This window comes from Methylobacterium oryzihabitans (genome assembly GCF_004004555.2).
GTDB lineage: Bacteria > Pseudomonadota > Alphaproteobacteria > Rhizobiales > Beijerinckiaceae > Methylobacterium > Methylobacterium oryzihabitans.
This window is the reverse complement of record NZ_SACP01000011.1, coordinates 113,274-168,662: the sequence shown is the minus strand read 5'-3', so window position 1 is coordinate 168,662 and position 55,389 is coordinate 113,274. Positions and strand designations below refer to the sequence as shown.

At 72.4% G+C, this 55,389-nt stretch carries 52 protein-coding genes and 1 pseudogene (2 of these 53 running past the window's edge); 28 read left to right on the top strand and 25 right to left on the bottom strand.

Features of this window, described 5'->3' with window-relative positions; translation table 11 throughout:
* The 3 genes in view from EOE48_RS13235 to EOE48_RS13225 are tightly spaced (at most 20 nt apart) and all read left to right on the top strand, a layout consistent with a single transcriptional unit that may run on beyond the window.
* Nucleotides 1–569, top strand: partial view of a K(+)-transporting ATPase subunit C gene (locus EOE48_RS13235; RefSeq protein WP_127729720.1) — the 3' portion only. It extends 37 nt beyond the left edge of the window; 569 of the gene's 606 nt are visible here — the last part of the coding sequence; its start codon lies off the left edge, out of view; it ends in the stop codon at nt 567–569.
* Nucleotides 570–589: 20 nt separating this feature from the next.
* Nucleotides 590–3,298, top strand: a complete 2,709-nt coding sequence (locus tag EOE48_RS13230) for a sensor histidine kinase (protein ID WP_127729718.1) — start codon at nt 590–592, stop codon at nt 3,296–3,298.
* Entirely contained in the window at nt 3,295–3,993 is a 699-nt protein-coding gene (locus EOE48_RS13225) for a response regulator (RefSeq protein WP_127729716.1), read from the top strand. Before EOE48_RS13230 ends, EOE48_RS13225 begins: the two co-directional genes overlap by 4 nt.
* A 301-nt stretch (nt 3,994–4,294) precedes the next feature.
* On the opposite strand, the gene EOE48_RS13220 is transcribed toward EOE48_RS13225, so the two are convergent.
* Together EOE48_RS13220 and EOE48_RS13215 are read right to left on the bottom strand one after the other, a co-directional pair.
* On the bottom strand, nt 4,295–5,626 hold the full coding sequence (locus EOE48_RS13220) for a hypothetical protein (protein ID WP_127729714.1): 1,332 nt from the start codon (nt 5,624–5,626) through the stop codon (nt 4,295–4,297).
* Between the two features lie 546 nt (nt 5,627–6,172).
* The gene (locus EOE48_RS13215; RefSeq protein ID WP_127729712.1) at nt 6,173–7,237 is read right to left on the bottom strand and encodes a hydantoinase/oxoprolinase family protein; all 1,065 of its coding nucleotides are present in this window, start codon (nt 7,235–7,237) and stop codon (nt 6,173–6,175) included.
* A 38-nt stretch (nt 7,238–7,275) separates the two neighbouring features.
* Here EOE48_RS13215 and EOE48_RS13210 point away from each other — a divergent pair, with 38 nt between their 5' ends.
* The gene (locus EOE48_RS13210) at nt 7,276–7,989 is read left to right on the top strand and encodes a HisA/HisF-related TIM barrel protein (RefSeq protein ID WP_127729711.1); all 714 of its coding nucleotides are present in this window, start codon (nt 7,276–7,278) and stop codon (nt 7,987–7,989) included.
* Between the two features lie 196 nt (nt 7,990–8,185).
* Here EOE48_RS13210 and fae read toward each other — a convergent pair whose 3' ends face one another.
* From fae to EOE48_RS13145, 13 genes are all read right to left on the bottom strand, one after another.
* Nucleotides 8,186–8,701: a formaldehyde-activating enzyme gene (gene fae, locus EOE48_RS13205; RefSeq protein ID WP_127729709.1), complete on the bottom strand. Its 516-nt coding sequence runs from the start codon at nt 8,699–8,701 to the stop codon at nt 8,186–8,188.
* Between the two features lie 213 nt (nt 8,702–8,914).
* Nucleotides 8,915–9,805: a triphosphoribosyl-dephospho-CoA synthase gene (locus EOE48_RS13200; RefSeq protein WP_127729707.1), complete on the bottom strand. Its 891-nt coding sequence runs from the start codon at nt 9,803–9,805 to the stop codon at nt 8,915–8,917.
* 2 nt (nt 9,806–9,807) lie between these two features.
* Nucleotides 9,808–10,722: an ATP-grasp domain-containing protein gene (locus EOE48_RS13195; RefSeq protein WP_127729789.1), complete on the bottom strand. Its 915-nt coding sequence runs from the start codon at nt 10,720–10,722 to the stop codon at nt 9,808–9,810.
* 8 nt (nt 10,723–10,730) lie between these two features.
* Nucleotides 10,731–11,528, bottom strand: a complete 798-nt coding sequence (locus EOE48_RS13190; RefSeq protein ID WP_127729705.1) for a formylmethanofuran dehydrogenase subunit C — start codon at nt 11,526–11,528, stop codon at nt 10,731–10,733.
* A gap of 13 nt (nt 11,529–11,541) precedes the next feature.
* On the bottom strand, nt 11,542–12,486 hold the full coding sequence (gene fhcD, locus EOE48_RS13185) for a formylmethanofuran--tetrahydromethanopterin N-formyltransferase (RefSeq protein ID WP_127729703.1): 945 nt from the start codon (nt 12,484–12,486) through the stop codon (nt 11,542–11,544).
* A complete protein-coding gene (locus EOE48_RS13180) occupies nt 12,474–14,105 on the bottom strand; it encodes a formylmethanofuran dehydrogenase subunit A (protein WP_127729701.1) in 1,632 nt (543 codons plus the stop codon). Before EOE48_RS13180 ends, fhcD begins: the two co-directional genes overlap by 13 nt.
* Nucleotides 14,099–15,166 (bottom strand): molybdopterin-binding domain-containing protein, encoded by a 1,068-nt coding sequence (locus EOE48_RS13175; protein ID WP_127729699.1) that lies wholly within the window; start codon nt 15,164–15,166, stop codon nt 14,099–14,101. Before EOE48_RS13175 ends, EOE48_RS13180 begins: the two co-directional genes overlap by 7 nt.
* A 296-nt stretch (nt 15,167–15,462) precedes the next feature.
* Nucleotides 15,463–16,218: a response regulator transcription factor gene (locus tag EOE48_RS13170; protein ID WP_281292757.1), complete on the bottom strand. Its 756-nt coding sequence runs from the start codon at nt 16,216–16,218 to the stop codon at nt 15,463–15,465.
* Between the two features lie 14 nt (nt 16,219–16,232).
* A complete protein-coding gene (locus EOE48_RS13165; protein ID WP_127729695.1) occupies nt 16,233–17,822 on the bottom strand; it encodes a sensor histidine kinase in 1,590 nt (529 codons plus the stop codon).
* Between the two features lie 52 nt (nt 17,823–17,874).
* Nucleotides 17,875–18,855, bottom strand: coding sequence for a methenyltetrahydromethanopterin cyclohydrolase (gene mch / locus EOE48_RS13160; protein WP_127729693.1), 981 nt, complete (start codon nt 18,853–18,855; stop codon nt 17,875–17,877).
* Nucleotides 18,852–20,042, bottom strand: coding sequence for an ATP-grasp domain-containing protein (locus EOE48_RS13155; protein ID WP_127729691.1), 1,191 nt, complete (start codon nt 20,040–20,042; stop codon nt 18,852–18,854). Before EOE48_RS13155 ends, mch begins: the two co-directional genes overlap by 4 nt.
* A gap of 101 nt (nt 20,043–20,143) precedes the next feature.
* The gene (locus EOE48_RS13150) at nt 20,144–21,037 is read right to left on the bottom strand and encodes an NAD(P)-dependent methylenetetrahydromethanopterin dehydrogenase (RefSeq protein WP_127729689.1); all 894 of its coding nucleotides are present in this window, start codon (nt 21,035–21,037) and stop codon (nt 20,144–20,146) included.
* Nucleotides 21,038–21,083: 46 nt separating this feature from the next.
* Nucleotides 21,084–22,085 (bottom strand): beta-ribofuranosylaminobenzene 5'-phosphate synthase family protein, encoded by a 1,002-nt coding sequence (locus EOE48_RS13145; RefSeq protein WP_425463659.1) that lies wholly within the window; start codon nt 22,083–22,085, stop codon nt 21,084–21,086.
* A gap of 308 nt (nt 22,086–22,393) precedes the next feature.
* Between EOE48_RS13145 and EOE48_RS13140 the strand changes: the two genes are divergently transcribed.
* The 10 genes and pseudogenes from EOE48_RS13140 (at nt 22,394) to EOE48_RS13090 (ending at nt 29,253) form a co-directional block, all read left to right on the top strand.
* Nucleotides 22,394–22,738 carry a helix-turn-helix domain-containing protein gene (locus EOE48_RS13140; protein WP_127729685.1) on the top strand — a complete coding sequence of 115 codons (345 nt, stop codon included), beginning with the start codon at nt 22,394–22,396 and terminating at the stop codon, nt 22,736–22,738.
* Nucleotides 22,739–22,818: 80 nt separating this feature from the next.
* Entirely contained in the window at nt 22,819–23,460 is a 642-nt protein-coding gene (locus tag EOE48_RS13135; protein ID WP_127729683.1) for a DapH/DapD/GlmU-related protein, read from the top strand.
* A 273-nt stretch (nt 23,461–23,733) separates the two neighbouring features.
* Nucleotides 23,734–23,823, top strand: coding sequence for a pyrroloquinoline quinone precursor peptide PqqA (pqqA, locus tag EOE48_RS13130; protein ID WP_048426854.1), 90 nt, complete (start codon nt 23,734–23,736; stop codon nt 23,821–23,823).
* 193 nt (nt 23,824–24,016) lie between these two features.
* Nucleotides 24,017–24,106: a pyrroloquinoline quinone precursor peptide PqqA gene (pqqA, locus tag EOE48_RS13125; RefSeq protein WP_127729681.1), complete on the top strand. Its 90-nt coding sequence runs from the start codon at nt 24,017–24,019 to the stop codon at nt 24,104–24,106.
* Between the two features lie 29 nt (nt 24,107–24,135).
* Nucleotides 24,136–25,035 carry a pyrroloquinoline quinone biosynthesis protein PqqB gene (pqqB, locus tag EOE48_RS13120; protein ID WP_127729679.1) on the top strand — a complete coding sequence of 300 codons (900 nt, stop codon included), beginning with the start codon at nt 24,136–24,138 and terminating at the stop codon, nt 25,033–25,035.
* Nucleotides 25,036–25,147: 112 nt separating this feature from the next.
* Nucleotides 25,148–26,268, top strand: a pseudogene (gene pqqC / locus EOE48_RS13115) (pyrroloquinoline-quinone synthase PqqC).
* Nucleotides 26,269–26,284: 16 nt separating this feature from the next.
* Entirely contained in the window at nt 26,285–27,421 is a 1,137-nt protein-coding gene (gene pqqE, locus EOE48_RS13110; RefSeq protein ID WP_127729677.1) for a pyrroloquinoline quinone biosynthesis protein PqqE, read from the top strand.
* On the top strand, nt 27,418–28,119 hold the full coding sequence (locus tag EOE48_RS13105; protein ID WP_127729675.1) for a hypothetical protein: 702 nt from the start codon (nt 27,418–27,420) through the stop codon (nt 28,117–28,119). The genes pqqE and EOE48_RS13105 overlap by 4 nt, the downstream gene beginning before the upstream one ends.
* Nucleotides 28,100–28,471: a hypothetical protein gene (locus tag EOE48_RS13100; protein ID WP_127729673.1), complete on the top strand. Its 372-nt coding sequence runs from the start codon at nt 28,100–28,102 to the stop codon at nt 28,469–28,471. Before EOE48_RS13105 ends, EOE48_RS13100 begins: the two co-directional genes overlap by 20 nt.
* Nucleotides 28,472–28,956: 485 nt before the next feature.
* Nucleotides 28,957–29,253 (top strand): addiction module antidote protein, encoded by a 297-nt coding sequence (locus tag EOE48_RS13090; protein WP_127729671.1) that lies wholly within the window; start codon nt 28,957–28,959, stop codon nt 29,251–29,253.
* A gap of 17 nt (nt 29,254–29,270) precedes the next feature.
* On the opposite strand, the gene EOE48_RS13085 is transcribed toward EOE48_RS13090, so the two are convergent.
* Nucleotides 29,271–30,068 (bottom strand): quinoprotein dehydrogenase-associated SoxYZ-like carrier, encoded by a 798-nt coding sequence (locus EOE48_RS13085; RefSeq protein WP_127729669.1) that lies wholly within the window; start codon nt 30,066–30,068, stop codon nt 29,271–29,273.
* 283 nt (nt 30,069–30,351) lie between these two features.
* Between EOE48_RS13085 and folP the strand changes: the two genes are divergently transcribed.
* The 5 genes from folP to EOE48_RS13060 all read left to right on the top strand — a co-directional run bounded on the left by folP (nt 30,352) and on the right by EOE48_RS13060 (nt 33,486).
* On the top strand, nt 30,352–31,128 hold the full coding sequence (gene folP / locus EOE48_RS13080; RefSeq protein WP_127729787.1) for a dihydropteroate synthase: 777 nt from the start codon (nt 30,352–30,354) through the stop codon (nt 31,126–31,128).
* Entirely contained in the window at nt 31,125–31,487 is a 363-nt protein-coding gene (gene folB / locus EOE48_RS13075) for a dihydroneopterin aldolase (protein ID WP_127729667.1), read from the top strand. The genes folP and folB overlap by 4 nt, the downstream gene beginning before the upstream one ends.
* Nucleotides 31,484–31,957 carry a 2-amino-4-hydroxy-6-hydroxymethyldihydropteridine diphosphokinase gene (folK, locus tag EOE48_RS13070; protein ID WP_127729665.1) on the top strand — a complete coding sequence of 158 codons (474 nt, stop codon included), beginning with the start codon at nt 31,484–31,486 and terminating at the stop codon, nt 31,955–31,957. The genes folB and folK overlap by 4 nt, the downstream gene beginning before the upstream one ends.
* A gap of 391 nt (nt 31,958–32,348) precedes the next feature.
* The gene (locus EOE48_RS13065; RefSeq protein WP_127729663.1) at nt 32,349–32,870 is read left to right on the top strand and encodes a copper chaperone PCu(A)C; all 522 of its coding nucleotides are present in this window, start codon (nt 32,349–32,351) and stop codon (nt 32,868–32,870) included.
* On the top strand, nt 32,860–33,486 hold the full coding sequence (locus EOE48_RS13060; protein ID WP_127729661.1) for an SCO family protein: 627 nt from the start codon (nt 32,860–32,862) through the stop codon (nt 33,484–33,486). The genes EOE48_RS13065 and EOE48_RS13060 overlap by 11 nt, the downstream gene beginning before the upstream one ends.
* A 37-nt stretch (nt 33,487–33,523) precedes the next feature.
* On the opposite strand, the gene EOE48_RS13055 is transcribed toward EOE48_RS13060, so the two are convergent.
* Both EOE48_RS13055 and EOE48_RS13050 read right to left on the bottom strand, forming a co-directional pair.
* Entirely contained in the window at nt 33,524–34,264 is a 741-nt protein-coding gene (locus tag EOE48_RS13055) for a carbonic anhydrase (RefSeq protein WP_127729659.1), read from the bottom strand.
* Nucleotides 34,265–34,391: 127 nt separating this feature from the next.
* Nucleotides 34,392–36,530: a hybrid sensor histidine kinase/response regulator gene (locus EOE48_RS13050; RefSeq protein ID WP_127729657.1), complete on the bottom strand. Its 2,139-nt coding sequence runs from the start codon at nt 36,528–36,530 to the stop codon at nt 34,392–34,394.
* A 295-nt stretch (nt 36,531–36,825) separates the two neighbouring features.
* Between EOE48_RS13050 and EOE48_RS13045 the strand changes: the two genes are divergently transcribed.
* The 9 genes from EOE48_RS13045 to EOE48_RS13005 all read left to right on the top strand — a co-directional run bounded on the left by EOE48_RS13045 (nt 36,826) and on the right by EOE48_RS13005 (nt 49,573).
* The gene (locus EOE48_RS13045; protein ID WP_127729655.1) at nt 36,826–38,013 is read left to right on the top strand and encodes a glycosyltransferase family protein; all 1,188 of its coding nucleotides are present in this window, start codon (nt 36,826–36,828) and stop codon (nt 38,011–38,013) included.
* Nucleotides 38,014–38,024: 11 nt separating this feature from the next.
* Nucleotides 38,025–39,263, top strand: a complete 1,239-nt coding sequence (locus EOE48_RS13040) for a glycosyltransferase (protein ID WP_127729653.1) — start codon at nt 38,025–38,027, stop codon at nt 39,261–39,263.
* The gene (locus tag EOE48_RS13035) at nt 39,260–40,366 is read left to right on the top strand and encodes a glycosyltransferase family 4 protein (RefSeq protein ID WP_127729651.1); all 1,107 of its coding nucleotides are present in this window, start codon (nt 39,260–39,262) and stop codon (nt 40,364–40,366) included. Before EOE48_RS13040 ends, EOE48_RS13035 begins: the two co-directional genes overlap by 4 nt.
* A gap of 219 nt (nt 40,367–40,585) precedes the next feature.
* The gene (locus EOE48_RS13030) at nt 40,586–42,448 is read left to right on the top strand and encodes a glycosyltransferase (RefSeq protein ID WP_127729649.1); all 1,863 of its coding nucleotides are present in this window, start codon (nt 40,586–40,588) and stop codon (nt 42,446–42,448) included.
* A 185-nt stretch (nt 42,449–42,633) separates the two neighbouring features.
* Nucleotides 42,634–44,511: an ABC transporter ATP-binding protein gene (locus EOE48_RS13025; protein ID WP_127729647.1), complete on the top strand. Its 1,878-nt coding sequence runs from the start codon at nt 42,634–42,636 to the stop codon at nt 44,509–44,511.
* Nucleotide 44,512: 1 nt separating this feature from the next.
* Nucleotides 44,513–45,409, top strand: a complete 897-nt coding sequence (locus EOE48_RS13020) for a hypothetical protein (RefSeq protein ID WP_246154297.1) — start codon at nt 44,513–44,515, stop codon at nt 45,407–45,409.
* Nucleotides 45,406–47,379 carry an ABC transporter substrate-binding protein gene (locus EOE48_RS13015; protein ID WP_127729645.1) on the top strand — a complete coding sequence of 658 codons (1,974 nt, stop codon included), beginning with the start codon at nt 45,406–45,408 and terminating at the stop codon, nt 47,377–47,379. Before EOE48_RS13020 ends, EOE48_RS13015 begins: the two co-directional genes overlap by 4 nt.
* A complete protein-coding gene (locus EOE48_RS13010; RefSeq protein WP_127729643.1) occupies nt 47,376–48,401 on the top strand; it encodes an ABC transporter permease in 1,026 nt (341 codons plus the stop codon). Before EOE48_RS13015 ends, EOE48_RS13010 begins: the two co-directional genes overlap by 4 nt.
* Entirely contained in the window at nt 48,398–49,573 is a 1,176-nt protein-coding gene (locus EOE48_RS13005) for an ABC transporter permease subunit (protein WP_127729641.1), read from the top strand. Before EOE48_RS13010 ends, EOE48_RS13005 begins: the two co-directional genes overlap by 4 nt.
* 24 nt (nt 49,574–49,597) lie before the next feature.
* Here EOE48_RS13005 and EOE48_RS13000 read toward each other — a convergent pair whose 3' ends face one another.
* From EOE48_RS13000 to EOE48_RS12970, 7 genes are all read right to left on the bottom strand, one after another.
* Complete coding sequence (locus EOE48_RS13000; protein WP_127729639.1) at nt 49,598–50,077, bottom strand: type II toxin-antitoxin system YhaV family toxin; 480 nt, start codon at nt 50,075–50,077, stop codon at nt 49,598–49,600.
* A complete protein-coding gene (locus tag EOE48_RS29865) occupies nt 50,077–50,253 on the bottom strand; it encodes a type II toxin-antitoxin system PrlF family antitoxin (RefSeq protein ID WP_246154295.1) in 177 nt (58 codons plus the stop codon). The genes EOE48_RS13000 and EOE48_RS29865 overlap by 1 nt, the downstream gene beginning before the upstream one ends.
* Nucleotides 50,254–50,275: 22 nt before the next feature.
* Nucleotides 50,276–51,529: a Fic family protein gene (locus EOE48_RS12990; RefSeq protein ID WP_127729635.1), complete on the bottom strand. Its 1,254-nt coding sequence runs from the start codon at nt 51,527–51,529 to the stop codon at nt 50,276–50,278.
* 537 nt (nt 51,530–52,066) lie between these two features.
* Nucleotides 52,067–53,212, bottom strand: coding sequence for an epoxide hydrolase family protein (locus tag EOE48_RS12985; RefSeq protein WP_127729633.1), 1,146 nt, complete (start codon nt 53,210–53,212; stop codon nt 52,067–52,069).
* Between the two features lie 21 nt (nt 53,213–53,233).
* Nucleotides 53,234–54,625, bottom strand: coding sequence for an MFS transporter (locus EOE48_RS12980; protein WP_127729782.1), 1,392 nt, complete (start codon nt 54,623–54,625; stop codon nt 53,234–53,236).
* A 111-nt stretch (nt 54,626–54,736) separates the two neighbouring features.
* The gene (locus EOE48_RS12975) at nt 54,737–55,015 is read right to left on the bottom strand and encodes a hypothetical protein (RefSeq protein WP_127729631.1); all 279 of its coding nucleotides are present in this window, start codon (nt 55,013–55,015) and stop codon (nt 54,737–54,739) included.
* A gap of 205 nt (nt 55,016–55,220) precedes the next feature.
* A protein-coding gene (locus EOE48_RS12970) for a S8 family peptidase (RefSeq protein ID WP_127729629.1) crosses the window boundary here: on the bottom strand, nt 55,221–55,389 show its final stretch. 1,682 nt of this gene lie beyond the right edge of the window; the window shows 169 of its 1,851 coding nt (coding positions 1,683–1,851); its start codon lies off the right edge, out of view; it ends in the stop codon at nt 55,221–55,223.

The following is a 55,389-nucleotide window of genomic DNA, read 5'->3' as shown; positions in this document are numbered from 1 at the left end:
TCGCGATGACCGCCGTGACCGGCCTCGCCTACCCCCTCGCGGTGACCGGGCTCGCCGGCGCGCTGTTTCCGGCCCAGGCCGCCGGCAGCCCGGTCGAGCGCGACGGCGTCGTCGTCGGCTCGCGCCTGATCGGACAGAGCTTCACCAGCCCGGGCTACTTCCACGGCCGGCCCTCGGCCACCAATGCGGCGGATCCGGCCGATGCCGCGAAGACCGTGCCGGCGCCCTACAACGCCGCGAACTCGATGGGCTCGAATCTCGGGCCGACCAGCGCGGCGCTGGCCGAGCGGGTGAAGGCGGATCTCGACGCGCTGACATCCGAGAATCCGGACCGGCCGGTGCCGGTCGACCTCGTGACCACGAGCGGGTCGGGGCTCGACCCGGACCTGTCGCCCGAGGCGGCCCTGTTCCAGGTGAAGCGGGTCGCGAAAGCCCGCAACCTGCCGGAGGAACGGGTGCGCGACCTCGTGACGGGGCAGGTCGAGGGCCGGCTTCTTGGGGTTCTCGGCGAGCCCCGGGTCAACGTGCTGGCGCTGAACCTGGCGCTGGACGACCTTGCCCGCAAGTGAGGGTTGAGCCACCACACCGCATGTCCGAGACCGGCCGAGACCCGTCCCGCCCCTCCCCCGACGCGCTGCTGCTGGCGGCGCGCCGGGCGGACCGGGCGCGCGGGCGCCTGAAAATCTTCCTCGGCGCGGCGCCGGGCGTCGGCAAGACCTACGAGATGCTGACCACCGGCCGCGCCCGCCGGCGGGCAGGCCTCGACGTGGTGGTCGGCGTGGTCGAGACCCACGGACGGGCCGAGACCGAGGCGCTGCTCGACGGGTTCGAGATCGTCCCGCGCCGGCGCGTGCCCTATCACGGCACCGTACTGGAGGAGATGGACCTCGACGCGCTGCTCGCCCGCCGCCCGGCGCTGGCGCTCGTCGACGAGCTCGCCCACACCAACGCCCCGGGCTCGCGCCACCCCAAGCGCTACCAGGACGTCGAGGAACTGCTCGACGCCGGCATCGACGTCCACACCACGCTCAACATCCAGCACGTCGAGAGCCTCAACGACGTCGTGGCGCAGATCACCCGGATCCGGGTGCGCGAGACGGTGCCGGACGGCATCCTCGACCGGGCCGACGACATCGAGGTGATCGACCTCAACCCCGACGACCTGATCCAGCGGCTCCAGGACGGCAAGGTCTACGTCCCGGCCAACGCCGAGCGGGCGCTGCGGCACTACTTCTCCCGCGGCAACCTGACGGCGCTCCGCGAACTCGCCCTGCGCCGCACCGCCGACCGGGTCGACGACGAGCTTCTCAGCCACATGCGGGCCAACGCGATCTCGGGCCCGTGGGGGGCGGGCGAGCGGGTGCTGGTCTGCATCGACGACGATCCCCGCGCCGCCGGCCTCGTGCGCTACGCCCGGCGCCTCGCCGACCGGCTGCACGCCCCCTGGACCGCGCTCTCGGTCGAGGGGCCGCGCACCGCCTCCCTGAGCGAGGCCGCCCGCGACCGGGTCGCGGCGGCGCTGCGCCTCGCCGACCGCCTCGGCGGCGACACGGTGACGATCCCGGGCGGCCGGCGCATCGCCGACGACATCCTCGCCCATGCCCGCTCGGCCAATGTCAGCCACGTCGTCGTCGGCAAGGCGACGCGCTCCCGGCTCTTCGAGCTGGTCAACGGCTCGGTGGTGCACGACCTCGTGCGCCGCAGTGGCCCGATCAGCGTCCACGTCGTCGCCGGCGAGGCGCAGGGCGAGGCCGCATCCCCGCCGGCGGCCCGGGCCGCGCCGGCCCGCCCGTCCTTTCGCCCGCAACCCTACCTCGTCGCCCTGCTCGCCACCGCGGCCGGCCTCGGCCTCGCCCTGCTGCTCCAGCCCTATGCCGGGGTCGAGAACGCCGACCTGTTCCTGCTGACCGCCGTGGTGGCGGTGGCGGTGCGCTACGGGCTCGGGCCCTCGCTCGCCGCGGTGGTGGCGGCGTCCTTGGCCTACAACTTCTTCTTCCTGCCGCCGCTCTACACCTTCACCATCGCCGACCCGACCAACATCGCGGCGTTCCTGCTGTTCGCCGGCGTCGCCGGGCTGGTCTCGAACCTCGCCGCCCGCTCGCAGCGCCTCGCGGTGATCGCCCAGGCCCGTGCGCGCGCGACCGAGCGGCTCTACGGCTTCTCGCGCAAGCTCGCCGGCTGCGCCACCCTCGACGACGTGCTGTGGGCGACCTGCGCCCAGGTCGCCGCGATGCTGCGGGTCCGGGTCGTGCTGCTGCTGCCGGAGGCCGGCAGCCTCGCGGTCCAGGCCGGCTACCCGCCCGAGGACCAGCTCGACGGCGCCGACCTCGCGGCGGCGCAATGGGCGTTCGACAACGACCGCCCGGCCGGCCGCGGCGCCGACACGCTGCCGGGCGCCCGCCGCCTCTTTCTGCCGATGCGCACCGGGCGCGGCATCATCGGGGCGCTCGGGCTCGACGCCGACGGCACCGGGCCGATCCTGACGCCCGAGGGCCGCCGCCTCCTCGACGCCCTCGCCGACATGGGGGCGCTCGCCATCGAGCGGGTGCGCCTCGTCGAGGCCCTCGACCGGGCCGAGCGCGACGCCGAGACCGACCGTCTGCGCCAGGCGCTGCTGACCTCGATCAGCCACGACCTGCGCACGCCGCTCGCCGCGGTGCTCGGCGCCGCCAGCACCCTGCGCGACCTCGACGCCGCCCTCGCGCCTCCGGCCAAGGCCGAGCTGGTGGCGACGATCGTCGCCGAGTCGGAGCGGCTCAACCGCTTCATCGCCAACCTGCTCGACATGACCCGGCTGGAGGCCGGCGCGGTGGCGCCGAACGTCTCGCTCCAGGATCTCGGCGAGACGGTGGACACCGCCCTGCGCCGGACCGAGCGGGTGCTCGCCGGCCACCGGGTCGCGGTGGCGGTGCCGCCGGACCTGCCGCCCCTGCGCCTCGACCCGGTGCTGTTCGAGCAGGTGCTGGTCAACCTCCTCGACAACGCCGCCAAGTACGCCCCCGAGGGCTCGACGGTGACGATCCGGGCCCGGGCCGAGGGGGCCTGGATCCTCCTCACGGTCGAGGACGAGGGCGACGGCCTGCCGGAGGAGGACGTGGAGCGGGTGTTCGACAAGTTCTACCGCGTGCGCAAGGGCGACCGGGTGCGGGCCGGGACCGGGCTGGGGCTGGCGATCTCCCGCGGCTTCGTCGAGGCGATGGGCGGCACGATCGCGGCGGCCAACCGGCGCGACCGGTCCGGGGCGGCGTTCACCCTGCGCCTGCCGGTTCCCGGCCGCCCGGCCAGGGAGGCCGCATGAGCGCCACGATCCTCGTCGTCGACGACGAGCCGCCGATCCGCAAGCTGCTGCGGATGGGCCTCGCCACCCAGGACTACGTGGTGCTGGAGGCCCCCGACGGCCGTACCGCCCTCGACGTGCTCGCCCGCGAGCGGGTCGACCTCGTGATCCTCGATCTCGGCCTGCCCGACCTGCGCGGCCACGACCTCCTGCGCACGATCCGCGAGCGCCGGCCCGACCTGCCGGTGGTGGTGCTGTCGAGCCGCGACGACGAGGGCGGCAAGGTCGAGGCCCTCGATGCCGGCGCCGACGACTACGTGACCAAGCCCTTCGGCATGGCCGAATTGCTGGCGCGGCTGCGCGCCGCCCTGCGCCACCAGCTCGCGGTGCGCGGCGAGCGCCCGGTCTTCCGCGCCGGCCGGCTCAGCGTCGACCTCGTCCGGCGCATCGTCCGGGTCGAGGGCGCCGAGGTGAAGCTGACCCCGCGGGAATACGACTTCCTGCGGGTGCTGGTGACCCATGCCGGCAAGGTGCTGACCCACGCGCAACTGATGAAGGAGGTCTCGGTCTCGTCCGATCCGCAATACCTGCGGGTCTACATGCGCCAGTTGCGCCAGAAGCTCGAAGCCGATCCCGAGCGCCCGCGCCTGCTGCTCACCGAGACCGGCATCGGCTACCGCCTCCAGGCGCCGGACGACGAGGGGACGGGGGGGTGAGTGGATGGGATCAGGCTCCACACATTTCCTTAGCATTTAGCTCTGCCGTTGTACTATCTAGTTTTTGAGTGAACAATTTCAAATACCGAAATTTGCCATTCCTTCTGTTATTATATTGATTAATATAAATATTATATCATTTCGATGACAAACTATTGATGCATGTCATCACCGCGCAGATCATTTGTCAGTCGAAGCGCCTCGCTTGACAACTTTTTTGAGGCTGGCACCTAGAGCAGAAATCCCTTCATTTACGATTTGCTCTTTAGATTTTCTGTGCCAGTCTGCGACATACCGAAAATCATCTGCCTTCTCGGTCGGGGTTCTTATATTCCGAGTTTGCCGATTTCCCTGCTTGGTTCTCATCTGCACCTCCTGCCGCTCGCACGGGGAAAACTCGGGTAAAGTAGCCTGGGTTCGCTTCCGACTCAAAATAGTGTTTCCTTTTTATCCAAATAAATCCCTCGCTCCGAGACACGATTGCGACATCAATAGGCCCACCAACAGTTTCCAAATCGGTAGAGAATCGGCGCTTCGCAGACGTCAATTCGACAAGAGCATGAGCGAGCTCCCCCATCTCTTTCTTGCTCATAAAGTTCAAAATGTCAAGCAAGTCCCGACGTTCGGTTCCCATCAATTCTTCAATTGTTCGGCCAAATTCATTCAAAACAGTTATTTTTATATCTTTTATTTCTTTTTTGCTAAAAACATCTGGCTTTGTTGTGGCAATTTCGTCAACCGCCTTGGCAATAAAATCCTCTATTGCTCCAATTAATTCGCCATCTATTCCAGAAATGAAGCGTTCTGCCATGTCTGATTGAGCAAAAGGCACCATTGCAGCTCGGTCGCCCTCCCGATCGATGTCAACTTCATTACGCTTGAGGATTTTTTGAACACCGAAGTAAGTTCCGTCGATTTCGAGGTAATGCAAGGTTGGAAATAAATCCCGTGCTCCAAATCCGCCAAACACGAGACCTGTTAGCAGATCGGATCCGATTTCACTTTTTACAACGGCGAACGCAAGGGAGAGTAACTTATTGCGATGCCTTTCGATCAACTCGAGACCTTTGAAAGCTGTATTTACCGCTTGGTCACACGCCTCGCTGTATTCATTGATAAATTCGTCAAGATTTTTGTCTTCCAAGAACCCCTTCAGTGGCCGATCTTGAAATTTTTTGATTGCTTCGTCGATCGCATTGTCGAACTCGCGCATCGCAGTAGATGTAGGCTTCCCATCTGCCTTTGCATTGATCGCCTTTCTAACGATACGATTCAGCGTCTGATATAAATCATGATATATATCTAACATTATTGCCGCCAAATAAATACCTTCCTGGCTCGGAGACCTTGGAAATTCTAGTAGATAGTTGAGAAATTCATCAGCGGCATCCTTCAGACTATCAAATTTAACCGAACATTCGGTCCTATGTTTCCTAATTATCACATCCAGCGGAACGCCAACATGTTCAACATTATTGTATATCATTATAGCGATTGGTTGGCGACACGAAAACTCGAATATTTTTTCTGCAGTATTATATGTTTTGGATTTTGAGCCTATACGCAGTGTAGCGGCACTGTCCGCAGCAAGCGCCAATGCCGATCGATTTATAAGAGCAATTTCAGCAGTCATGACTTCGTCACCGAAAAATTAGCGAAAGGCACCCATTGCTTAACTACAGGCACACAGATTAGCGCTGAGGAAGATTCGACATCGGCTGGGCCGGGAACATCTAGCGCCTGCATCAACAATTTCTAAGCTCTAAATTTTTCTTGTCTAGCGAAAAATAACGGGCTCGGCCGTCTCAACCCAAACTACTAGAGAGCGCCAGTATGATCGCATATTAACAATATCAAAAACATACAGAATAAATCAAATTTGTTCCATTGGACAATATAAGCATCTTTATAACACGGAATCACAATATAAAAAACAATTTTTATTGTAATGGCGCAGTAAAAATTCAACTGCGATTTGTTGAAATTATCCAAATATACCATGTGGCTAATGACATGCGACGTGTATGCCTAGAAAAGCTATGACGATATTTGACATTACGATGTTTGCGATAGGCTGGCGTGGATGATATCTGCAGATTTTATCTTTTGAAATACATCCTGGTCTCCACCCGGAGGAGGCGAGAAATTTCCGTGGGCGGCGCTGAAAACATCTCCCCCCTCACCCCGCCGCCAGCAGCCCCACCGCCACCGCCGGGCCGCAGGTCGAGACCCCGGCGGGGCCGGCGCCCTCGGCGAGCAGCGGGGCGAGGAGGTCGGCGAGGTCGACGGTCGGGCGGTCGAGGCGGGCGGCGAGGCGGCGGGCGAGGAAGCGGCCGGCGCCGCAGGCGACCACCGGCGCCGCCGCCGGCAGGTCGCCGCGCGACAGGATCCGCTCGGCGGCGTCGTGCAGCAGGCGGAGCTGGCGCTCGGCGAACCAGCCGGCGAGGCGGGCCCAGTCGGCGGCCTCGCCCTCGTGGCGGTCGCGGCCGATCATCCGGGCGAGCCGCGTCTCGCTCTCGGGGATCGACTTGCCCCTGAGGTCGGGGGTGTCCTGCTGGTCGGCCTCCGGGTCGAGGTCGCCGGTGAGCCGGTAGGCGTCGGCGGTGGTGGCGAAGACCTCCGCCATCAGACCGGTCAGGCGGCCGCGGAACGGCGCCGTGGCGGCGAGGGCCAGGAGCGGCGTGCGCACCACGCCGGTATAGACGAGTTCCCCGGTCTCCAGCCGCTCGGCGTCGCTGTAGCCCTCCGCCGCCGGGACGCCGGCCCGGACCGGGATCAGGTCGGCGGTGGTCGAGCCGACATCGACGAGGAGGCCCGCCCCGCCCAGCCGCCGGCCGGCGAGCGCCGCGGTGGCGTGCCAGTTGGCGCTCGCCACGTCGGCATGGACCGCGCCCGCCGCCTCCGGCGCCACGAACCCGGCCCGCCCGGCATAGACCGCGACCGACCCGGCGAGGGCCGCCGCGGCCCACCCGGCGAGCCGCGCCACGCCGTCGGCGCGGTCGGCGAAGCAGTCGGTGAGCTCGCCCGTCATCGTGACGGCGTGGCGGGCCGGCGCCCGGGTCCAGGCGGGCAGGTCGGCGAGCGCCGCGTCGAGGGCCGGCAGGCCCTCCCAGAGCGGGCAGCGCGCCTGCACCGCCGCGGCGACCCGGCCGTCCGGCGCGACCAGCGCCGCCTTGACATGCACCCCGCCGAGGTCCCAGCCGATCACCGGAACGGAGGGATCGCGGTCATGGAAGGCGGGCATCGGCGGCACTCGTCGGCGAAGAACACCGGGGGCGTGGCATGAGCAGGGGCAGCGAGGCAACCCGGCCGGAAGTGGTCCCGGTGCTCGACCTGCGCCACGGCGCGGTGGTGCGGGCCCGGGCCGGCGAGCGCCACGCCTACGCGCCGATCGCGACGCCGCTGAGCCCCAGCGCCGCCCCGGCCGAGGTCGCCCGCGGGCTGCTCGCCGCCCTGCCGGCCCGCCGGCTCTACGTCGCCGACCTCGACGCGATCATGGACGGCGCTGCCCCCGACCGCGCCGCGCTGGCGGCGATCCGGGCCGCCTGCCCGGGCGTCGAGATCTGGCTCGATGCCGGTTTCTCGACCCGCCCGGCGGTCGAGGCGGTGCTGGAGGGCGGGCTCGCCCGGCCGGTCCTCGGCAGCGAGAGCCAGGCGGATGCCGCGCTGGTGCGCTGGTGCGGGACGCGCGGCATCCTCTCCCTCGACAGCCGCGACGGCGCCCCCCTCGGCCCGGCCGCCCTGCACGAGGACCCGGAATCCTGGCCGCCGGACATCATCGTGATGACGCTGTCGCGGGTCGGGGCCGGGACCGGGCCGGATCTCGGCGCGCTCGCCGCCGTGCGCGCCCGGGCTCCCGGCGCCGCGCTCTACGCCGCCGGGGGCCTGCGCGGCCCGGAGGATCTCGCCCCCCTGGCGGCGGCGGGCGCCGCCGGGGTGCTGGTGGCGAGCGCGATCCACGACGGGCGGCTGCGGCGGGAGCATCTCGGGGCCTGAGGTCCGGGGGCGCCCCGCGAAAAGGAACGGGAGGACCCCTGCGGGTCCTCCCATGGTGCCCGCTCGCGCGGGGTGCCGGCATGCGGCCGGACGCTCAGCGTCCGAGGAAGATGGAGGCCAGTCGCTGGAACAGCCCCTGTGGCGGAGGCGGTGGGGGCGGCGGGGGTGCCGCTGGCTGTTCCGGACGGTTTCCTGTCTAGGAAACGTTCGCCGCGAAGGGGTGCTGGGCGGTCTTGTACTTCTGCGTGACTTCGGCGGCGGTCGGCGTGCCGTTGATGGCGCGGATGATCGACTCCTTCGTCGCCTGGTAGTTGTACTTCTCGATCTTGGCGTCGTCCGCGGCTTCCCAGTGGATGAACACGCCGACCAGGATGTAGAGGTCGTCGGCCTCGTCGGCCGGGATGATGCCCTCGGCGACGCAATCCTGCACCGCCTTGGCGACGGCGTGCTGGGCCGGGCCGAACATCTGGACGGCCTGGCGGGCGTCGTTGATGGTGACCTTGTTGAACAGCAGGGTGTTGGGCTTGCACGGGAGGTTCGGCGCCACCACCGCGAGCAGGCTGGTGAAGCCGTGCTTGTTGTTGGTGAGGCTGTTGCAGAACGCCGTCTCGGCGGCGCTGCCGCGCGGGCCGATGAGCAGGTCGATGTGGGCGACCTCGTTGCCGTCGCCGACGAGGGACTCACCCACCAGCACCTTGTTGATCTTCGCCATTCGGGCCTTCTCCCTGGATTCGATAGGGACGCCGCCCCCCGGATCGGGGCGCGGCGGTATCGCGCCGTCCTTGTTCTCTGCGTCCGGCACGGGGCCGGACCGGTTCCCAGACAGCGGCGCGAACCTACAGCGGGGCCGGAGCCCGAACAACCCGCACCAAGTGGCGGGGGCGGCCGATTCGGGCGTCGGGGCTCCCGTAATGCCCGGGAACGACTAGGACTTTTGGGCAGCTTGCCGTGCGCCGGCGCGCCCGGGGCCGGCCTTGGCGGCGTCGAGCGCGTCGAGGAACAGAGTCGCCACGGTGAGGTCGGCGCTGGTGCCGGGATTGCAGCCGTCGGCCTTGAGCGCGGCGTCGAAGGCCATCAGCGCCGCCACCGGCTCGTCCGCGAGGTCGAGGCCGGCGACGATCCCGGCCGCCATCATCCGCACCTGCCCGGCCACGGCGGAACCGAACTTGCGCACGAGGTGGCTGTCCGGGAAGGCGGCGAGATAGGCCAGATAGACGGCACTCGTCGCCCAGGCCGGGCCGAGGCCGCGGGCGCGGGCCGCCCGCAGAGCCGGAAGCCCGACCCGGTAGAGGTCGCGGTAGCCGGTGACGTAGGCGCGGGCGATGCGGTCGCGGTCGGCCGCCTCCGCCATCGCGGCGGCGACCGAGGGCAGCGGCGCCTCCCCGTCGAGACGGGTGACGTCGTGGCGCGCGGCCGCCCCGAGACCGCCCGGGTTGGCGCGGCGGATCGCGGAAAAGATCCCGGCGGCGTCGGCGGCGTCGAGGCCGTCCAGCACCGCGGCGAGCGCGCGGCGCAGGGCGCCGGGCCGCTCCGCCGCCGCGGCGAGGGGAGCGCAGAGCAGCACGATGCCGAGATTGGTGTTCTGGCCCACCGCCGCCAGGGTGGCGGCGACCGCGGCCTCGGCCCGCGCCCCGGTCCCGGCGCCCGGCGCGGCGAGATGCGGCCCCGAGACCGCGGCGCTGCGCACGAAGTCGTCGAGGGTCATGCGGTGGCCGGCCGCGTAGGCGTGGACGTTGCCGGGCTTGAGCGCGTCGAGCTCGGCCCGGCAGGCGGCCTCGTAGGCCGCCCGGATCTCCGGCGGCGCCAGCGCGCGCATCGTCAGCCCTGCGCGGCGACGAGGCGGGGCGGATGCGCCGCCCGCACCGCCGCCAGGAAGCCGCGGGCGACCGCCCCGGCGACGTCGGTGGCGGTGACCTGCTGCAGGCCCGACCACGCCGGCATGCTGTTGACCTCGAGCACGAGGTAGCCGCCCTCCCCGTCCTCGACGAGGTCGATGCCGGTATAGTCGACGCCGACCGCGGCGGCGGCGGCCTCGGCCAGCTCCGCGGCGCGGGGCGGCACCGCCCAGGGCAGCGGCCGGCCGCCGCGATGGACGTTGGTGATCCAGCCGTCGCCGTCGCGGATCATCCCGGCCACCGCCCGGCCGGCGCAGACGAAGACGCGGTAGTCGCGCCAGCGCCCGTCGCGCCGGGCGACGTAGCGCTGGAGGTAGTACACCCGGCCGACCAGTTCCTCGGGCGGCAGCGCGTCGGGGGTCTCGATCAGTTGCAGCCCCTCGCCCTGCGAGCCGAACAGGGGCTTGAGCACCAGCGGGCGCCCGGGTGCGGCCTCCCGCGCCACCACCGCGGCGGCGGCCTCGCGCCGGGACAGCACGAAGGTGTCGGGGGTCGGGATGCGCTGGCGGGCGAGCAGCAGGCTCGTCATCGCCTTGTCGACCGAGCGCTCGATCGCGGCGGGCGCGTTCCACACCACCGTGCCGGCGGCGACCAGCGCGTGCAGCACGCCGAGCCGCAGGGTCGTCGCCTCGAAGGTGCCGCCGGCGATGGTCCGCAGCAGCACCCCGTCCGGCAGGCGATCCGAGAAGCCCGGCACCCGCAGGGGCTCGCCGCCCCCGGTCGTCACCGTGACGTCGGCGAGGGAGAACAGCACCGGCTCGGCCCCCAGCGCCCGCAGGGCCGCGAGCAGCCGCCCGCGGTGCCAGGCGCCGTTATCGGCCGCGAGGCCGATCCGCAGCGCGGCGGTCACGGGCGCGGGGCGAACAGCTCGCCCTTGCCGAGGGTGGCGAGGTCGCCACCGTGGCGGGCGAGGGAGCGCCGGGCGAGGTCGGCGAAGCGGGCCGAGAGCGGGCGCAGGGTCGCGGCGAGGAGGCGCAGGAACACGAGGTCCTGCGTCCCGGTCTCGGCGAAGCTCGGCAGCAGGGCGCCGTGCGCCTCGACCAGCAGCGTGCCGCGGCGCATGCCGTAGCCCGGATGGTCGCCGACCCGGCCGGCGACGAGCGTGCCGGCGATCATCCGCGACCCGGCATGGTCGCCCGCCGCCCCGGCCAGGATCAGGCCGCGGCGCATCCGGTCGCCGAGGCGCGCGCCGGCGGTGCCGCCGATCACCAGGGTGGCGCCGTCGAGCCCGGCCATGGCGCCGTGCAGCGCTCCCCCGGCGGACTCGCCGGCATCGCCCGCGACCGTGAGGGTGCCGCCGCGCGCCGCGGTGCCGGCGAAGGGGCCGGCGGAGCCCGCGACCCGCAAGGACCCGCCGGTCATGCCCTGGCCGAGGCGCTGGCCGACGTCGCCCTCGACCACCAGGGTCCCGGACTCGAGCCCGGCCCCGACCCGGTCGAGCCGCTCGTGGCCGCCGGCGATCGTCAGGGTATCGGACCCGTCGAGGGCGATGGCGAAGCAGTCGCCGAGGACGAGGCCGCGCCGCGTGGTGCCGACCGGGATCCGCGCGGCCTCGTCCTGCGACAGGCCGGCGAGGCGGGCGGGCGTGACGCCGCCGAGGTCGAGGCGCTCGGGAGGCGCCTCGCGCAGGGTGAGCGTGCTCATGCTGGCACCGGGATCATGCCGCCTCGCCGAGGAGATCGCGCAGGTGGAAGTGGTGGCGGCCGAGATTGCCGCCGTAATTGCCCGCCGTGACCGCGACGAGCCCGTGCGCCGCGCCGATCCCGGTGGCGGCGTGGAGCGCCGCCCGCATCGCGGCCGCCACGCGCCCGGCCGAGAGCGCGTCGATGACGATCTCCAGCACCACGTTGACCTCCGGCGGCAGGGCCGAGCCGGCCCGGCCCTTGAGCGTCGGGCAATAGGCGTCGTTGGTCGAGGCCATCATGCCCTTGGTGCGCCCGCCGACCTTCGAGCCCGAGCGCACGATGCCGCCGGGGAACGGCAGGATCGCGCCCGGCACCGCCTTCGCGGCCTCGACCGCGGCCTCGGCCACCGTGAGGGTGCCGCGGAAGTCGCGGCCGAGAAAGAGCAGGTTGCCGCCGCCGACCGCCCCCTGGATGGTCGGCACCGAATGCTCGCACAGGAACTCGCCGTCCATCACCGGCGTGCGCCAGTAGCGCCGGCCGCCGAGGCGCTTGGCGACGGCGAACCCGTCGCCGAAGTAGCGGATCGCGCCGCCGAGCTTGAGCGCCTTGCCCCGGTCGGGGTCGTCCCAGGCGATGCCGGCGTAGCAGGCGCTGCCCGGCGAGGTGAGGACGCATTGTCCGACCCGGCGCAGGAGCTGGCCCTTGAGGCCGTCGGCGTCGAAGCCGAACAGCAGCACCCGCACCCCCGGGCGCCCGTCCGGCGTCTCGTCGGGGGCGAGCACCGCGTCGATTCCGGCCTCGGCGCCGCAGCCGATCACCGAGGTGGCGAAGCCGGTCATCGTGGTGGCGGCGATCATCGCCCAGTGGGCGGTCTCGGCGGTCAGCACCAGGGCGGTGCCGGCCATGTCGAACGCCTCCGCGAAGGTGTCCTCGACCCGGATGCCGTTCAGGGACAGGGGGCTGCTCACGCTCGACATGCCACCGCCTCGAACACCTCGCGCCCCGGAAAGGCGCCGTCGGGCACCGCGAAACTGTCGAGCCCGGCCCCGAACCGCTCCTGGAGATAGGCGTCGGTGCGCCGGGCCATGCCGGCATCCGCGTCGAGGGCGAGCGACAGGGTGCGGCCGGCGCGCCACGCCACCACCCGGCCGTCCTCGACGATCACGGCGCCGTCCTTGAACACCCGGTGGGCGCTCGCGAACATCGCGGTGCGGTCGGTGTCCTCGCGGTAGACCGCCACGTCGGCCCGCGCCCCGGGGCGCAGGTGGCCGCGGTCGGCGAGCCCGAGGAGCTTCGCCGGGCCCGAGCGGGTGAGCCGCGCCACCTCCGACAGGGTGTATTCGCGCTCGATCGCGTGCAGGCCGGACCGCTCCGCCGCGACCTTCGGGTGGGCGGCGAGCTCGCGGTCGCGCTCCTCCTTGTCCATCAGCAGGTGGAGGATGCGCGGATAGGCGGTGAACGGCCCGCCGTTCGGGTGGTCGGTGGTGAGAATCGTGCGCTCGGGATCGGGCGAGAGCAGCATCAGTTCGAGGCCGATGGCGAATTGCAGCGACGAGGTCGGTCCGCGGTCGCGGTAGCGGAACGGCACGATGCCGCCGCCCTCGGCGTCGCCGGCATGGAGGATCCACTTCCGCGGGCTCGCGCCCTGGCGGCCGGCGAACTGGCGCAGGATGTCCAGCGAGATCGTCACGGTCTGGCCGAACACCGCCTGCCCGACGTCGAGCGTCGCGTTGGGGTGGCGCGCCAGCGCCTCGGCGAGGCGCGGCGCCGCCGAGCGGAAGCCGCCGGTGAGCGGGTTGTCGGGATCCACCGCCGCGTAGGCGTAGAACTGGGCGTGGGCGAAGTGGATGCGCCGCCCCTGCGCCGCCTCCAGGGTCTCGACGAAGCTGTCGTCGGCGCCCGGCAGGCCGAGATTGCTGCAATGGACGTGGAGCGGATGCGGCACCCGCAGCGCCTCGACCGCGTCGAGGAGCCCGTCGAGGATGGCTCGGGATGTCAGCCCGTAGGCCGGCACCTCGTCGTCGAGGGCGAAGCGCACCGCGCCGTCCTTGAAGGCGTCGGCGCCGCCGGCATTGATGACCTTGACCCCGAGCGCCCGCGAGGTCGCGACGTTGAGCGCCACGAGGTCGCGCACCGCGTTCGCCCCGGCGCCCTCGCGCAGCAGCCGCAGCAGGTGGTCGTCGTTGCCCATCACGCACAGCCCGCCGCGGTCGAGGAGCGGGATGTCGGCGAGTTCGAGCTGGGTCGCGAGCGCGTTGACCGGCGGCATCGCCGGCTCGACCGCGGTAGTGTAGCCCATCCGGGCATAGAGGGCGCCGATCTCGGTGGCCGAGCCGTGCGGGTTGGGGGCGCCGGATTCGGACAGGCCGAGTTCCGGCAGGAGCAGGCGCGACAGCACCACGTTGCCGCCGGCGATGTGCGAGTGCACCTCGACCCCGCCCGCCATCACGACGCAGCCGGCGGCGTCGAGGGTGCGGTCGGGGGCGCGGCCTTCGGGCGGCGCGACGATGCGGCCGTCCTCGATCCAGACGTCTCCGACGGCGTCGCGCCCGGCCGTCGGATCGACGACCCGGCCGCCGGCGATGCGGGTCAGCATGAGGCGGGGTGCTCCGTGGGGGCGAGGCGGGCCCGCAGGCCGGCGAGGATGTCTTCCGCATCCGGCGCCCCGGCCGGGGCCGTCGCCGGGTGCCAGGCGATCGCCGCCCGGCCCGGATGCCACAGGGCACCGCCGCGCTCGCGGCCCGGCACCGCGACCCGGATCACCACCTCGGCCTCGTCGCCGGCGGCCTCGCCGAGGAGCGCGACGGTCGGCACGGTGCGGGTCCAGTCCGGGCGCGGCGCCGGCAGGGCGGCGAGCCAGAGTGCCGCGTCGGCCTCGCCGGCGGCGGTCTGGCGGGCGGCGTCGCAGCGCCAGGGATCGTGCTCGGCCCGGCCGCGGCCGAACCCGACCCGCGGCCCCTGCCCGGTCGTCCAGGCGGCGACCTGCGCCACCGCCCGGCCCTGATGGGACACGCCGAGGGGCAGCGCGAAGGCGCGGGTCGCGGTGTTGAGGTCCTTGACGAGGCCGGTCAGCATCTCGGTGCCGAGGGGGCCGAGTTCCGCCGGATCGTAGGCGACCACCGCGAAGAGGGCGCCGCGCAGGCGGGCGGCGAGGTCGGAGAGCGCGTGGTCTCCGGCGATCCGCCCGGCGGCGAGGCCGCGCAGCAGCCCGAGCGCGGCGGGCAGCCCGTCCGGCGCCGGGTACAAGGTCGCCTGCCCCGTGCCGCCCGGCGTGCCGCCGAGCGCCAGGACCGCGCGGGCGCTCCCGGCGGCCCGGCCGCGGGACGGCGTCCCGGCCGCGAGGCCGGCGAGCAGCGGGTCGGCCCAGGGCCGATGCCCGACCGCCAGCAGCCCGTCGGCGCGGCCGGCGGCCTCGGCCGGACTGGTGGTCATGGCGCCGGCGGCGGCGAGCGCCGCGAGGTCGGCGTAGAGCCCCGGACCCGCCGCCGGATCGACCGTGGCGCCGAGGTCGCGGGCGAGGCGGTAGGCGGCGCCGATGGCGGCGGCGTCGGCGCACAGGCCGGCGACCAGGGGCGCGCGGGCACGCCCCAGCAGGTCGGCGGCGGCGGCGAGCGCCGCGTCGGGCTGTGCCGGCCGGCCCTTCACCCAGGCTGTCATCCACCCTCGCTCGCGTTGGCGGGCCCCGCGGGACCCCGGCCTTGTCTCCCGGAGGCGGCGCGACGGCGCAGCCTCCGACCGGCGCGACCGAGCTTTGCATCCGGGGTTTCGGGCAGGCAAGACCCCCAGAAAGTCCGGCTGGCGGGAGGGGGGACGGGGCTTGCGGGGGGGCGACGTCACCCCGCGCCGTCAGGGCGTCGAAGCGGATCGGGAGGTCCGGCCGGTGGCCGGATCCGCGGGACGGTCGTCGCGTGCGGGCCCCGGTCCGGTGGGGAGAGCGGCGGCCCGCACCGCCCTCAATGCCGCACCCCGCTCTCGCGCAGGTCGAGCATGAAGCCGCGGCCGCGCACCGTGACGATGGTCGGGCCGCCGGCGCGGGTGATGTCGGCGAGCTTGGTGCGCAGGTAGCCGACATAGACGTCGACCACGTTGAGCGACAGGCCGCCCTGGCTCGCCCACAGCCGCTCGAAGATGTCGCCCCGGGCGACCGGACGGCCGACCTGCTCCATCAGCACGCCGAGCAGCTCGGCCTCGCGCTGGGTCAGGCGCACCGCGACCTCGCCGTGGCGGACCTGCCGCGTCGCGAGGTCGAGGGCGAGGCGCCCGGCGGCGACGAGGCTGCGGGCCTCGCCGGAGAGGCGGCGGCGCTGGAGCTGGGTGCGCAGGCGGGCGAGCAGCTCGTCGAAGGCGAACGGCTTGACGATGTAGTCGTCGGCCCCGGCGGCGAGGCCGTCGACGCGGTCGCCGACCTCGTCCTTGGCGCTGAGGAACAGGATCGAGCCCGGATAGCCGCCCTCGCGCAGGGCCCGGCAGATGTCGTGGCCCGAGCCGTCCGGCAGCATGATGTCGAGCAGCACCGCCTCCGGCACCCGGTCGCGGGCGGCGGCCAGGGCCTCCTCGACGCCCCCCGCGAGGTCGACGGCGAAGCCTTCGGCCCCGAGGCCCCGGGCCAGCATGGCGCGGATGTCGCCGTCGTCCTCGACGACGAGCACGCGCGTCGCCGCGGGCACGCCCACGGCGCCCGCCTCCCGTGGCTCGGTCGCTGGGCTCACGCCGCGTCCCTCCCTCATGCGTCGCCCGGCCCGATGCGGCTCCCCGGCAGCGGCAGCACCAGGACGACCCGGGCGCCGCGCGCGGTCTGGCCGCCCGATCCCAGGCGTATCGCACCATCATGGCGTTCCACGACCCAGCGCGCCAGGGCCAATCCGATGCCGAACCCCTGCGCCGGCGACGAGCCGCCGCCGCGGCGGAAGCGCTCGAACAGCGCGTCGGCCCCGGGCGGGAAGCCCGGGCCGTCGTCCTCGACCGTGATCGTGGCGCCCCCCTCCCCGGCGGCGAGCGAGACGGCGACCCGGGTGGCGCCGGCGGCGTGGCGCAGGGCGTTGTCGATCAGCCCCTCGACCACCTGGCGCAGCCATTCGGGGTCGGCCTCGACCACGAGGTCGGCGTCGCCGGGCGCGAGAGCGAGGGCGACGCGCCGGCGCCGCGCCTCCGGCAGGGCGTTCTCGACCGCCTCGGCCAGGATGCCGGCGAGGCCGACGGGCCGGCGCTCCAGCGCGATCTGGCCGGATTCCGAGCGGGCGATGCGCAGCATGTCGCCGACCCGGCGGTGCAGCCCCTGCGCCCGCTTGCGGATGGTGGCGATCACCGGCCGAAAAACCTCCGGGGTGTCGGGCGAGCGGGCGGCGAGGTCGCACTCGCCGAGGATGACGGTGAGCGGCGTGCGCAACTCGTGGCTCACGTCGGCGAAGAAGCGCCGGCGCGAGCGGTCGATCTCCTCGAGGCGGGCATTGGCGGCGCGCAGCTCGGCGGTGGCGCGGGCGACGGTCTCCTCCAGGGCGGCGCGGTCGGCGGCGACCCGGGCCTCGCGGCGGGCGAGCCGGGCCGCCATCCGGTTGAAGCCGGCGACGAGCAGCCCGAGCTCGTCGCGGGTCGCCACGGCCAGGCGGGTGTCGAGCTCGCCCCGGCCGATCGCCGCGGCGCCGGCCCGGATGTCGGCGATGCGCCGCAGCAGCGGCCGGGTCAGGCGCCGGTGCAGCAGCACGAGGAGCGCCAGCGCCACCGCGGCGGTGGCGAGCGCCGCCCCCTGCAGCCGGCGGGCGAGGCCGCGCATGGCGGCGGCCGCGGCCTCGACGGTGCGCCGCTCGGCCTCGACCAGGAAGGTGAGGGGCGGGCCGGTCATCGCCCCGTAGGCGTTGAGCGCCCCGCGGATCGCGTCGGTGCGCAGGGCCGCCTCCGGCTCGCGCTGGATCCGCGCCACCTGCCGGTCGAGCATCACCCGGGCGGCGCGCAGGCTCGACAGCGGCCGCGAGCGCGCCGCGTACTGGGTCCGGCCGAGGAGCGCGTCGGTCCCGGCGATGGCCTGCCCGAGGCTCTGGTCGACGGCCTCGAGCGCCCGGTCGACCTCGATCCGGGCGGTGGCGAGGCGCTCGGGCCGGCCCGGCGCATCGCCGACCGCCTCGATCGCCGCGAGGCCGAACTCGGTCATGCGGCCGGACAGTTCGGCGAGGCGCTCCAGCCGCAACTGGGCGTCGAGGGTGGCGTCGAGGGTCCCCTCGGCGGCGTGCAGCGACCAGAACAGCCCGGCCGCCGCGAGCGCGACGAGCGCCGCCGCGCCGCCGATCAGCAGCGCGAGCCGTCCCCTGAGCGATCCCATCCCGGTGCCCGTCCCCGTCGGCGTTGTCCCTCGCGGGTCGCCCGCCCGCGCCTCACCCGAACGAGCGCGCGACCAGCTCCGGCACCAGCCGGCCGCCGCGGTGGCTGGTGCCGGTGCGCAGGGAGGTCACCACCACCTCGGCTGGGCTGAACAGGTGCGAGTCGATGGCGTAGAAGTCGCCGTTGAACCGGGCGAAGATCTCGGCGAAGGGGGCGCCGTGGTCGCGCGAGGTGGTGCTCGGCAGCGCCTCGGCGAGGCCCCGGGCGTCGGCATCGTCGGCCTCGACGAAGAGCTGGACCCGTCCGCCGTAGATGATCGCGTCGTTGGTGCGGCCCATCGCCTGCACGAAGTCCGGATGCGGCGGGCTGAGCGGCGCCGCGCCGATCCCGTCGACGATCGCGCCGAGGTCGAATCCGACCGCGTGCGCCTTGTGCAGCGCCACCTCCAGCACCCGCGCCACCACCTGGGTCGAGCCGGCGAGGCTCTGGGTCGGGGCGTAGATGAAGGTCACGTCGCCGGGCGCGACCCGCGCGGCCCGCGCCACCTCGGCCACGACCTTCGCCGGCGGCGGGCTGGCGGATTCAAGCACGAGCGCGATCCGGCCGGCCTCGTCGCGGTAGCGCAGCTCCTCGAACAGGGGCTCGGCCGCCGCCGCGGCCCGGCCGGGGCCGGAGCCGAGGGCGAAGAAGTCCGAGCCCTCGCCGCCGGCGAGGCTCCAGCCGGCATACTGGCTGCCGAGGCAGGCCAGCACCGGGTCGGCGCTGTGGACCACCACCGTCAGGGGCCACGCCGCCACCGGCCCGGCCGGCGCCAGCGACACCGTGCCGAGGCCGCCGAGGCAGATCTCGGCGATGCGCCGGCCGGCCTCGACCGAGCCGCGGGCGGAGGCGCCGGCATCGACGAGCCGGGCGCCGCCCGGCTCCCGGCGCACCGCGAGGCGCAAGGCGACGGCGTCGGCGACCAGGGCCTCGACCAGGGGCCCGGCGAGGGCGTTGACGCTCGGGCGGGGGGCGTCGGGGATCGTGGCGGTCATGGCGTGTCTCCCTGAAGGCGGTGGCCGGTTGCAATCCGGCTCGGATGGACCGTGCCCGCCCCCGCGAGGACGGCCCGCACGGTCTCGGCCCGCGTCGTCAACGCGCGGCGGGCCGCCCCGGCGTCGGCGCCGCTCGCCCGCACGGTGCAGACCGGGGCGCCGGCCGGGATGCGGCTGCCCGGGGCCGGCCGGTCGGCGACGCCGTCGCGCGGCAGGGCGGGCACGGCCGGCACGGCGCGGGCGGCGTAGACGATCTCGCTCGCCGCCGCCCCGGGCGGCTCGGGGTCGAGGGGCGAGAGCCGGCCGAGGGCGGCCTCGACGTGGCGCAGCATCAGGGGCGTCGCGCGCCGGTCGAGCACGTCGAGGGTGGCGCCGGGGCGCGGGTTGACCTCGAGCAGCCACCAGTCCGGGCCGTCGACCATCAGGTCGGCGCTGGCGAGGCCGCGCAGGCCGGTGGCCGCCGCGAGCGTGGCGAGCGCCGCGGTCGCCGCCTCGCGCACGCCGTCCGCCAGGGCTCCGGGATCGAGGGCACCGGGTGCGAGGGCGCCGGCGTAGCGGAACGGGTGGCGCGGCGACGGCGCGGTCCATTGCTCGGTGGCGCCGAGAACCTGGATCCCGTGGCCGTCGGAGAGCAGGGCGAGGGAGCGCTGCGCGCCCGGCACCCGGCGCTGGAGGTAGCGGCCGGGGGCGAGGCGGCCGGGCGCGGCCGGGCGGACGTGGCCGCCGCCGGAGGCGCCCGCCGCCTTGTCGAGCCAGCCGGACGGGTCGGCGACCGGCGCGAGGCGGATCTCCGGATGCGGGAGGCCGAGGCGGACACACAGGGCGGCGAGCGTGAGGGGATCCTTCAGGGCGGCGACGCAGGAGGGGGCGGCGCCGAGCAGGCGGTGGCGGCCGGCGAGCGCCGCCATCAGCCCGGGCGCGCCCTCGAAGCCGCTGCCGAGCACCAGCCCGAGGGGGGCACCGGCCTCGGCCGCGAGGGCGTCGAGGGCGTCGCGCACCGCCCGGCCCCCCGGGCCGGAGCCGAACCGGCCCGGCACGCGCCGGTAGCCGGCGCTGAGCGCGCGGGTGTCCTCGTCGCCGAACAGGTCGGCGACGTAGGGGCGCAGGTCCGCCCGCCGGGCGGCCTCGGCGAGGGCCCGGCCGGCCTGGGCGGCGATGAGGATCGCGTCGCCGCCGGCAGAACTCATACGATTTCCGGTTGATCGCTTCGCGATGCGGAAATCGGCTTCGCTCACGCGCCGCGCGGGCTGGTGATACGAATTCCGAAAGCGATCTTCCGGATTTCGTATCATCCGGCGATCTCGACCGCGAGCCGGTAGGCGTCGCGAAAATCGAGGGCGAGGGGCTCGTCCGCCGCGAGCAGGCGCCGGAACAAGCCGGCCTCGGTGCGGTACTTGACGTTGCCGACCGCGAGCGCGCCGATGCCGACGCCGCGCCCGGTCGGCAGCGGCACCGCATCGGATCCGGCGTCGATCCCGGCGATGCCGGCCGGCGGCACCGCGTTGACGTCGGCGGCGACGAGGAGCCGGGTCGCGGCGGCGAGATCCCCGGCGCTGAGCACCTGCACCCCGGCGGCGGCGGCCGACAGCACGATCTCGGCGTCGCGGGCGGCCCCGACCCGGCCCTCGTCGGTCGAGCCGTCGACGGCCTCGACCTCGACCCCGAACCGCTCCTTCATGCCGATGGCGATCTTCGCCACCCGCTCGCGGCCGTTGTAGCCGACCAGCGCCGGGCGGGCGCCCTCCTGGGCGCACAGCACCGCGGCGCAATAGGCGACGACGCCGGTGCCGCCGTAGATCGCGACCCGCTTGCCGGCCAGCGTCTCGCCGGCGGTCTCGCGCAGGGCCCGCGCCACGCAGGCCACCATCGCGGCCCCGGTGGTGAACGACCCGGCCGGGTCGGCGAAGAGGTGGTTGCGGAACGGCGGCACGAAGGCGCGCCCCGCCGCCGCCATCATGTCGAGGGCGGTCTCGGCGTTCTTGCCGCCGATGAAGATCGCGGTGCGCGCCCCGTCCTGCGGCGCGCGCGAGAAGATCGAATCCTGCACCAGCGGCACCACGTCGGCGAGGTCGACATGGGTGTAGGTGGCGACGACGTCGAACCCCGCATCCGTCGCCATGTTCACGTCGAACGGGCTCATGTGCTTGAGCGGGGTGAGCATGTGCAGGATCGAGCGGGCCATGGATCTCGTCTCCTCCGGCGGCCGGGCCTGGCCGGGGCCGCCCCGTCTATAGACCGCCGGATCCCGCCGCGGTGCTGGACTCTCGTGCGGGGTACGGGCCCCCGTCGACGCTCGCGCCCCGGTTGCGGCCGCGGGCGATCACGAGGTCGAGGCCGGGATGGCGCGGGCGCAGGCGCGCCACCAGGGCCTCGGCCTCGGCCTGCGACCCGACCAGGGCGAAGCCGGTCGGCCCCCACGAGCTCTGGCCGTGGCCGGGGATGCCGAGGGCCTCGATCGCGGCGAGCGCCGCCGCGACGGCCGTGCTGGCGTAGCGCCCGCCCTGGTAGGGGGCGAAGTAGTCGCCGATCCGGCGCTGGATCGCGCCGATGCCGTGACCGAAGCGGTCGGGATCGGCGGTGGCGAGCGCCGGCAGCACCTGCATCAGCACGAGGCGGCAGATCTCGGCCGCGCCCTCGGCCGGGAAGCGCGGCAGGGCGCCGAAGGCGTGGCGCTCCTCGGCGCCGTGGACGCCGGTGCGGGCGGGGTCGAGCAGCAGCACCACCCGCCACGCCTCCGGGTAGTCGAGGCGGGCGACGATCGGCGGCGGGGCGCCGCTCTCGTCGCGGCCGCCATCGACCAGGAAGCCGCCGCCGGTGAAGGCGGCGAGGCCGACGCCCGAGCGGTTGCCGCGCTCCAGCGCCCCCGCGAAGGCGTCGGGCCGGAAGGCGACGCCGTGCAGCCGCGCCAGCGCCGCCGCGGTCGCGAGGGCGATCTGGGTGCCCGAGCCGAAGCCGGCATGGGCCGGCACCGTGTCCTCGAGGTGGAACGAGCCGGTCGCCGGCACGCCGAGGGCCCCGGCCGCCGCCTCGGCCGCCGCCCGGACCCGCGGCAGCTCGGCGGCGATCCCGGGCGCCGCGCCGCCGGTCACCGCGAGGGTGGCGGCGGGGGCGGCCTCGATCACGACCGCGGGGGCGTCGAGGGCGAGCCCGAGGCTGCCGTAGCGCCGGCCGAGCCCGCCATGCAGGTCGAGGAAGCCGAAATGCAGGCGGGCCGGAGCGTGGACCCGCACGGACCCTTGGACGGAACCCTGGGCTGTGCCTGCGTCGTCCAAGCCGGCTCCTCCGGGCGCCGCGCGGGCGGGGGCGCCGTTCCGGTTGCGGGGGCGGGCCGGTCGGATGGCCGCGTTCGTCCCGGCAGTCCCATGTCCGGGCGGGATGCGCAAGGGGCCGGATGGGCTGTCGATGCGTCAGCGCGGCAACGTGGTCGCTCCGCTCCGCGTGAGCGTCCCCCTTGTCCAATCTGCGCCCAGGGCGCAGTCATGGATCGGATCTGTCGGATCATCTCCGCTCGCCGTGCGAACAGGAAGGAACGCCGGCTATGGCTCGCCTCTCTCTCGAACGGCTGAAGGCCGCTCCTCCGGTCGTCGACCGGGCGAAGATCGCCGCCACGACGGAGGAGGACATCCGGCGCCAAATGGTCGAGGACGGAGAGGATCCGGATGCCGAACCCTCCGGCTACCGCCCGGCCGTCTCCGTGACCGCCTTGCGCGAGCGCCTGAGCATGACCCAGGCCGTCTTCGCCCGGGCGATCGGCGTCCCGGTCGCCACGGTCCGCAACTGGGAGCAGGGGCGCAAGGAGCCCGATCCGGCGGCCCGCTCCCTGCTCACGATCATCGACCGGGAGCCCGAGGCGGCGTTGCGCGCGCTCGGCGCGGCTTCCTGAGCCGGGTCGCGCGATTCCGGCCACCGTCACGCGGGCGCAGGAGAGCGGCCCTATCCGGGCCCATCCGCCGGAGCCCCGCCATGACCACCCCGAAGATTGCCCGCACAATCATCCACCCGGGCGCGACCCTGCGCGAGGCGGAGATCGGGGAGCAGTGCGAGATCCTGGCCGGATGCGTCGTCGAATACGCGACCTTCGGCGACGACAGCTACCTCGGCCAGAACAGCATCGTCGGCAACGCGCGCATCGGCCGGTTCTGTGCGCTCGCGGCCCATATCCGCATCGGCGCGCCGAACCACCCGATGGAGCGGGCCTCGCTGCACCGCTTCACCTACGGCCCGGACTACTACGACGCCACCGCCGAGCGCCACGCCGCCTTCTTCGCCCGCCGGCGCGAGGCGGTGACGGTGATCGGCCACGACGTGTGGATCGGCCACGGCGCCACGGTGCTGCCGGGCGTCACGGTCGAGGACGGCGCGGTGGTGGCGGCGGGCGCCGTGGTGACGAAGGACGTCGCGCCCGACGCGATCGTCGGCGGCGTGCCGGCCCGGCCCCTGCGCGACCGTTTCCCGCCCGCCATCGCCGAACGGCTGCGGCGGATCGCGTGGTGGAATTGGCCGTTCGCGCGCATCCGGGCGCATCTGGCGCTGTTCCAGTCCGACGACATCGCGGCGTTCTGCGACGCATTCGACCCCGAGGACACGGCGTCGCCCCCGGCGTGACGGCCGAAGCCCCGCCCCCGCCCGCCACGGGATTCCTATTCCGCACTCGGAACCGAAAAAATTTGTGCCCAATTCAATCGCGCTAAGTGCCGATCTCGTCTGCACAATAAGTCCGCCCTGTGAAGGGCCGGGCCGCCCCGCCCGGGCCGTCCGGCAAAATACCCCTTGCGCTCCCGGGCGGGATTGCCGATATTTCCCGGGTGACAGAAAACACTGTCATCTCAACATCTTATGATCTTCTTATGAAGGTCGTGACCGTCTAGGAGAAACGCCATGAAGTGGTCGATGCCCGTCGTCGCCGAAGTCTGCGTCGGCATGGAAGTCACCAGCTACGAGTCCGCCGAGATCGATCCCTTCAACTGAGGGGATCCGGCCCTTCGGCGAGGACCGTCCGATCCTCGACGCGGGGCCTCGCGGACGGCGCCGGCGTCCTTGATGCCGGACCGCCGCCCGGGCAGGGTGCCGAGGGGGCGACCTGCCCGGGAACGCCCACCGCCGCGGCGGGCCATCGCTCCCGTGACGAAACGGCTCCCGTGACGAACCTGGAGAGAACGCCATGAAGTGGTCGATGCCCGTCGTCGCCGAGATCTGCGTCGGCATGGAAGTCACCAGCTACGAGTCCGCCGAGATCGATCCCTTCCACTGAAGGGCGCTTTGCCGGGGCGGGATCGGACGATGCGCGCGATCATCCTCGGCTCCGGTGCCGGCGGCGGCGTTCCGCAATGGAACTGCCGCTGCGCGATCTGCGCCATGGCCTGGGCGGATGACGGCCGGGTTCGCCCGCGCACCCAGTCGAGCCTCGCGGTGTCGCCGGATGGCGACCACTGGCTCCTGGTCAACGCCTCGCCGGACGTGCGCCAGCAGATCCAGGCCACGCCCGCCCTCCACCCGCGCGAGGGCCTGCGCCACTCCCCGATCCGGGCGGTGCTGCTCACCAACGGCGATGTCGACCATGTCGCGGGCCTGCTCACCCTGCGCGAGGGCCAGCGCCTCGACCTCTACGCCACCGCCGGCATCCTCGGCTCGCTCGCCGGCAACCGCGTCTTCGACGTGATGGCCGAGGGCGTCGTCGCCCGCCGCGAGATCGCCCTCGGAACGACGTTCGCGCCCCTGCCGGGCCTGTCCGTCACCCTGTTCGCGGTGCCCGGCAAGGTGCCGCTGTGGCTGGAGGACGGCACGCCGGAGATCGGCGCCGAGACCGAGACCACGGTCGGCGCGATGATCGAGGCCGGCGGCGCCCGCCTCGCCTACGTGCCGGGCTGCGCCCGCGTCACCGACGACCTCAAGGCCCGCCTCGCCGGCGCCGACGCGCTGCTGTTCGACGGCACCGTGCTGCACGACGACGACATGATCCGCGCCGGCGTCGGCACCAAGACCGGCTGGCGCATGGGCCACGTGCCGATGCGCGGCGAGGGCGGGTCGATCGACGGGCTCGCCGACGTGCCCCTCGGCCGGCGCGTCTTCGTCCACGTCAACAACACCAATCCGGTCCTGGTCGAGGACTCCGACGCGCGCCGCGCCGTCGAGGCCGAGGGCTGGACGATCGCCCATGACGGGCTGATCCTGGATCTGTGACGGCCTTTGGTCGCCCTTGACCGGGCTGCGCCGGGGCGCCACGTCGGGATCCCCGGGCTTTGACCCGGCCCGCACAAGAATCAACGGAAACGCCCCCGGAAGTCTCGACGCCATGCACGCCGCCCTGTCCCGTCCGCCGGCCGCGGACGACGCCCTGCTCTCCCCCGAGGACCTGGAAGCGGCCCTGCGCGACATCGGCGCGCGGCGCTACCACAACCTGCACCCGTTCCACCGCCTGCTGCACGACGGCAGGCTCGATAAGGATCAGGTCCGGGCCTGGGCGCTCAACCGCTACTACTATCAGGCGATGATCCCGGTGAAGGACGCCACCCTGCTGGCCCGTCTGCCGGACGCCGCCCTGCGGCGGATCTGGCGCCAGCGCATCGTCGACCACGACGGCGACCACGAGGGCGACGGCGGCATCGAGCGCTGGCTGAAGCTCGCCGAGGGCGTCGGGTTCGACCGCGGCTACGTGCTCTCGACCCGCGGCATCCTCGCGGCGACCCGGTTCTCGGTCGAGGCCTACGTCCACTTCGTCGCCGAGCGCAGCCTGCTCGAAGCCATCGCCTCCTCGCTCACCGAGATGTTCTCGCCGACGATCATCTCCGAGCGGGTCTCGGGCATGCTGAAGAACTACGACTTCATCACCCGGGACACGCTGGCGTATTTCGACAAGCGCCTGACCCAGGCGCCCCGCGACGCCGACTTCGCCCTCGACTACGTCAAGCGCCACGCCGTGACGCCGGAACTGCAGCGGCAGGCCCTCGACGCCCTGCGCTTCAAGTGCAGCGTGCTGTGGACCCAGCTCGACGCGCTGTACTTCGCCTATGTTGCGCCCGGGACGATCCCGCCGGATGCGTGGCGCCCCGGCGAGGGACTGGCGGCCGAGGGTCTGGTGGCAGAAGGACTGGTGGGAGGCGCGGCGTGAGCCTGACCCCCGACGACGTGCCGCGGCTGCCCCGCGGCGTGCGGATGCGCTTCGATTCGGTGCGCAGCGCCCATGTCCTGCTCGCCCCGGAGCGTACCTTCGACCTCGACCAGAACGCGGTCGCGGTGCTGACCCTCGTCGACGGCACCCGCTCCATCCGGGCGATCGCCGACGAACTGGCCCGCACCTACGAGGCCGACCGCGGCGTCATCGAGCCCGACGTGATCGCGATGCTGAACGGGCTGCGGGAGAAGCGGGTGCTGGACGCCGGTCCGCCGCAGGAAGCGCCCGCGCCCCGGGCCTGAGGGGAGTTGCCGCCATATGAACGCCGTCACGCCCGCGCTCCCGGCTCCGATCGGCCTCCTCGCCGAGCTGACCCATCGCTGCCCGCTGCGCTGCCCGTACTGCTCCAACCCGCTCGAACTCGACAGGCGCTCGGCCGAGCTCGACACCGCGACCTGGGAGCGGGTGCTGGCGGAGGCCGCCGCCCTCGGGGTGCTGCACGTCCACCTGTCGGGCGGCGAGCCGACGGCGCGCCAGGACATCGTGGCGATCACCGCGGCGTGCGCCCGCCTGGGCCTGTACTCGAACCTCATCACCTCGGGGGTCGGCGGCGCGCTCGCCAAGCTCGACGCCCTGTCGGATGCCGGCCTCGACCATGTCCAGCTCTCGATCCAGGCGGCGGAGGCTTCCAATGCCGAGCGCATCGGCGGCTTGAGGAACGCGCAGCCGCAGAAATTCGCCTTCGCCGAGCGGGTGACGGCGCTCGGCCTGCCGCTGACCCTCAACGCGGTGATCCACCGCGGCAACATCGGCGAGGTGCCGGCGATCATCGATCTCGCGGTGCAGCTCGGCGCCAAGCGGCTGGAGGTGGCCCACACCCAGTATTACGGCTGGGCCTACGTCAACCGCGCCGCCCTGATGCCGGCCAAGCCCGAGGTCGACCGCTCGATCCGGGTGGTCGAGGAGGCGCGCGAGCGCCTGAAGGGCCGGCTCGTCATCGACCTTGTGGTGCCGGACTATTACGCCAAGTATCCCAAGGCCTGCGCCGGCGGCTGGGGCCGGCGGCTGATGAACGTGTCGCCGACCGGCAAGGTGCTGCCCTGCCACGCCGCCGAGACGATCCCGGGCCTCGAGTTCTGGCACGTCCAGGACCATTCCCTGGCCGAGATCTGGGCGCGGTCGCCGGCCTTCTCCGCCTATCGCGGCACCGGCTGGATGAAGGAGCCGTGCCGCTCCTGCGACCGGCGCGAGACCGACTGGGGCGGCTGCCGCTGCCAGGCCCTGGCGCTGGCGGGCGACGCCGCCGCCACCGACCCGGCCTGCTCGCTGTCGCCGCTCCACGCCCGGGTCCAGGCCCTCGCGGTCGCCGAATCGGCCCTGGAGACGGCGCCCGACTACCGGTACCGCACCATCGGCGGCGCGCCCGCCGCGATCCCGGAGGGAGTCGCCCCGTGAGAGCCGCCGCCGTCGCCGTCCTGCTCGCCGGCCTCGCCGCATCGGGCCCGCACGCCCAGGAGGCCGCGCCGAAGCCGGAGGCCGCCGCGCCGGCGGCGCCGGTGGCGATCGACCTGCTGTTCGACGCCAAGCAGCTGCGCAACGCCGCGCCGGGCTCGACCCTGTCCTACCGCTACACCCTGTCGAGCGGCATCGAGGGCAGCCCGTTCGGGCCCCCGGTCGAGGACCGGGTCCAGGCCAGCGTCGAGCCGGGCAAGGACCCCGACACCCGCACCCTGACGGTGCAGACCTTCACCGGCGCGCGCCGGCTGCCGACCGCGCATTTCGAGGACATGTCCGGCAACCCGGTGATCGGCACCTTCCTGGAGCACCACGTCCTCGACCTCGCCAAGGTGCTCAAGGGCAACCCGCGCTACCTCAAGAACGCGATCCGCAAGGCCCTGCGCGACGGCGCCACCGTGACCCCGACCGAGGTGACGGTGAACGGCCGCGCGAGCCCGGGCTGGCGCGTCGAGATCCGGCCGCTGGCCGGCGACCCGATGCGCGACCGGCTGCGCGGCTTCGACGCCCTCACCTACACCTTCGTGGTCTCGCCGGCGGTGCCGGGCGAGGTCGTGTCGATCGCTGCGACGGCGCTCGACCCGCGGGGCGGCACGCTCCTGGAGGAGACCCTGACCTATGAGCCGAGCCTTGGCTAAGTTCGTGCCGGCCCTGGCGCTCGCCGTCGCGCTGGCCGCCCCGGCGGCGGCCGACGACAACGACTACCCGACCGAGGCGCGGGCCGACTACGTGTTCGGCTGCATGGCGGCCAACGGCCAGACCCGCGAGGCGCTGACCAAGTGCGCCTGCTCGATCGACGCCATCGCGGCGGTGCTGCCCTACGACAAGTACGTCCAGGCCTCGACGATCCTGTCGATGCGCCAGGGCATCGGCCAGCGCTCGAACGAGTTCCGCTCGACCAAGCTGTTCGACGACAAGGTCGCCGAACTGCGCCGCGCCCAGGCCGAGGCCGAGATCCTGTGCTACCGGCACAGTGCGAGCGGTGGGTGAGGCTCGGATACCGCCGGTCGAGACCCCAGTCGGTCCAACCGTTTGGACCGCTGAAGTGACCGGCGAGGTGCCGGTCGCTGAGAGCCTGTTTGAGTGGCGGTCCATCGTATTAACCGCGCGAAGCGCCCCTTTCCCGGACGACTGTAGCGTCAGCGGAAGGAGATCCGGGATCCAGCGAAAGAAGTGCCGCGGAGCGGCTCAGTCTGCCAGCGCTGTGGTTGAGTACGGACGCTTCGCGACTTATTGTACTGGATCCCGGATCTCCTTCCACTGCGTTCCAGTCGTCCGGGAAAGGGGAGCCTGTTCTTTAGATCGAGATTCAAGCAGGCTCTGAGCGAAATGCGCATCGATTACGGCCCTGGTTGCAGGGTCTATTTCACGCAGAAGAACGCCGAGATCGTCCTCCTGCTGTGAGGTGGCGACAAGAATACGCAGGAGCAGGATATCCTCGCCGCCAAGGCCCTCATGAATCAGGACTGACCGCCATGCCGCTCGAAACGTCGCCCTGGGACATCGTCGACAGCCTCGACACGCCCGAGCGCATCGCCCTGTACCTCGAGGCCGTGCTGGAGGACGGCGATCCCGCCCTCCTCACCGCGGCGCTCGGCGACGTGGCGCGGGCCCACGGCATGGCGGCGATCGCCCAGGAGACGGGCCTGTCCCGGGAGACCCTTTACCGGACCCTGTCCGACAAGGAAAATCTCCAGCTCACGACCCTGATGGCCGTGCTCAAGGCCCTGGGCCTGAAGCTCACCGTCGCCCCCGCGAGCGCGGCGGCGTAGACCCCGGGTGGCTCCGCTCAACTCCCCCTGCCCGCCGGAAACGTCCGGGTGAAGCGGCGGCCCTCGGTGTCTTTCGCCGCCACCGTCACCGGGGCGCCGGTGTCGGCATAGGAGAACCGGAAGGTCGGGTCCTCGCTGATCGAGATGCCGCCGGTCATGGTGAAGAGCGGCGTGTCGCCCTGGCGCACGCTGAGGCTCTCCACGAACCAGGCCGGGGTGTAGAGCCGGGTGACCTGATCCATCTGCAGGCCGGAATAGTTCGGGTGGCGGACCTGGACCTGGGCCTCGCCGCGCTCGGCGAAGGCGCGGAAGCGCATCTGGCCGAGGTTGGCCTTGGCCTCGGCCGGGTCCTTCACCGCCGGGGCCGAGCAGCCGCCCGCCGCTTTGACGTAGGCCTTGGTCATGTAGAGGGCGCCGTCCTCGGTCTCGGCGATGGCGCGGACGTAGGAGTAAGAATTCACCCGGATCCGGGTCGAGAGGTCGAAGCGGCTTTGGCCCTCGGCGAACGTGATCGTGCCGACCACCGGCGAGGGGTTCTCGTCCACCACCAGCGTCAGCGCCCTGACCCGCCGGGGATCGCCTTCGGGCAGCGCGATCCGCACCGTGACCGGCACGATCGCCGCGTCCTCGGCGCGCTTCGGCGCTTCCAGGCCGACCACCCCGGTGCCGTCGGCGAGCGGGCGGTCGCCGGCGACGCTGCCCTTCAGCTCGCCCCAGGTCGTCTCCGGGCGCGCGTCGTCTCCTTGCGCCGGCGCGGGGCCCGCGAGGGCGATCAGCACGAGGGCGGCGGCCGCGGTTCCGGCGATGGGCCTCATCGGAGTCTCCTCTGGCGACGGGCCGGTCTCGTGCCGGCTTGCGAGCCCCGAGTATAGGCACGATCCCGGGGCGGCGCCAGCCGCGGGTGCCGTTGACCGGCCGGAAGAACCTCAATCTGATCAAGGCGATCGGCCGCCTTGCCGAAAAGCCCGAGGGCGCTCCCGTTGCGCCGCTGCCGGCATCGGCATTAAGCCCGTGGCGACCCCTTCCCGCGCGAGGATAGCCGTGACGTCCCCTGCCCTCCCCGCCCTGCTGCCGGATCTCGGGCGCCGCACCCTGGTGATGGGCATCCTCAACGTCACCCCGGACTCGTTCTCGGACGGCGGCCGGTTCCAGGACGTGGACGCCGCCCGCGCCCAGGCCGCCACCCTGGTCGGGGAGGGCGCGGCGATCCTCGACATCGGCGGCGAGTCGACCCGGCCCGGCCATACCCCGGTGCCCGCCGACGAGGAGCAGGCCCGGGTCCTGCCGGCGATCGCCGCCCTTGCCCCCTCGCTCGCGGTCCCGATCTCGATCGACACCTACAAGGCCTCGACCGCCGAGGCCGCCCTCAAGGCCGGGGCGCGGATCGTCAACGACGTCTGGGGCCTCCAGCGCGAGCCCGACATCGCCGCGGTCGCCGCCGCCCACGGCGCGCCGGTGATCGTGATGCACAACCGCGAGAGCGTCGACCCGGGCCTCGACATCCTCGACGAGATGCGCCGGTTCTTCGAGCGCTCGCTCGCCATCGCCCGCCGGGCCGGCATCCCGGACGGCGACGTCGTCCTCGATCCCGGCATCGGCTTCGGCAAGAGCTGGGAGCAGCACCTCGAGGCGCTGCGGCGGCTGCCGGAACTGCGGGCGCTGGGCTTCCCGCTCCTCGTCGGCGTCTCGCGAAAATCCCTGCTCGGACGCCTGCACAACGCCGCGACCGCGCCGAAGGACCGGCTGTTCGGCTCGATCGCCGCCCACGTCGCCGCCGCGACGCTCGGCGCCGACATCGTGCGCGTCCACGACGTGCGCCCGCACGTCGAGGCGTGCGCGGTCGTGGACGCGATCCTGCGACGGGGCGCCCGATGAGCGACCGCATCCTGATCCAGCGCCTCGCGGTCTTCGCCCATCACGGCCTGCTGCCCGAGGAAGAGCGCCTCGGCCAGCGCTTCTACCTGTCCCTGGAAGCCCGCCTCGACCTGCGCGAGGCCGGGCGCAGCGATGCGATCGACGCGACGGTGAGCTACGCCGACCTCGCCGACCTCGCGGTGCGGATCGCCACCGGGCGGCGCTTCCGGCTGATCGAGGCGCTCGCCGAGACCATTGCGGCCGAGGCGCTCGCCGCCCATCCGGTGCTGGAGGCGATCACCGTGCGGGTCGACAAGCCCTCCGCCCCGGTGCCGCATGTCCTCGACGGGATCGCGGTCGAGATCACGAGGACGCGATGACCCGGGCCTATCTCGGCCTCGGCAGCAATCTCGGCGACAAGGCCGCGATGCTCGACCGGGCGGTGACGGAACTCGGCGCCGTGCCGGGCGTGAGCGTCGCGGCGCGCTCGCGCGACTACCGCACCCCGCCCTGGGGCGACACCGACCAGGACTTCTTCCTCAACGGGGCGCTCGCGGTCGACACCACCCTGTCGCCGCACGCGCTGCTGGAGGCCTGCCTCGCCGTCGAGACCCGGCTGGGCCGGGTGCGCGAGCGCCGCTGGGGGCCGCGGCTGATCGACATCGACGTGCTGCATGTTGCCGACGCGGTGGTGGAGGACGAGCGGCTGGTGCTGCCGCACCGCTTCCTGCGCGAGCGCGCCTTCGTGCTGGTGCCGCTGGCCGAGATCGCCCCGGACCTCGTCCTCGGCGGCGAGACGGTCGGCGCCATCCTGGCCCGCCTCGACCGGACCGGCATCGTGCCGGCGTAGGACGCCGGTGCCGGCGTGACCACAGTCCACGACACAGGAGGCTGGCGGGTGTGGGAGCGACGGCCACCGCGCATCGACCCTCCCCCCTCTGGGGCCGGGAGAGGGGCAGCGCGACGCTGATCCAGAGAGCGCCCTTCACGACGGTTCCGCCACATCCGGAAGCGTCGTTCCCCTCTCCCGGCCTGCTCCGCAAGCCACCCTCCCCCGCAGAGGGGGGAGGGTTCACGCTCTCGGCCGTCGCTCCCGCACCCCGCAGCCCCCTGTGTCGTGGACTGTGCGGCGTGACGGCGGGCCCCGCCGGGTGCTCGCCCGTGCCGCATTGACCGTCCGGGAGGGAGGGCCTTAGGCGAGGGCCGACAGGCCCGGGCGGCCGATCCGCGGAGCAGCATCCATGACCCCTCGCACCCTGCCGGCCCTCGTCCTGACCCTCGTCCTCGGCGCGGCGGGGCCGGCCCTGGCCCAGGCCGGGGCGCTCAAGGTCGGGCAGCCGTGGTCGCGGGCCACCCCCGGCGGCGCCAGGGTCGCGGCCGGCTACGTCACGGTCACCAACACCGGCGCGGCGCCCGACCGCCTCACCGGCGGCTCGTTCGAGCGCGCCGGCCGCGTCGAGCTGCACACGATGTCGACCGAGGGCGGCGTGATGAGGATGGCGCCCCTGCCCAACGGGGTCGAGGTGAAGCCCGGCGAGACCGTCACCCTGTCGCCCGGCGGCAACCACCTCATGTTCATGGACCTCACCGCCCCGCTCAAGCAGGGCGAGGCGGTGAAGGGCACGCTGACCTTCGAGAAGGCCGGCACGGTCCCGGTCGAGTTCGCGGTCGGCGCCATCGCGGCCAAGGCTCCGGGCGAGAAGGCTCCCGGGGACAAGACCCCGAGCGACAAGGCGGGCGGGCATTCCGGCCATGCCCACTGAGCCCCGGCCCGCCTCGAAGCGGGCGGGCCTCGCGGTCGTCGGGCTGTTCGCCCTCGCGCTCGCCGGCATGGTCGGGACCACGGTCGCGCTGCTGCCGCGCGGCGGCAGGCCGCCGGCGGTGTCGGTGGTCGGCGGGCCGTTCCGGCTGGAATCGTCGAAGGGCGGCGTGCTCGATTCCGCGAGCCTGCGCGGCCGGCCCTACCTCGTGTTCTTCGGCTTCACCCAGTGCCCGAACGTCTGCCCGACGACGCTCGCCGACCTCGGCAGCCTGCTCGACGAGTTCGCCCGGCAGGGCGGCGACGTCCGGGCCTACTACATCACCCTCGACCCCGAGCGCGACACCCCGGCCCTGATGCGCGAGTACATGGCCGCGTTCAGCGACCGGCTCACCGGCCTCACCGGCACGCCCGAGGCGATCGCCGCGGTCGCCCGCGCCTACCGGGCGACCGCCCGCAGGGTGCCGCTGCCGGGGGGCGACTACACCCTCGAACACACCCTGATGGTCTACATGATCGACCGCGACGGCGGCTTCGCCGGCCCCCTCGACCTCGATGCCGGCCACGGGCTCGCGCTGAAGCAGCTGCACCGGCTCGCGGCCGCCGGGCGGGATTCGTGAAGCGGGTCCGTCCGGACCCCGCCCGGTCCATGGCGCTTCAAATATCCTCCATCCACTCGACGCGCCCGTCGGAGAGGCCGTAGCGGGCGCCCGCGACCGTGAGCTTGCCGCCCTTCAGGGCCTCCGCGATGACCAGGCTCTGCGTCGTGAGCCGCTTGGCGACGCGGCGCGCGTTGCTGCGCACCGAGGCTTCGAGGAGGTCGCCGCCCTGGCTGCGGGCCTCCAGCACCGCCGGCACGATCGGCTGCACCATCTCGCCGATCACGCCCGGGAAGGTCGCGTTCCGCTCCACGACGTCCACCGCCGCCGCGACGGCGCCGCAGGACTGGTGTCCGAGCACGACGACCAGCGGCACCCCGAGGACGCCGACCGCGTATTCGATGCTGCCGAGCGCCGCCGTGTCGACGGTGTTGCCGGCGTTGCGGACGATGAACAATTCGCCGAGCCCGCGCCCGAACAGGATCTCCGGCGAGACCCGGCTGTCGGAGCAGCCGACCAGGACGCAGAACGGGGCCTGCCCGCGGGCGAGTTCGAGGCGGCGCTCGCGGCCGTTCGCCGCGAGCGAGGGGGCCTCGTTGCGGAAGTTCTCGTTGCCCTCCTTCATCAGCCTGAGCGCCTCGGCGGGCGACACCGAGGTCTTCGCCATCGGGGGAGCGGCCCGCGCCGCCCCGTCGGGCAGGGCGGTCGCGGCGAAGACGGCGGCCGCCCCGAGCAGGAGACGCCGGCGGCCGAAATGCGCCGGGCCGGACCCGGCACAGCATTCGCAGTTGACGTGCATGGAGGATGGTCTCCCCTGGATCCCGTGCCGGGCGCTGGAAGTCCCAACGACGACGAGGACCCTTTTATTCCCGCGGATCGCTGCGGCAAGCGAGCGTAGCCGGCGGGAGCGCCCCTGCCGGCTCCCCTCACCCGCGGGCGATCATCTCGCGGATCCGCAGGCCCAGGGTCTCGACCACGAAGGGCTTCGTCAGCACCGCCATGCCGGGCTCCAGCGCGCCGTCGCCGAGCACCGCGGTCTCGGCGTAGCCGGTGATGAACAGCACCTTCAGGCCGGGGCGCAGGGCGCGGCCGGCATCGGCCATCTGGCGGCCGTTCATGCCGCCGGGCAGGCCGACATCGGTGACGAGCAGGTCGAGGCGCACGTCCGATTGCAGCACCTTCAGGCCGGCGGCGCCGTCGGCCGCCTCGATCGCCGTGTAGCCGAGCTCCTCCAGGACCTCGGTCACCAGCATCCGCACCGTCGGCTCGTCGTCGACCACCAGCACCGTCTCGCCCTGCTCGGCGCGCGGCGCCGCGCCCGGGCCGCCTTCGGCGGCGGCCTCGGCCGCGCCGTCGTGGCGCGGCAGGTAGAGGCAGACCGTCGTGCCCCGGCCGGGCACCGAGTCGATCCGCACCTCCCCGCCGGACTGGCGCACGAAGCCGTGGATCATCGACAGGCCGAGCCCGGTCCCCTGCCCGGTCGGCTTGGTGGTGAAGAACGGGTCGAAGGCCCGGGCCGCCACCTCCGGGCTCATGCCGGTGCCGGTGTCGGACACGCACAGCGACAGGTAGGGGCCGGGCGGGATCCCGTGGGCGCGGGCGGCCTCGGCGTCGAGCCGGTGGTTGGCGGTCCCGATCGCGATGCGGCCGCCGTCGGGCATCGCGTCGCGGGCGTTGAGGCACAGGTTCAAGAGCGCGTTCTCGAGCTGGGGCGGATCGACGAGCGCGGTCCACAGGTCGGGCGCCCCCGCGACCGCGATTCCAACCGCCGGCCCGACCGTGCGGCGGATCAGCTCCTCCATCCCGGCGACGAGCAGGTTCACGTCGGTCGGGCGCGGGGCGAGCGTCTGGCGGCGCGAGAAGGCGAGCAGGCGGTGGGTCAGGGCCGCGGCGCGGCGGGCGGCGCCCTGGGCGGCGTTGACGTAGCGGTCGACGTCCTTGAGCCGGCCCTGCCCGATCCGGGTCTGCATCAGTTCGAGCGAGCCGGTGATGCCGGCGAGCAGGTTGTTGAAGTCGTGGGCGATGCCGCCGGTGAGCTGGCCCACCGCCTCCATCTTCTGCGACTGGCGCAGGGCCTCCTCGGCCCGCATCAGCTCGGCGGTCCGCTCGGCGACGCGCTGCTCCAGGGTGCCGGCGAGGGCCCGCAGCATCGCGGTGGCGCGGTCGCGCTCCGCCTCGACGGCGCGACGCTCGTCGACGTCGATCAGCACCCCGGGAAAGCTCAGGGCCGTGCCGTCCGGCGCGTGGTCGACCCGCCCGTTGGCCTCGATCCAGTAGTAGTGCCCGTCGGCGCGGCGCACCCGGTACTGGTGGGCGTAGGCGCCGCCGCGGGCGACCACGCGGGCGATCGCCTCGGCGAGGCCCGGCTTGTCGTCGGGATGGACGGTCGCGACCACCTGTTCGAGGCTCAGGCCCTCGCGGCCGAGGGCCGGGTCGAGGCCGAAATTGCGCGCGAACGCCTCGTCCACGGTGAAGCGGTCGCTCGGCAGGTCCCACAGCCACGTCCCGATGATCGCCCCGGCCGCGAGCGCGAGCTGGACCCGCTCGACGTTCTCGCGGGCGACCGCCTCGCTCTCGCGCAGCCGCCGCGTCGCGATCACCTGCGCGGTGGTCTCGTTGGTGAGGATGAACAGGCCGGCGACCCGCCCGGCGCCGTCGAGCACCCGCGAATACGAGAACGTCCACCACGTCTCGGCCTCGCCCCGGTCGGTGCCGAGCCGCCACGGCAGGTCGACGAAGCGCCGGCTGCGCCCGGCCAGCGCGTCGTCGATGATCGGCTTGGCCTGCTCCCAGCCGTCGGCCCAGACCCGGTCGAACCGCTCGCCCATCGCCCAGGACAGGCGCGGGCCGAGCAGCGGGAAGTAGGTCTCGTTGAAGAAGAAGTGCAGGTCCGGCCCCCAGGCCAGGATCATGCTCTCGGGCGAGTTCAGCACGAGCGCGAGCGCGGTGCGCAGCGATTCCGGCCAGCCCTCCGGCGGCCCGAGCGGGTGGCCGGACCAGTCGCGCGCGCGGATCAGTCGGGCGGCCTCGCCGCCGCCGGCGAGGAAGGGAAGGCTGTCGGTCATCGGTCCTGCGGGGCGGGCGGGTCGGCCCAGCGGCCCGAGCGTCCGGCATGACTATCCCGGCCGGGCCGGAAGTGCCACCGGCGGCGGATTGGTGCGCAGGACCATCGCTGAAGCGATTGCCCTGGTCTCGCTGTGGCCCCGACGCCATGGCGCCCGGCGGACCTCGCCCCCCGGGTAGCCCTGTGGCCGGGGGATGCGCTAGGCTCGCGCCGTTGCCGGGGGAGGTCGAACGCCGGATGCCGCTTGCCGTGATCTGCCCCCGCGCCGTCGCGCGCGCCGGCCCGGCCGGGTGCCGATGACGCCGCCCCGGCCCTGCCCCCCGCCGCGGCGGGTGCTGATCTATTCCCACGACACGTTCGGTCTCGGCCATCTGCGCCGCGCCCGCGCCATCGCGCACGCCCTGGTGGCGGAGGCGCCGGGGCGGCGGGTGACGATCCTGTCCGGCTCGCCGGTCAGCCGGGCGTTCCGCTTCGCCCCGGGCGTGACCTGCCGGCGCCTGCCGGGCGTCACCAAGCTGCCGGACGGGGAGTACCGCAGCCTCGCGCCGGATTACCGCCTCGACGAGGTGGTGTCGGTGCGCGCCGCCCTGATCCGCCACGTCGCCGACCGCTTCGACCCCGACCTGTTCCTCGTCGACAAGGAGCCGGCGGGCTTCCACGGCGAGGTGCTGCCGGTGCTCTCGCGCCTCAAGGGCCGCGGCTGCCGGCTGGTGCTCGGCCTGCGCGACGTCCTCGACGATCCCGCCCTCCTCGGCCCCGAATGGGAGCGCAAGGGCGTCGCGGCGGTGCTGCCGCTCTACGACGCGATCTGGGTCTACGGCCTGCAGGAGATCTGCGCGCCGCTGGCCGGCCTCGCCCTGCCGGCCGGGCTCGCGACCCCGACCTATACCGGCTACCTGCGCCGCGAGGCGCCGGATCCCGGGCCCGAGGCCGGGGCGGAGGGCGAGCCGTTCCTTCTCGTCACCCCCGGCGGCGGCGGCGACGGGGTCGACCTCGTCGAGGCGGTGGTGCGCGCCTACGAGGCCGCGGATCCCGGCCACCGCGCCCTGATCGTGTTCGGGCCGTTCTTCCCGCCGGCCGAGCAGGCGGCGCTGGAGGCGCGGATCGCCGCCCATCCGCGCCTGTCCTCCCTCGGCTTCGACGCCCGGCTGGAGCGCCTGATGCGCCGCGCCGCCGGCGTGGTGGCGATGGGCGGCTACAACACCTTCTGCGAGATCCTGTCCTTCGACCGCCCGGCGCTGATCCTGCCGCGGGTGCGGCCCCGGCGCGAGCAGCTGATCCGGGCCGAGGCCGCCGCCCGCCGCGGCCTCGTCGAGTGCCTGCCCCCCGACGCGGCGACGCCGGAGCGGACCGCCGCCTCGCTGGCCGCGCTGCCGGGGCGCCCGCGCCCCTCCGCCCACCCGATCCCGGGCCTGCTCGACGGGCTCCCGGCGATCCGCCGCCTCGCCGAGGCCGGCGCCACCGCCTGCCTCGCGGCGGAATAGCCCCTCGCCCCATGTCCGCTCCGACGATCGCCATCCTGGTCAAGGGCTACCCGCGCCTGTCCGAGACCTTCATCGCCCAGGAACTGGTCGGGCTGGAGGAGCGCGGGCTGCCGCTCGCGATCTGGTCCCTGCGCCGGCCGCACGACGGCGCCGTGCACCCGATGCACCGGCAGATCCGCGCGCCCGTCGCCTACCTGCCGGAATACCTCCACGAGGCGCCCGTGCGGGTGCTGCGCGGCCTCGCCGCGGCGCTCGGCCGCCCCGGCCTCGCGCCGCTGCTGCGGCTGGTCTGGCGCGACCTGCGCCGCGACCCCACGGCGAGCCGCCTGCGCCGCCTCGGGCAGGCCCTCGTGCTGGCCCGCGAGCTGCCGCCGGCGGTGGCGCACATCCACGTCCACTACCTGCACACCCCGGCCTCGGTCGGGCGCTACGCCGCCCTGCTGTCGGGGCGGAGCTGGAGCGTCTCGGCCCACGCCAAGGACATCTGGACCACGCCGGACTGGGAGCTGGCGGAAAAACTCGACGACGGCGCCTTGCGCTTCGCCGTCACTTGCACGGCGGCCGGCGCGGCGCGGCTGCGTGGGCTGGCGGCGCGGCCGGACACGGTCTCGCTGGTCTATCACGGGCTCGACCTGCGCCGGTTTCCCGCCCCGCCGGAGTCCCGCCCGCCGCGGGACGGGAGCGACCCGGCCGATCCGGTCCGCTTCGTCACGGTCGGCCGGGCGGTGGCGAAGAAGGGCTTCTTCGATCTCCTGGAGGCGCTCGCCGCCCTGCCGCCGGGCCTGCACTGGCGCCTCGCCCATGTCGGCGGCGGCGAGGAGCTGGAGGCGCTGCGGGCCCGGGCGGCCACGCTCGGGCTCGGGTCGAAGGTGGCCTTCCTCGGAGCCCGGCCGCAGCCCGACGTGGTCGCGCTGCTGCGCGAGGCCGACCTGTTCGTGCTGCCGGCGAAGGCCGCCCCGTCCGGCGACCGCGACGGCCTGCCGAACGTCCTGATGGAGGCGGCCTCGCAGGCCCTCGCGATCGTCGCCACCGACTTCGCCGGCATCCCGGAATTCCTCGCCGATCACCGCGACGGACGGCTGGTGCCGCCGGGCGACTGGGCGGCGTTGTCGAACGCCCTCAACCTGCTCGCCCGCGACCCCGGCGAGCGCGCCCGCCTCGGCGCCGCGGCCCTGGCGCGCCTGCGCGACGCCTTCGGGGCCGAGGCCGGGTTCGCGCGCATCGCGCACCTGCTGCGGGGCGAGCCGTGAGGGTCGCGTTCTACGCCCCCCTCAAGGCGCCCGACGATCCGGTGCCGTCCGGCGAGCGCACGGTGGCGCGGCTGTGGCTCGCCGCCCTGCGCGAGGCCGGGTTCGCGCCCGACCTCGCCAGCCGGCTGCGCACCCGCGACCCCGGCGGCGAGCGTCATCCGGCCCTCGCCGCGGCGTCGCGGGCCGAGGCCGGGCGGCTGGTCGCGGCGTGGCGGGACGGCCCGCCGGCGCTGTGGTTCACCTATCACGTCTACTACAAGGCGCCGGACTGGATCGGCCCTGCGGTCGCGGCGGCGCTCGGGATCCCCTACGTCGTCGCGGAGGGCACCCGGGCGGCCAAGCGGGCGGCCGGGCCGCACGCCGTCGGGCATGCCGGGGCCGAGGCCGCCCTCGACGCCGCCGCGCTGATCCTGGTCCCGACCGCCGCCGACCGCGAGAGCCTGGAGGCGGCGCAGCCCCCGGGCCAGCGCCTGATCGACCTGCCGCCGTTCCTCGATCCCGCGGCGTGGCCCCGCGCCCCGCGCCCGGCGCCGGCGGCGGGGCCGCTGCGGCTCGCCTGCGTGGCGATGATGCGGCCGGGCGACAAGCTCGCCTCCTACCGCCTGCTCGCCGACGCCCTCGCGCGCCTCGACGGGGACTGGACCCTCGACGTCGCCGGCGACGGCCCGGCGGCGGCGGAGGTGGCGGCCCTGCTGGCGCCGTTCGGCGACCGGGTGCGCCGGCACGGCGCGCTCGCGCCCGCGGCGCTGGCGGCGCTCTACGCGGGATCCGACCTGCTGGTCTGGCCGGCGGTGAACGAAGCCTACGGCATGGCGCTGCTGGAGGCGCAAGGCCAGGGCTGCCCGGTGGTGGCCGGGGGCTACGGCGGCGTGCCCGACGTCGTGCGCCACGGCCGCACCGGCCTCGTCGCGCCGCCCGGCGACGCCGCGGCCCTGGCCGCGTCGGTCGCAGCGCTCGCCGGCGACCCGGCCCGGCGGGCCGCGATGGCGGAGGCGGCCGCGACCTTCGCCCGCGAGGAGCGCGGGCTGGCGCGGGCGGCGGCGGTGCTGCGCGGGGCGCTGGCTCCCCTGGTGGGGCCGGTTCGTCCGCGTCTCTCCGCATGAGGCGCGGGGCTCTTCGGGGAAAGGGAGGGCGCAGGTGTTCCCCTCCCCCCTTTAGGCAGGGCTGTCCAGGGAAAATTCCTTTGAGAATCAAGCGTAGGATCCCCTCTCCCGAGTGGGAGAGGGGAGACGCGCCCCTCCTTTTCCTCGGACAGCCGGGCGCTGCGGGGAGACGGCACCCGCCCCGTTCCCCGACCCGACGATCCTCGCCGCGAGCCCCCCATGAGCCGGATCCTCGTCGCGGTCACGCACCTCCTCGGCGCCGGGCATCTCACCCGGGCCGCGGCCCTCGCCCGCGCCTTCGCGGGGGCGGGGCACGCGGTGACGCTGGTCTCCGGCGGGATGCCGGCGGCGCTGCCGGGGCTCGACCGCGTGCGCCGGGTGCAACTGCCGCCGGTGCGGATCCTCGGCACCGCCTTCACCGACCTGCGCGACGAGGCCGGCGATCCGGTCGGGGCGGACCGCCTCGCCGCCCGTCGCGACGGGCTCCTCGCCGCCCTGGCGCAGGCGCAGCCGGATGCCGTCGTCACCGAACTCTACCCGTTCGGCCGCCGGGTGCTGTCCGACGAGTTCGAGGCGCTGATCGCCGCCGCCCGCGCCCGCACCCCGCGCCCGCTGATCCTCGCCTCGATCCGCGACATCCTCGCCCGGCCGGGCCGGCCGGAGCGGATCGCGGCGAGCGAGGCCCGGATCGCGCAGGCCTACGACTCGGTGCTGGTCCACGGCGATCCGACGCTCCTCCCCCTCGACGCCTCCTGGCCGGTGAGCCCCGCCCTGCGCGCCCGCCTGCGCTACACCGGCTACGTCGACGAGGCGCCGCAAGCGACGCCCGTCCCGCCGGAGCGCGCCGGCCTCGTCGTCTCCGGCGGGTCGAGCGCCGCCGGGCTGCCGCTGCAGCGCGCCGCCCTCGGCGCCGCCGCGCTCCGTCCCGACCGGCCCTGGCGCATCCTCGTCGGCCGTGGCGTGCCCGAGGCCGATTTCGCGGCCCTGCGCGCCGCGGCTCCGGCCAACGCCGTCGTCGAGCGGGCGCGGCCGGATTTCCGGGCGCTGCTCGCCGGCGCAGACCTCTCGGTGAGCCAGGCCGGCTACAACACCGTGCTCGACCTGCTCGCCACCGGAATCCGGGCGGTGCTGGTGCCGTTCGAGGCCGGCGGCGAGACCGAGCAGCGCCTGCGCGCCGCCACCCTGGCGGAGGGCGGCCTCGCCCGGGTGCTGCCGGAACCCGGCCTGACGGCCGCCGGCCTCGCCGCCGCGGTCACGGCGTCCCTCGCCGCTCCCGCCCCGCCGGCGCCCCGCCGGCGCCTCGACGGCACGCCGCTCGCCGCCGCCCTCGCCCGGCTGGAGGCCGCGGGCGCGCGGGTCACCCTGTGGTGGCGCGACGACGACGCGGTCGCCCATACGGCCGCCCTCGACCGGCTGCTCGCCCTGGCGGCGGCGACCGGCTGGCCCGTCGCCCTCGCAGCGGTGCCGGCCCGGGCCGAACCCTCCCTGGCCGAGCGGCTGGCGGAGGAATCCACGGTCGACCTCCTCGTCCACGGCCTCGCCCACGCCGACCACGCCCCGCCGGGCGCGAAGAAGGCCGAACTCGGCCCCCACCGGCCCCTCGCGGCGATCGAGGCCGACCTCGCCCGGGCCATGGACCTCGCGCGCGCCCGCCTCGCCCGGCCCGGCCGCCCGCCGCTGCCCGTCCTGGTGCCGCCCTGGAACCGGATCGCCCCGGCGGCGGTCGCGGCCCTGCCCGGGCTCGGGTTCGCCGGGGTCTCGACCTTCGGTCCCCGCGGGCCCGCGCGGCCGGGTCTCGGCGAGATCCACACCCACATCGACCCGATCGCGTGGCGCGAGCCCCCCGGTCCCGACGGCCTGCGCCGCCTCGCCGACCCCGCCGCGCTCCTGGCCCGGACCGCCGACACCCTGCGGGCGGCGGCGGAGAGCGGCGAGCCGGTCGGCCTCCTCACCCACCACCTCGTGCAGGACGAGGCGACCTGGGCGTTCTGCGCGGCGCTGCTCGTCCGCCTCGCCGCCAGCCCGGCGGTGCGGATCGCCCGGGCGGCGGCGCTGTTCGGGGGCGAGCCGGGCGGCTCGTGACGCAAGCGCCTTCGCGCGCGGTTCGAGCCTCTTCGGGAGACGGATCGCGCGGGATCCCGCGACCCCGGCGGGGCGTTTGCGCCGCGGGCCGTCCCCATGTCACAAATCGGTGTGGGGACCGGGACATACCTCCCCGGCCCGCAATCCCCGGACCGGCGCGGTCGCAAGAGAGGCGCAGCACCAGGATGACGGCACCGCTCCTGTCGATCCGCGACCTGAGGGTCGACTTCTCGGCCGCGACCGGAGCGTTCCGTGCCGTCGACGGGCTGTCCCTCGACATCCCGGCCGGGCGCACCGTGGCGCTCGTCGGCGAGTCGGGCTCGGGCAAGTCGGTCACCGCCCAGGCGATCCTCGGCATCCTGCCCAAGGCCGCCCGGATCGGCGGCGGCCATATCCGTTACAACGATCCGCGCGGGGCCGCCGGCGGCGTCGACATCGCGGCCCTCAAGCCCGACTCGGAGCGCATGCGCAAGCTGCGCGGCGGGCGCATCGCGATGATCTTCCAGGAGCCGATGACCTCGCTGTCGCCGCTCCACACCATCGGCGACCAGGTCACCGAGGCGCTGCTGCTCCACGCCGACGTGACCGCCGCGCAGGCGCGCGAGCGCGCCGTGGAGGTGTTCGAGCGGGTCGGCTTCCCGGACCCGCGGCGGGCGCTCTCGACCTACCCGTTCGAGCTGTCGGGCGGCCTGCGCCAGCGCGCGATGATCGCGATGGCGCTCATCACCCGGCCCGACCTGCTGATCGCCGACGAGCCGACGACGGCGCTCGACGTCACCACCCAGGCCCAGATCCTGGAGCTGATGCGCGAGTTGCAGGCCGAGACCGGCATGGCGATGCTGCTCATCACCCACGACCTCGGCGTCGTCGCCAACATGGCCGACGAGGTGGTGGTGATGTATCGCGGCCGCGTCATGGAGGCGGGCTCGCGCGAGGACATCTTCCGCCGCCCCGGCCACCCCTACCTCAAGGCGCTGATGCGGGCGGTGCCGCGCTTCCACATGGCCGAGGGCGAGCGCCTGACCCCGATCCGCGAGGTCAGGAGCGCGGTGCTCGCCCGCAAGGCCGGCGAGCCGCACCGGCCCGACCCGGCCGGGCCGCTGCTCGCGGTACGGGACATCACCAAGTCCTTCACCCTGCGCTCGGGCTGGTTCAAGGGGCAGGTCCGCACCATCAACGCGGTCAACGGCGTCAGCCTGACCCTGCGCCCGGGCCGCACCCTCGGGCTCGTCGGCGAGTCCGGCTGCGGCAAGACCACCCTGTCGAAGATCATCATGCGGGCGCTGCGGCCCGATGCCGGCTCGGTCTGCTTCGACGACGGCGCGGGCCAGGGCCCGCGCGACGTCTTCGCCCTCAAGGACCGCGAGCTGAAGGATTTCCGCCGTGCGGTGCAGTTCGTGTTCCAGGACCCGTTCTCGTCGCTCAACCCCAGGATGACGGTCTACGAATTGCTGACCGAGCCCCTGCGCATCCACGGCGTCGGCACCTCCGACGAACGCTACGTCCGGGCCAAGGAACTGCTCGACATGGTCGGGCTCGACGCCCGGGCGCTCGGGCGCTACCCGCACGCCTTCTCGGGCGGCCAGCGCCAGCGCCTCGGCATCGCCCGGGCGCTCGCCCTCAAGCCGCGGGTGCTGCTGTGCGACGAGCCGGTCTCGGCCCTCGACGTCTCGGTCCAGGCCCAGGTGCTCAACCTGCTGCGCGACCTCCAGGCGTCGCTGGGCGTCGCCTACCTGTTCGTCTCGCACAACCTCGCGGTGGTCGACTACATCGCCGACACGATCGCGGTGATGTGCCGGGGCTACATCGTCGAGGAGGCGCCCAAGGCCGCCCTGTTCCGCAACCCGGCCCATCCCTACACCCGGGCGCTGCTCGCCGCCGTGCCCGAACCCGACCTCGACCACCCCCTCGACCTGAAGCTTCTGATGAGCGACCGCTTCTCCAACCCGGCCCAGTGGCCCGAGCCGTTCCGCCTGACCAACGGCGAGGCCGGCGCGATGCAGGAGATCGAGCCCGGCCATCACGTCCGAGTCTCGTCGCCGCTGCTGCGCCGGGCCGCCTGACGTGACCGCCCTCCCCGCCCTGCACCGCCCGCCGCGCTGGCTCGAACGCCTGCGCCGCCGCGTCCTCGGCCCGGTCTTCGACCGCCTCGGCTACGATCTCGTCCCGGCGGTGCCGGACTGGAGCCACCGCCCGCTCTCGCCCCGCGAGACCGACGCGCTGATCGCCGCCGCCGCCGCGCGGCTCGACGCCGACCTCGCCAGTTCGGGCTTGTCCCTGCCCGGCGGCGCCGCCCCGGCCGTGTCGGCGTTCTGGGAGCTGATCGGCCGCGCCCCGGTGGCGCAGAAGCGCGGCGGCAACGGCTTCAACGGCGCGCTCCAGCTCTACGTGCTGATGCGGGCGCTCCAGCCCGCGGCGGTGGTCGAGTCCGGGGTGTTTCGCGGCCTCACCACCTGGATCACCCGGCAGGCCTGCCCGGAGGCCGAGATCCGGTGCTTCGACCCCGATCTCTCGGGCCTGCGCTACCGCGACCCCGGGGCACGCTACGCCGCCGCCGACTGGTCGGGCGCCGACCTGTCGCGGCTGCCGGCCGCCGGCACGGTGTGCTTCTTCGACGACCACATCAGCCAGGCCCGCCGGGTGCTGGAGGCGCGCGAGCGCGGCTTCCACCGCCTGATCTTCGACGACGACGCGGCGGCCCACCGCCTGCACGCCCATGGCGGACCGGCCTTCCCGACCATCGCGATGCTGCGCGACCCCGCCGCCGAGCCGGTGCGCTGGCTGCGCAACGGCCGCGAATTCGTCTACCGGCCCGACGACCCGGAGGCCCGCGCCGCCCGCGACGCCATCGCGCTGGCGCATCCGTTCGACGACCTGCACGCGGCGACCGGCTACTCGCCGGCCCGGATCACGTTCGTCCGGCTGGCCGCCGCGCTGCCCGGAGCGGAGGGAGAGGCATGATCGGACCCGCTCGCCCCGACCGCCGCGCGGTGCTGGCCGGCCTCGCCGGCGCGGCACTCGCCGCGGCCGCGCCCGGCACCGCGCTGGCCGCCGGGAGCCCGCCGGAGGAGCCGCTGGTGGTCGATCCCGCGGCGCGGGGCCGGCGCCTCGGCCGGGCCGGCGGCGACCTCGTCACCCTCGTGGCGAAACCCCGGGACATCCGCTACATCTCGGCCTACAGCTACACCCGCCTCGTCGGCTACGACGACGCGCTGGCGCTGCGGCCGGACCTGCTCGCCCGCTTCGACAACGACGGCGACCGGGTCTACACCCTCGTGCTGCGCCGCGGCCACCGCTGGTCGGACGGCGCCCCGTTCACCGCCGAGGACGTCCGGTACTGGTGGGAGGACGTCGCCAACAACCGCGACCTCAGTCCCTCCGGCCCGCCCGAATTCATGATGGTGGACGGTGCCCCGCCGCGCTTCGAGGTGGTCGATCCGCTCACCGTCCGGTTCGCCTGGGACAAGCCCAACCCGCGCTTCCTGCCCGAGCTCGCCTCGCCCCGCGACCCCTTCATCTACCGCCCTGCCCACTACCTGAAGCGGTTCCACGCCCGGCACGCCCCGAAGGGCGAGCTCGACGCCGCGGTGAAGCAGCAGAAGGTCAAGGGCTGGGCCGCGCTGCACAACCGGCTCGACGCGATGTTCGAGCAGACCAACCCGGACCTGCCGACGCTCCAGCCCTGGCGCGTCACCAACACCGCGCCGGCCGCCCGCTTCGTGTTCGTGCGCAACCCGCACTATCACCGGGTCGACAGCGCCGGGCAGCAACTGCCCTACATCGACCGGGTGCTGATGGACGTCGCCGCCGGCGGCCTGCTCGCCGCCAAGGCCAATGCCGGCGAGGCCGACCTGCTGTTTCGCGGCCTCACCATGGAGGACATCCCGATCCTGCGCGAGGGCGAGCGCGCCCACCATTACCGCACCCACCTGTGGCCCACCGCCCGCGGCTCGGAGCTGGCGCTCTATCCCAACCTCACCACCGCCGACCCGGTCTGGCGCGTGCTCAACCGCGACCTGCGCTACCGCCGCGCCCTGTCGCTCGCCATCGACCGCCGCACCCTCAACAACGCGATGCTGTTCGGCCTCGGCACCGAGGGCAACGACACCGTGGTCGAGGCGAGCCCGCTCTACCGGCCGGAATACCGCACGCTCCACGCCGGCTACGACCCGGACGCGGCCTCGCGCCTCCTCGACGAGATCGGGCTGACGCAGCGCAACGGCGCCGGCATCCGCCTGCTGCCGGACGGGCGCGAGCTGGAGATCGTCGTCGAGACCGACGGCGAGAGCAACATGCTCACCGACGGGCTCACCCTCGTCGCCGAGTTCTGGCGCGAGGTCGGCATCAAGCTGTTCATCAAGCCGCAGGACCGCACCATCCTGCGCAACCGCTCCTATGCCGGCGCCACCGTGATGGTGGCGGCCCAGGGCCTCGACCTCGCGATGCCGACCGCCGAGATGTCGCCCGACGAGCTCGCGCCGATCCACCAGGACACCTATTCCTGGCCGCGCTGGGGCCAGCACGTCGAGACCCACGGCCGCGAGGGGCAGGCCTGCGACATCCCGGAGGCCCACGCCCTGCTCGCGCTCAACGCCCGCTGGATGGCGACCGGCGACGCCGCCGAGCAGGCGGGGATCTGGGCCGAGATGCTGAGGAACCGCGCCGAGAACCAGTGGGTGATCGGCACCGTCTCGGGGGCGCTGCAGCCGGTCGTCGCCAAGCGCCGCCTGCTCAACGTGCCCGAGAAGGCGACCTACAGCTGGAAGCCGACCGCGATGATCGGCCTGTCGCGCATGGACGAGTATTTCTGGGGCGAGGCGCCGAAGGAGGCGTCGGTGCCCACGCGGCCGGTGCAGGAGGCTTCGCGGTTGCCCGAGGGGCAACGAGCGACGCAGGAGGCTCCGCGGCCGACGCAGGAGGCCGCCAGGTGATCCGCTACCTCCTGCGCCGCGTCGTCACCATGGCGCTGACGCTCCTCGTCATCTCGGCCCTGGTGTTCTTCATCATCAAGCTGCCGCCGGGCGACTTCCTCACCAACCAGATCGCCGAGCTGCGCTCCCAGGGCGAGGCCGCCTCGGTCGCCAAGGCGCAGTTCCTGATGCAGCAATACGGCCTCGACCGCCCGGTCTGGGAGCAGTACCTGCGGTGGATCGGCCTCTGGCCCAATCCCGAGGGCGCCTTCAACGGGCTGATCCAGGGCAACTGGGGCTGGTCGTTCGAGTACGACCGCCCGGTGCGCGAGGTCGTCGGCGACGCGCTCTGGCTCACCCTGCTGGTCAACCTCGCGGTGGTGATCTTCGTCCACCTCGTGTCGATCCCGATCGCGATCTACTCCGCCACCCGGCAATACTCGCTCGGCGACTATGTCGCGACCTTCATCGGCTATATCGGGCTGGCGACGCCGTCGTTCCTCCTGGCCCTCATCATGCTGTTCTACGCCAACCGCTGGTTCGGCATCTCGATCGGCGGGCTCTACGACAGCGTCTATGCCGGCCAGCCCTGGACCTGGGACAAGGTGAAGTCGCTGATGGGCCACCTCATCGTGCCGACCCTGGTGATCGGGTTGGGGGGCACCGCCGCGATGATCCGGCGGATGCGCGCCAACCTCCTCGACGAACTGGCCAAGCAGTACGTCGTCACCGCCCGGGCCAAGGGCCTGCCGCAGACCCGGGCGTTGCTGAAGTATCCGTTCCGGATGTCGCTCAACCCGTTCATCGCCGACATCGGCAACCTCCTGCCGCACCTCATCTCCGGCTCGGTGCTGGTGTCGCTGGTGCTGAGCCTGCCGACGGTCGGGCCGATCCTGCTCGCGGCGCTCAAGAGCCAGGACCAGTTCCTCGCCGGCTTCATCCTGATGTTCGTGGCGATGCTCACCGTCGTCGGCATGCTGGTCTCCGACCTGCTCCTCGCCTGGCTCGACCCGCGCATCCGCTTCGGGGGCAGTTCCCGATGAGCCGCGACGCGACCGGCCCGGTGGCCGCCCGTCCGCGCCACTACGTCGATCCCGCCCCGTTCGATCCCGGCCTGACCGAGCCGGGCGGCGGCGGCGAGGCGTTCGAGCGCGCCTCGTCCTGGCGCCTGACGTGGTGGAAGTTCCGCCGCCACCGGGTCGCGGTGGCGGCCGGGCTGATCCTGGTGGCGTTCTACGCCCTGATCCCGTTCGTCGAGCCGATCGCGCCCTACAACCCGGCCAAGCGCCACGGCGACTTCCTGTACGCGCCGCCGCAGACCGTGCACCTGTTCCATGACGGCCGCTTCGTCGGGCCCTACACCCATCCCTACCGCTTCACCTTCAACGTCGAGACCTTCCGGCGCGACTACACCGTCGACCGGACGGTCGTGCAGCCGCTGCGGTTCCTCTGCCGCGGCGAGGCCTACGAGTTCTGGGGCTTGTGGCGGACCGACTGGCACCTCGTCTGCCCGCCGGAGAACGGCACGATGTTCCTTGCCGGCACCGACCGGCTCGGGCGCGACCTGTTCTCGCGCATCGTCTCGGGGACGCGGATCTCGCTCACCGTCGGCCTCGTCGGCATCATGGTGTCGTTCGCCCTCGGGCTGTTCTTCGGCGGGCTCGCCGGCTATCTCGGCGGCTGGGTCGACAACCTGATCCAGCGCGTCATCGAGATCCTGCGCTCGCTGCCCGAATTGCCGCTCTGGCTCGCCCTGTCGGCGGCGCTGCCGCCGAACTGGAGCCCGATCCTGGTCTTCTTCGGCATCACGCTGATCCTCGGCCTGCTCGACTGGCCCGGCCTCGCCCGCGCCGTGCGCTCGAAGCTGCTGGCCCTGCGCGAGGAGGATTACGTCCGGGCCGCCGAACTGATGGGGGCCTCGAAGGCGCGGATCATCGGCCGTCACCTGATCCCGAACTTCATGAGCCACCTCATCGCCTCGGCGACGCTGTCGATCCCCTCGATGATCCTCGGCGAGACCGCCCTGTCGTTCCTGGGATTGGGCCTGCGCCCGCCGGTCACGAGCTGGGGCGTGCTGCTCAACGAGGCCCAGAACCTCGCGGCGGTGCAGCTCCATCCCTGGCTGCTGATGCCGATCCTGCCGGTGGTGATCGTGGTGCTGGCGTTCAACTTCCTCGGCGACGGCTTGAGGGACGCGGCCGACCCGTACCATTGAGGCGGCGCCTGCCCGGGGTCGCGGTCAGGTGCGTGGCGCCTCGCCGCCGCGGGCCTGCGCCAGCAGGTCGGTCCAGTCGTCGGGCGGGTCGCTCGCGTCGAGGCGGCGCGCGAACACCGCGTAGGGATCGCTGCGCGCCCCGGCCTTGCGCAAGGCGGTCTCGTCGTTGACCCAGGCGTAGATGATGATCCGGCTCGCGCTGTCGAACCGGTAGAACAGCCGGAAGCGCTGGAGGAACTTGGCGCGGCGCCAGTGCCGGTGCGCCGGCCCGAGGGTGTTGCCGGGCGCGTAGGCCGGTGCGTTGGGGGCGCGTGGGATCTCGTCGGCGATGAGCATCCGGATGCGGGCGAGGAGCTCGGCCTTGGGAGTGGCCGCGACGCCCGCCGGGTTGGCGGCCGCCAGCCGCTCGACCTCGGCTTCGAGCGCCGAGAGCGTCTCGAGGAAGGCGCCCGCCCCGTAGAGCCTCCAGCCGTGACGGTCCGCGAACGGAGCCACTGGCGCCATCACAAGGTCACGTCGTCGGGGATCGTCTCGTCGTCGTGCACCGCGACGCCCGCCGTCAGGGCGTCGAGGCGGGAGAGGTCGGCCTCGGTCAACGGTCGCAGCCGGTCGGGATGGGCGCGCATGTCCCGTTCGAGGAACGACAGGTAGGCGAGCACCACGTGATCAAGCTCGGCCATTTTATGATTATCATAGCCCGGTTTAATCGACAATATTGACATTGTCTTGTTTTTCCATATCCATATGTTCGCTTTCCGTGCGCGCGACATTCGATTCATTATGTTCTGCCCTATTATCAGAAAATAGAGAAACATACGGTGTGTATCTGAAGACGCGATTTCTTTTATTTCCTGTTATTTCTTCAATGATATACAGATCGGACAGTCTTTGTATCAAGGAATTTGCGGATTGATATGTTATGCCTAATAGATCAGACGTCTCTCCTACATTTATTATGGGTTTTGAGTATAATCTTTCCATGATTGTCAAGCCGCTTCCGGCAGATCTGCCAAGTTTTAAAGTAATCAGCGTTCGATGTTCTTCGCGAAGACCAACAATTCGCCGGGCTGTTTCAGTGGCTTCCAAGCTCACGGTTGCAATCCCACGCAGAAAAAATTTAGTCCAAGCTTCCCAATCTCCGTAATCCCTAATTCTTTGAAGTTTTTCGTAATATTCGGATCTATGTTCCTTAAAAAAATGCGATATGTAAAGCACCGGTTTCATCATTATTTCTTTTTGACAAAGTAAGAAAGTTATCAAAAGTCGTCCTACACGACCATTTCCATCCAAAAAAGGATGTATGGTTTCGAATTGCGCATGTATCATTCCAATTTTTATAAGAATCGGAATGTGATCGTTGTCATGCATGAAGGCCTCGAGGCTTCCGAGCAGTTGCATAACTTCGTCAGGTGGTGGGGGAACAAAGGTTGCCGTACTCAAGGTGCAGCCACTGGGTCCAATCCAATTTTGAGTTCTCCTAAATTCTCCCGGGCGCTTGTCTCTACCTCTAGCGCTGTTCAATAGTATTTCATGAATTTCTTTTATCAATCTTAGTGATAATGGAAGTGTCTCAAGCCTTTTTAAGCCGTAGTTCATTGCATGAATGTAATTGATAACCTCTCCAACGTCTTGTGGATGTTCATTGTCAAATACGCTGGCTTCAACTTCAAGGACGTCGTCAAGAGAAGATTGTGTTCCTTCGATTTGGCTTGATAGCACTGCCTCTTTTCTGATGTACATTAGAACAAATAGATCCGGATTTGGAAGAGTTTGTATTGATCCATCCAAGCGGCCCAATGCACGATCGGCCCTGGAGAGTAAGGTATGCATTTCATCGTCAAATACTAATCCAGGCTGCGGAGGTAGTGGCTCTGGCATGAAGGCGGAGTAGCCCGTCAACTGTCGCTGGTAGCGCCCGGCTCTGGCAGAACGTTGTGTGGTGTCGTTAGGGGGCATTGTAGTGTCCTTATTATGTTATCCCCTTAACATGAACCGTTTGCCATCTCCATATTAAATCGACGCTTTCATAAGGACCGTTGATCGGGCTCCTTCCTCAAGCCAGCCCTTAACAAGGCGGGAGGCGGGTTCCTTCCTCAGGCCAGCCCTTAACAAGGTGGGAGGCGGGTTCCTTGCTCAGGCCAGCCCTTAACAAGGCGGGAGGCGGGCTCCTTGCGTAGCTTTGCGCTGATCACTCGCATCGCTGCCGGACCCAACGCGCCGCCTCCATGCCCATGCGCGCTTTCCCGGCGTCAATCCCAAATTGCAGGGCGAGCCGCAGGTAGGTGTCGTAGCAGTCTAGCACTACAGTTGCAGGCAATGATTTCGGTGGGCATCGGCGATGCCGGCGCGCAGGTGTCGAAGTCGTTCGGCGCCCGCCTGACAGCGGCTTGCAACTGTAGCGCTAGCTGAGCCGCCGGCCAGGGTTGCGGAAACCTGCTCAACTTCGCCCGGCGGACGCAGGATCGCCCCCGCCCGTGGGCGGGGACCGGTCGCTTACAACTCCGCCGCGAACGCCGTCAGGTCCTGCGCCAGCAGCTCCGGCTGTTCGAGCGCCGCGAAATGCCCGCCCTTCGGCATCACGGTCCAGCGCCGGATGTCGGTGAAGACCTTCTCGGCCAGCGAGCGCGGCGGGCGCACCATCTCGGCCGGGAAGGCGGCGTGGGCCGTCGGCACGTCGATCGTGCCGCCGTCGGGAATCGGCCAGCCGCGGTGCATGCGGGCGTAGTACGGGTAGAACGACGACCCGATCGCCCCGGTGAACCAGTACAGCGCGATGTTGCCGAGCATGCGGTCGCGGTCGATCGCCGACTCGATCGTGCCGCCGCAATCCGACCACGACCGGAACTTCTCCACGATCCAGGCGGCGAGGCCGGCGGGCGAGTCGGTCAGCGCGAAGGCGAGCGTCTGCGGCTTGGTGCCCTGGATCCACTGGTAGCCGATCTCCTCCTTCAGCCAGAGGGCGAGGCGGTCGAAATGCGCCCGCTCCTCCGGCGTCGCGTCCTCGGCCGCCGTCCCGTCGCGGCGCAGCGGCAGCATGTTGAGGTGCAGGCCGCGCACCCGCCCGGGGTAGCGGTGGGCGAGCCGCGTGCCGACGAAGGCACCCCAGTCGCCGCCCTGGACGAAGTACCTGTCGTAGCCGAGCGCCGCCATCAGGTCGGCAACCGTGTCGGCGATCTCCTCGACCCCGAACCGCGTCTGGCCGGGCCGGAACGACAGCCCGTAGCCCGGCAGCGACGGCGCCACCACGGTGAAGGACTGCGCCGGGTCGCCGCCGAACCGGGCCGGGTCGGTGAGGCGCGGGATGATGTCGAGGAACTCGAACACCGAGCCGGGCCAGCCGTGGCACAGCAGCAGCGGGCGCGGCGACGGGCCCTTGCCGGGCACGTGCAGGGCGTGCAGGTCGACCTCGCCGAGGCGCAGCCGGATCTGCGGGAAGGCGTTCAGCGCGGCCTCCTGCCGGCGCCAGTCGAACCCGTCGCGCCAGTACGCGATCAGCCCGGCGAGATAGTCGACCTCGGTGCCGAGCGACCACGGCTCGCCCGGCGCCTGATCCGGCAGGCGGGTGCGGGCGAGACGCTGCTTCAGGTCGGCGATGGCCTCGTCGGGCACGTGGCAGGTGAAGCTCTCCGGCACGCTCATGCGATCCTCCCTGGATCCGTCCTACTTGGCCTTGGACAACGGATCGGCGATGTCTTCCAGCGACTTGCCCTCGGCATCGACCCCGAGCTTCCACTCGGTGAAGGCCGCGACCGCGAGGAGGAGCGCCGCCCCGGCATAGCCCGCCGCGAGCGCCCCGTGCATCCCGGTCTCGATCAGCCGGGTGAACAGCCACGGCGCCACCACGCCGCCGGCCCCGGTGCCGAGGGCGTAGAACACCGCGATGGCGAGCGCCCGGGTCTCGAGCGGGAAGATCTCGCTCGCGGTGAGATAGGCCGAACTCGCCGCCGCCGAGGCGAAGAAGAAGATCGCGATCCACGCCGCCGTCTGGGTCCAGGCGGTGAGGACGTCGAGGGCGAACAGCCACGCGGTGGCGGCGAGCAGCACGCCGCTGACCAGGAAGGTGCCGGCGATCATCCGCCGCCGCCCGACCGTGTCGAACAGGTGGCCGAGCAGCAGCGGCCCCATGAAGTTGCCGATGGCGAGCGGCACGAGGTAGATCCCGGCCCGGGTCTCGGGAATGCCGTAGAACTTCGCCAGCACCAGCCCGTAGGTGAAGAACACCGCGTTGAACAGGAACGCCTGGGCGATCATCAGCACCAGGGCCAGCAGCGAGCGGCCGCGATGCGGCCCGAGCATCGAAGAAAAAATCTCGCCGAAGCCGAAGCTCGTCTTCGGATGGACCTTCAGGATGCCCTCGGCCTTCGGCAGCGGGCGGCCGGTCTCGGCCTCGATCCGGCGCTCGATCCCGGCCAGCGTCCGCTCCGCCTCGTCCTGGCGGCCGTGGGTGACGAGCCAGCGCGGGCTCTCGGGCACGTGACGGCGCAGGAACAGGATGCCGAGGCCGAGCACGCCGCCGACGCCGAATCCGAGGCGCCAGCCGGTATCGGGATCGATGATCGCCGGGTCGAGCAGCAGCAGCGAGGCCCCCGCCCCCGCGGCGGCCCCGACCCAGAAGCTGCCGTTGACGATGAGGTCGACCCGGCCGCGGTACTTGGCCGGGATCAGCTCGTCGATGGCCGAGTTGATCGCCGCGTACTCGCCGCCGATGCCGAGCCCGGTGACGAGGCGGAACAGCGCGAAGCTCCAGAAGTCCCAGGCCAGCGCGCTGGCGATCACGCCCGCGATGTAGATCGCCAGGGTGGTGTAGAACACGAGCCGCCGCCCGTAGCGGTCGGTGAGCCAGCCGAACACCAGCGCCCCGACCACGGCGCCGACGACGTAGAACGAGGCCGAGAGCCCGACCTGCTGCACCGAGAAGCCGAGGGCCTTGGGATCCTGCAGCACCGGCCCGATGGCGCCCACGATGGTGACTTCGAGCCCGTCGAGGATCCAGGTCACGCCGAGGGCGATCACCAGCATCAGGTGGAACCGGCTCCACGGCAGCCGGTCCATCCGGGCCGGGATGTCGGTGCGCACGGCCTGTCCGCCCGTCGTCGTTCCTGCCGCCACGCACGCCTCCCGTCGGATCGCGGCAGGCAACCGGTGACGGAGAGGTGTGTTCCGTCAGCCGACCACGCGCAATGGGCGAGAGAGCTTGACCGACTCGACCTTCGGGTCCGCGTCGAGGGCCGTGAGGTGGCTGGCCGGGGCCTCTGCGGTCATCAGCAGAGCGTCGACGCGCGATCGTACCGTGACGCCGGGCGGTACGTAGCCCGGTTCGCTGACCCTGACGATGACTCCGACGACGCCGCCCCGCTTCATCGCCAGGGCGGACAGCCGGGAGGCGCCCCTGACCTTCTTGAACGGAATCCTGGTGAGCGTCAGTCCGTCCTCGTCAGCCATGGGATGCGTCCGGGTTCAGAGGGAGAGTGCCAACGTGCAACGTTGCTGAGTGTTCCCGAGCTTGTCGAAGACTGCAAGCCGCGACCCATCGGGTCGGCCGCGGCCATCCCCCGCTTTCCCCGGCGGACGCGCCGTCTCCCGGGATGATCGCCGCCGGACAAGCGATGCCGGCGTCGTTCGTTCCCCGGCCACGGGCAATGGCCGATCAGGCCGTCGGGACCGATGGCGCCCGCGCGATTATGCGCAGGAGCATGGCCCGCGCGTCGATCCGTCCCCAGCCGTAGCGCGGGTGCCAGGTTGCGGCCGGCGGATCGCGTCGACCGCTGGCAGCGACCAGATCCCTGATCTCGTCGGCGGACAGGGTGAGGCCGCGC

What these genes read in the sequence shown, in the direction of transcription:
- EOE48_RS13230 (WP_127729718.1), top strand. Translation starts at nt 590, where the DNA reads ATGTCCGAGACCGGCCGAGACCCGTCCCGCCCCTCCCCCGACGCGCTG.
- EOE48_RS13225 (WP_127729716.1), top strand. Translation starts at nt 3,295, where the DNA reads ATGAGCGCCACGATCCTCGTCGTCGACGACGAGCCGCCGATCCGCAAG.
- EOE48_RS13220 (WP_127729714.1), bottom strand. Translation starts at nt 5,626, where the DNA reads ATGACTGCTGAAATTGCTCTTATAAATCGATCGGCATTGGCGCTTGCT.
- EOE48_RS13215 (WP_127729712.1), bottom strand. Translation starts at nt 7,237, where the DNA reads ATGCCCGCCTTCCATGACCGCGATCCCTCCGTTCCGGTGATCGGCTGG.
- EOE48_RS13210 (WP_127729711.1), top strand. Translation starts at nt 7,276, where the DNA reads ATGAGCAGGGGCAGCGAGGCAACCCGGCCGGAAGTGGTCCCGGTGCTC.
- fae (WP_127729709.1), bottom strand. Translation starts at nt 8,701, where the DNA reads ATGGCGAAGATCAACAAGGTGCTGGTGGGTGAGTCCCTCGTCGGCGAC.
- EOE48_RS13200 (WP_127729707.1), bottom strand. Translation starts at nt 9,805, where the DNA reads ATGCGCGCGCTGGCGCCGCCGGAGATCCGGGCGGCCTACGAGGCCGCC.
- EOE48_RS13190 (WP_127729705.1), bottom strand. Translation starts at nt 11,528, where the DNA reads ATGAGCACGCTCACCCTGCGCGAGGCGCCTCCCGAGCGCCTCGACCTC.
- fhcD (WP_127729703.1), bottom strand. Translation starts at nt 12,486, where the DNA reads ATGTCGAGCGTGAGCAGCCCCCTGTCCCTGAACGGCATCCGGGTCGAG.
- EOE48_RS13180 (WP_127729701.1), bottom strand. Translation starts at nt 14,105, where the DNA reads ATGCTGACCCGCATCGCCGGCGGCCGGGTCGTCGATCCGACGGCCGGG.
- EOE48_RS13175 (WP_127729699.1), bottom strand. Translation starts at nt 15,166, where the DNA reads ATGACAGCCTGGGTGAAGGGCCGGCCGGCACAGCCCGACGCGGCGCTC.
- EOE48_RS13165 (WP_127729695.1), bottom strand. Translation starts at nt 17,822, where the DNA reads ATGGGATCGCTCAGGGGACGGCTCGCGCTGCTGATCGGCGGCGCGGCG.
- mch (WP_127729693.1), bottom strand. Translation starts at nt 18,855, where the DNA reads ATGACCGCCACGATCCCCGACGCCCCCCGCCCGAGCGTCAACGCCCTC.
- EOE48_RS13155 (WP_127729691.1), bottom strand. Translation starts at nt 20,042, where the DNA reads ATGAGTTCTGCCGGCGGCGACGCGATCCTCATCGCCGCCCAGGCCGGC.
- EOE48_RS13150 (WP_127729689.1), bottom strand. Translation starts at nt 21,037, where the DNA reads ATGGCCCGCTCGATCCTGCACATGCTCACCCCGCTCAAGCACATGAGC.
- EOE48_RS13140 (WP_127729685.1), top strand. Translation starts at nt 22,394, where the DNA reads ATGGCTCGCCTCTCTCTCGAACGGCTGAAGGCCGCTCCTCCGGTCGTC.
- EOE48_RS13135 (WP_127729683.1), top strand. Translation starts at nt 22,819, where the DNA reads ATGACCACCCCGAAGATTGCCCGCACAATCATCCACCCGGGCGCGACC.
- pqqA (WP_048426854.1), top strand. Translation starts at nt 23,734, where the DNA reads ATGAAGTGGTCGATGCCCGTCGTCGCCGAAGTCTGCGTCGGCATGGAA.
- pqqA (WP_127729681.1), top strand. Translation starts at nt 24,017, where the DNA reads ATGAAGTGGTCGATGCCCGTCGTCGCCGAGATCTGCGTCGGCATGGAA.
- pqqB (WP_127729679.1), top strand. Translation starts at nt 24,136, where the DNA reads ATGCGCGCGATCATCCTCGGCTCCGGTGCCGGCGGCGGCGTTCCGCAA.
- pqqE (WP_127729677.1), top strand. Translation starts at nt 26,285, where the DNA reads ATGAACGCCGTCACGCCCGCGCTCCCGGCTCCGATCGGCCTCCTCGCC.
- EOE48_RS13100 (WP_127729673.1), top strand. Translation starts at nt 28,100, where the DNA reads ATGAGCCGAGCCTTGGCTAAGTTCGTGCCGGCCCTGGCGCTCGCCGTC.
- EOE48_RS13090 (WP_127729671.1), top strand. Translation starts at nt 28,957, where the DNA reads ATGCCGCTCGAAACGTCGCCCTGGGACATCGTCGACAGCCTCGACACG.
- EOE48_RS13085 (WP_127729669.1), bottom strand. Translation starts at nt 30,068, where the DNA reads ATGAGGCCCATCGCCGGAACCGCGGCCGCCGCCCTCGTGCTGATCGCC.
- folP (WP_127729787.1), top strand. Translation starts at nt 30,352, where the DNA reads ATGGGCATCCTCAACGTCACCCCGGACTCGTTCTCGGACGGCGGCCGG.
- folB (WP_127729667.1), top strand. Translation starts at nt 31,125, where the DNA reads ATGAGCGACCGCATCCTGATCCAGCGCCTCGCGGTCTTCGCCCATCAC.
- folK (WP_127729665.1), top strand. Translation starts at nt 31,484, where the DNA reads ATGACCCGGGCCTATCTCGGCCTCGGCAGCAATCTCGGCGACAAGGCC.
- EOE48_RS13065 (WP_127729663.1), top strand. Translation starts at nt 32,349, where the DNA reads ATGACCCCTCGCACCCTGCCGGCCCTCGTCCTGACCCTCGTCCTCGGC.
- EOE48_RS13060 (WP_127729661.1), top strand. Translation starts at nt 32,860, where the DNA reads ATGCCCACTGAGCCCCGGCCCGCCTCGAAGCGGGCGGGCCTCGCGGTC.
- EOE48_RS13055 (WP_127729659.1), bottom strand. Translation starts at nt 34,264, where the DNA reads ATGCACGTCAACTGCGAATGCTGTGCCGGGTCCGGCCCGGCGCATTTC.
- EOE48_RS13050 (WP_127729657.1), bottom strand. Translation starts at nt 36,530, where the DNA reads ATGACCGACAGCCTTCCCTTCCTCGCCGGCGGCGGCGAGGCCGCCCGA.
- EOE48_RS13045 (WP_127729655.1), top strand. Translation starts at nt 36,826, where the DNA reads ATGACGCCGCCCCGGCCCTGCCCCCCGCCGCGGCGGGTGCTGATCTAT.
- EOE48_RS13040 (WP_127729653.1), top strand. Translation starts at nt 38,025, where the DNA reads ATGTCCGCTCCGACGATCGCCATCCTGGTCAAGGGCTACCCGCGCCTG.
- EOE48_RS13030 (WP_127729649.1), top strand. Translation starts at nt 40,586, where the DNA reads ATGAGCCGGATCCTCGTCGCGGTCACGCACCTCCTCGGCGCCGGGCAT.
- EOE48_RS13025 (WP_127729647.1), top strand. Translation starts at nt 42,634, where the DNA reads ATGACGGCACCGCTCCTGTCGATCCGCGACCTGAGGGTCGACTTCTCG.
- EOE48_RS13015 (WP_127729645.1), top strand. Translation starts at nt 45,406, where the DNA reads ATGATCGGACCCGCTCGCCCCGACCGCCGCGCGGTGCTGGCCGGCCTC.
- EOE48_RS13005 (WP_127729641.1), top strand. Translation starts at nt 48,398, where the DNA reads ATGAGCCGCGACGCGACCGGCCCGGTGGCCGCCCGTCCGCGCCACTAC.
- EOE48_RS13000 (WP_127729639.1), bottom strand. Translation starts at nt 50,077, where the DNA reads ATGGCGCCAGTGGCTCCGTTCGCGGACCGTCACGGCTGGAGGCTCTAC.
- EOE48_RS29865 (WP_246154295.1), bottom strand. Translation starts at nt 50,253, where the DNA reads ATGGCCGAGCTTGATCACGTGGTGCTCGCCTACCTGTCGTTCCTCGAA.
- EOE48_RS12990 (WP_127729635.1), bottom strand. Translation starts at nt 51,529, where the DNA reads ATGCCCCCTAACGACACCACACAACGTTCTGCCAGAGCCGGGCGCTAC.
- EOE48_RS12985 (WP_127729633.1), bottom strand. Translation starts at nt 53,212, where the DNA reads ATGAGCGTGCCGGAGAGCTTCACCTGCCACGTGCCCGACGAGGCCATC.
- EOE48_RS12980 (WP_127729782.1), bottom strand. Translation starts at nt 54,625, where the DNA reads ATGGACCGGCTGCCGTGGAGCCGGTTCCACCTGATGCTGGTGATCGCC.
- EOE48_RS12975 (WP_127729631.1), bottom strand. Translation starts at nt 55,015, where the DNA reads ATGGCTGACGAGGACGGACTGACGCTCACCAGGATTCCGTTCAAGAAG.